At 72.2% G+C, this 54,958-nt stretch carries 50 protein-coding genes (1 of these 50 only partly in view); 15 read left to right on the top strand and 35 right to left on the bottom strand.

Features of this window, described 5'->3' with window-relative positions; all coding sequences use genetic code 11:
* Positions 1 to 408 precede the first annotated feature (408 nt).
* The 11 genes from ABZ434_RS06085 to ABZ434_RS06035 all read right to left on the bottom strand — a co-directional run bounded on the left by ABZ434_RS06085 (position 409) and on the right by ABZ434_RS06035 (position 10,816).
* Complete coding sequence (locus ABZ434_RS06085; RefSeq protein ID WP_359132454.1) at positions 409 to 1,476, bottom strand: aromatic ring-hydroxylating dioxygenase subunit alpha; 1,068 nt, start codon at positions 1,474 to 1,476, stop codon at positions 409 to 411.
* 7 nt (positions 1,477 to 1,483) lie between these two features.
* A complete protein-coding gene (locus ABZ434_RS06080) occupies positions 1,484 to 1,714 on the bottom strand; it encodes a recombinase-like helix-turn-helix domain-containing protein (RefSeq protein WP_359132453.1) in 231 nt (76 codons plus the stop codon).
* A 26-nt stretch (positions 1,715 to 1,740) separates the two neighbouring features.
* On the bottom strand, positions 1,741 to 2,703 hold the full coding sequence (locus ABZ434_RS06075) for a PDR/VanB family oxidoreductase (RefSeq protein ID WP_359132451.1): 963 nt from the start codon (positions 2,701 to 2,703) through the stop codon (positions 1,741 to 1,743).
* Positions 2,700 to 4,370: a thiamine pyrophosphate-binding protein gene (locus tag ABZ434_RS06070; protein WP_359132449.1), complete on the bottom strand. Its 1,671-nt coding sequence runs from the start codon at positions 4,368 to 4,370 to the stop codon at positions 2,700 to 2,702. Before ABZ434_RS06070 ends, ABZ434_RS06075 begins: the two co-directional genes overlap by 4 nt.
* A 34-nt stretch (positions 4,371 to 4,404) precedes the next feature.
* On the bottom strand, positions 4,405 to 5,190 hold the full coding sequence (locus ABZ434_RS06065; RefSeq protein ID WP_359132448.1) for an SDR family oxidoreductase: 786 nt from the start codon (positions 5,188 to 5,190) through the stop codon (positions 4,405 to 4,407).
* Between the two features lie 190 nt (positions 5,191 to 5,380).
* Positions 5,381 to 6,139 carry an SDR family oxidoreductase gene (locus ABZ434_RS06060; protein WP_359132447.1) on the bottom strand — a complete coding sequence of 253 codons (759 nt, stop codon included), beginning with the start codon at positions 6,137 to 6,139 and terminating at the stop codon, positions 5,381 to 5,383.
* On the bottom strand, positions 6,139 to 6,654 hold the full coding sequence (locus ABZ434_RS06055; protein WP_359083452.1) for a cupin domain-containing protein: 516 nt from the start codon (positions 6,652 to 6,654) through the stop codon (positions 6,139 to 6,141). The genes ABZ434_RS06060 and ABZ434_RS06055 overlap by 1 nt, the downstream gene beginning before the upstream one ends.
* 46 nt (positions 6,655 to 6,700) lie before the next feature.
* On the bottom strand, positions 6,701 to 7,498 hold the full coding sequence (locus tag ABZ434_RS06050) for an alpha/beta hydrolase (protein ID WP_359132445.1): 798 nt from the start codon (positions 7,496 to 7,498) through the stop codon (positions 6,701 to 6,703).
* Complete coding sequence (locus ABZ434_RS06045; RefSeq protein WP_359132443.1) at positions 7,495 to 8,334, bottom strand: aspartate dehydrogenase domain-containing protein; 840 nt, start codon at positions 8,332 to 8,334, stop codon at positions 7,495 to 7,497. The genes ABZ434_RS06050 and ABZ434_RS06045 overlap by 4 nt, the downstream gene beginning before the upstream one ends.
* Entirely contained in the window at positions 8,331 to 9,305 is a 975-nt protein-coding gene (locus ABZ434_RS06040) for a VOC family protein (RefSeq protein WP_359132441.1), read from the bottom strand. The genes ABZ434_RS06045 and ABZ434_RS06040 overlap by 4 nt, the downstream gene beginning before the upstream one ends.
* A gap of 29 nt (positions 9,306 to 9,334) precedes the next feature.
* Positions 9,335 to 10,816 (bottom strand): aldehyde dehydrogenase, encoded by a 1,482-nt coding sequence (locus ABZ434_RS06035; protein WP_359132440.1) that lies wholly within the window; start codon positions 10,814 to 10,816, stop codon positions 9,335 to 9,337.
* 310 nt (positions 10,817 to 11,126) lie between these two features.
* Between ABZ434_RS06035 and ABZ434_RS06030 the strand changes: the two genes are divergently transcribed.
* On the top strand, positions 11,127 to 12,563 hold the full coding sequence (locus ABZ434_RS06030; RefSeq protein WP_359132439.1) for an MFS transporter: 1,437 nt from the start codon (positions 11,127 to 11,129) through the stop codon (positions 12,561 to 12,563).
* A gap of 7 nt (positions 12,564 to 12,570) precedes the next feature.
* On the opposite strand, the gene ABZ434_RS06025 is transcribed toward ABZ434_RS06030, so the two are convergent.
* The 3 genes from ABZ434_RS06025 to ABZ434_RS06015 all read right to left on the bottom strand — a co-directional run bounded on the left by ABZ434_RS06025 (position 12,571) and on the right by ABZ434_RS06015 (position 14,542).
* Complete coding sequence (locus ABZ434_RS06025; protein WP_359132438.1) at positions 12,571 to 13,215, bottom strand: SMI1/KNR4 family protein; 645 nt, start codon at positions 13,213 to 13,215, stop codon at positions 12,571 to 12,573.
* A gap of 90 nt (positions 13,216 to 13,305) precedes the next feature.
* Positions 13,306 to 13,638, bottom strand: coding sequence for a chorismate mutase (locus tag ABZ434_RS06020; protein WP_359132437.1), 333 nt, complete (start codon positions 13,636 to 13,638; stop codon positions 13,306 to 13,308).
* 25 nt (positions 13,639 to 13,663) lie between these two features.
* Complete coding sequence (locus ABZ434_RS06015; RefSeq protein WP_359132436.1) at positions 13,664 to 14,542, bottom strand: AraC family transcriptional regulator; 879 nt, start codon at positions 14,540 to 14,542, stop codon at positions 13,664 to 13,666.
* A gap of 216 nt (positions 14,543 to 14,758) precedes the next feature.
* Here ABZ434_RS06015 and ABZ434_RS06010 point away from each other — a divergent pair, with 216 nt between their 5' ends.
* The 3 genes from ABZ434_RS06010 (at position 14,759) to ABZ434_RS06000 (ending at position 18,803) form a co-directional block, all read left to right on the top strand.
* Positions 14,759 to 16,561, top strand: coding sequence for a beta-galactosidase family protein (locus ABZ434_RS06010; RefSeq protein WP_359132435.1), 1,803 nt, complete (start codon positions 14,759 to 14,761; stop codon positions 16,559 to 16,561).
* Between the two features lie 64 nt (positions 16,562 to 16,625).
* Positions 16,626 to 17,534 carry a hypothetical protein gene (locus ABZ434_RS06005; RefSeq protein WP_359132434.1) on the top strand — a complete coding sequence of 303 codons (909 nt, stop codon included), beginning with the start codon at positions 16,626 to 16,628 and terminating at the stop codon, positions 17,532 to 17,534.
* Between the two features lie 246 nt (positions 17,535 to 17,780).
* Positions 17,781 to 18,803: an ankyrin repeat domain-containing protein gene (locus ABZ434_RS06000; protein ID WP_359132433.1), complete on the top strand. Its 1,023-nt coding sequence runs from the start codon at positions 17,781 to 17,783 to the stop codon at positions 18,801 to 18,803.
* 249 nt (positions 18,804 to 19,052) lie between these two features.
* Here the strand turns inward: ABZ434_RS06000 and ABZ434_RS05995 are convergent, their stop codons facing one another.
* The 4 genes from ABZ434_RS05995 to ABZ434_RS05980 form a co-directional block, all read right to left on the bottom strand.
* Complete coding sequence (locus tag ABZ434_RS05995) at positions 19,053 to 20,735, bottom strand: DEAD/DEAH box helicase (RefSeq protein ID WP_359132432.1); 1,683 nt, start codon at positions 20,733 to 20,735, stop codon at positions 19,053 to 19,055.
* Between the two features lie 259 nt (positions 20,736 to 20,994).
* Positions 20,995 to 21,198, bottom strand: coding sequence for a cold-shock protein (locus ABZ434_RS05990; RefSeq protein WP_015607926.1), 204 nt, complete (start codon positions 21,196 to 21,198; stop codon positions 20,995 to 20,997).
* Between the two features lie 295 nt (positions 21,199 to 21,493).
* A complete protein-coding gene (locus ABZ434_RS05985; protein WP_359132431.1) occupies positions 21,494 to 22,105 on the bottom strand; it encodes a TetR/AcrR family transcriptional regulator in 612 nt (203 codons plus the stop codon).
* Positions 22,106 to 22,174: 69 nt separating this feature from the next.
* Positions 22,175 to 22,681, bottom strand: a complete 507-nt coding sequence (locus ABZ434_RS05980; protein WP_359132429.1) for a pyridoxamine 5'-phosphate oxidase family protein — start codon at positions 22,679 to 22,681, stop codon at positions 22,175 to 22,177.
* Positions 22,682 to 22,848: 167 nt separating this feature from the next.
* Here ABZ434_RS05980 and ABZ434_RS05975 point away from each other — a divergent pair, with 167 nt between their 5' ends.
* A complete protein-coding gene (locus ABZ434_RS05975) occupies positions 22,849 to 23,136 on the top strand; it encodes a hypothetical protein (protein ID WP_359132427.1) in 288 nt (95 codons plus the stop codon).
* Here ABZ434_RS05975 and ABZ434_RS05970 read toward each other — a convergent pair.
* Positions 23,115 to 23,699: a HutD family protein gene (locus tag ABZ434_RS05970; protein ID WP_359132426.1), complete on the bottom strand. Its 585-nt coding sequence runs from the start codon at positions 23,697 to 23,699 to the stop codon at positions 23,115 to 23,117. The two genes, ABZ434_RS05975 and ABZ434_RS05970, sit on opposite strands and share 22 nt — an antisense overlap.
* A gap of 121 nt (positions 23,700 to 23,820) precedes the next feature.
* On the opposite strand from ABZ434_RS05970, the gene ABZ434_RS05965 reads away from it, so the two are divergent.
* Both ABZ434_RS05965 and ABZ434_RS05960 read left to right on the top strand, forming a co-directional pair.
* The gene (locus tag ABZ434_RS05965) at positions 23,821 to 24,744 is read left to right on the top strand and encodes a rhomboid family intramembrane serine protease (protein ID WP_359132425.1); all 924 of its coding nucleotides are present in this window, start codon (positions 23,821 to 23,823) and stop codon (positions 24,742 to 24,744) included.
* A gap of 36 nt (positions 24,745 to 24,780) precedes the next feature.
* Positions 24,781 to 26,016 (top strand): SLC13 family permease, encoded by a 1,236-nt coding sequence (locus tag ABZ434_RS05960; protein WP_359132424.1) that lies wholly within the window; start codon positions 24,781 to 24,783, stop codon positions 26,014 to 26,016.
* Positions 26,017 to 26,135: 119 nt separating this feature from the next.
* On the opposite strand, the gene ABZ434_RS05955 is transcribed toward ABZ434_RS05960, so the two are convergent.
* The 3 genes from ABZ434_RS05955 to ABZ434_RS05945 all read right to left on the bottom strand — a co-directional run bounded on the left by ABZ434_RS05955 (position 26,136) and on the right by ABZ434_RS05945 (position 33,302).
* The gene (locus ABZ434_RS05955) at positions 26,136 to 27,596 is read right to left on the bottom strand and encodes a glutamate synthase subunit beta (RefSeq protein WP_359132423.1); all 1,461 of its coding nucleotides are present in this window, start codon (positions 27,594 to 27,596) and stop codon (positions 26,136 to 26,138) included.
* Positions 27,589 to 32,148, bottom strand: a complete 4,560-nt coding sequence (gene gltB, locus ABZ434_RS05950; RefSeq protein ID WP_359132422.1) for a glutamate synthase large subunit — start codon at positions 32,146 to 32,148, stop codon at positions 27,589 to 27,591. Before gltB ends, ABZ434_RS05955 begins: the two co-directional genes overlap by 8 nt.
* 419 nt (positions 32,149 to 32,567) lie before the next feature.
* Entirely contained in the window at positions 32,568 to 33,302 is a 735-nt protein-coding gene (locus tag ABZ434_RS05945; RefSeq protein ID WP_359132421.1) for a VIT1/CCC1 transporter family protein, read from the bottom strand.
* Between the two features lie 390 nt (positions 33,303 to 33,692).
* On the opposite strand from ABZ434_RS05945, the gene ABZ434_RS05940 reads away from it, so the two are divergent.
* From ABZ434_RS05940 to ABZ434_RS05910, 7 genes are read left to right on the top strand one after another with little or no spacing between them, the layout of a single operon-like run.
* Complete coding sequence (locus ABZ434_RS05940; RefSeq protein ID WP_359132582.1) at positions 33,693 to 34,721, top strand: ADP-ribosylglycohydrolase family protein; 1,029 nt, start codon at positions 33,693 to 33,695, stop codon at positions 34,719 to 34,721.
* Positions 34,718 to 36,118, top strand: coding sequence for an ADP-ribosylglycohydrolase family protein (locus ABZ434_RS05935; protein ID WP_359132420.1), 1,401 nt, complete (start codon positions 34,718 to 34,720; stop codon positions 36,116 to 36,118). The genes ABZ434_RS05940 and ABZ434_RS05935 overlap by 4 nt, the downstream gene beginning before the upstream one ends.
* Positions 36,045 to 37,247, top strand: coding sequence for an ADP-ribosylglycohydrolase family protein (locus tag ABZ434_RS05930; protein ID WP_359132419.1), 1,203 nt, complete (start codon positions 36,045 to 36,047; stop codon positions 37,245 to 37,247). The genes ABZ434_RS05935 and ABZ434_RS05930 overlap by 74 nt, the downstream gene beginning before the upstream one ends.
* Positions 37,244 to 38,626, top strand: a complete 1,383-nt coding sequence (locus tag ABZ434_RS05925) for an ADP-ribosylglycohydrolase family protein (protein WP_359132418.1) — start codon at positions 37,244 to 37,246, stop codon at positions 38,624 to 38,626. The genes ABZ434_RS05930 and ABZ434_RS05925 overlap by 4 nt, the downstream gene beginning before the upstream one ends.
* Positions 38,623 to 39,507 (top strand): ribokinase, encoded by an 885-nt coding sequence (rbsK, locus tag ABZ434_RS05920; RefSeq protein WP_359132417.1) that lies wholly within the window; start codon positions 38,623 to 38,625, stop codon positions 39,505 to 39,507. Before ABZ434_RS05925 ends, rbsK begins: the two co-directional genes overlap by 4 nt.
* Positions 39,504 to 40,703 carry a CoA transferase gene (locus tag ABZ434_RS05915; protein ID WP_359132416.1) on the top strand — a complete coding sequence of 400 codons (1,200 nt, stop codon included), beginning with the start codon at positions 39,504 to 39,506 and terminating at the stop codon, positions 40,701 to 40,703. Before rbsK ends, ABZ434_RS05915 begins: the two co-directional genes overlap by 4 nt.
* Complete coding sequence (locus tag ABZ434_RS05910; RefSeq protein ID WP_359132414.1) at positions 40,700 to 41,521, top strand: CoA ester lyase; 822 nt, start codon at positions 40,700 to 40,702, stop codon at positions 41,519 to 41,521. Before ABZ434_RS05915 ends, ABZ434_RS05910 begins: the two co-directional genes overlap by 4 nt.
* An 89-nt stretch (positions 41,522 to 41,610) precedes the next feature.
* Here the strand turns inward: ABZ434_RS05910 and lgt are convergent, their stop codons facing one another.
* The 11 genes from lgt to hisI all read right to left on the bottom strand — a co-directional run bounded on the left by lgt (position 41,611) and on the right by hisI (position 50,538).
* Entirely contained in the window at positions 41,611 to 42,573 is a 963-nt protein-coding gene (gene lgt / locus ABZ434_RS05905) for a prolipoprotein diacylglyceryl transferase (RefSeq protein ID WP_359132412.1), read from the bottom strand.
* Positions 42,574 to 42,672: 99 nt separating this feature from the next.
* Complete coding sequence (locus ABZ434_RS05900) at positions 42,673 to 43,500, bottom strand: thioredoxin domain-containing protein (protein ID WP_359132411.1); 828 nt, start codon at positions 43,498 to 43,500, stop codon at positions 42,673 to 42,675.
* A gap of 76 nt (positions 43,501 to 43,576) precedes the next feature.
* A complete protein-coding gene (gene trpA / locus ABZ434_RS05895) occupies positions 43,577 to 44,389 on the bottom strand; it encodes a tryptophan synthase subunit alpha (RefSeq protein ID WP_359132410.1) in 813 nt (270 codons plus the stop codon).
* On the bottom strand, positions 44,386 to 45,672 hold the full coding sequence (gene trpB, locus ABZ434_RS05890; RefSeq protein ID WP_359132409.1) for a tryptophan synthase subunit beta: 1,287 nt from the start codon (positions 45,670 to 45,672) through the stop codon (positions 44,386 to 44,388). Before trpB ends, trpA begins: the two co-directional genes overlap by 4 nt.
* Before the next feature lie 136 nt (positions 45,673 to 45,808).
* Positions 45,809 to 45,997, bottom strand: coding sequence for a tryptophan synthase subunit(beta) (locus tag ABZ434_RS05885; protein WP_359132580.1), 189 nt, complete (start codon positions 45,995 to 45,997; stop codon positions 45,809 to 45,811).
* 35 nt (positions 45,998 to 46,032) lie between these two features.
* Positions 46,033 to 46,842, bottom strand: a complete 810-nt coding sequence (gene trpC, locus ABZ434_RS05880; RefSeq protein WP_359132407.1) for an indole-3-glycerol phosphate synthase TrpC — start codon at positions 46,840 to 46,842, stop codon at positions 46,033 to 46,035.
* A 115-nt stretch (positions 46,843 to 46,957) separates the two neighbouring features.
* Positions 46,958 to 47,407, bottom strand: coding sequence for a DUF2752 domain-containing protein (locus tag ABZ434_RS05875; protein WP_359132578.1), 450 nt, complete (start codon positions 47,405 to 47,407; stop codon positions 46,958 to 46,960).
* A gap of 158 nt (positions 47,408 to 47,565) precedes the next feature.
* A complete protein-coding gene (locus ABZ434_RS05870; protein WP_148022565.1) occupies positions 47,566 to 47,814 on the bottom strand; it encodes an HGxxPAAW family protein in 249 nt (82 codons plus the stop codon).
* Between the two features lie 131 nt (positions 47,815 to 47,945).
* A complete protein-coding gene (locus tag ABZ434_RS05865; RefSeq protein WP_359132406.1) occupies positions 47,946 to 48,605 on the bottom strand; it encodes a TIGR02234 family membrane protein in 660 nt (219 codons plus the stop codon).
* A 50-nt stretch (positions 48,606 to 48,655) separates the two neighbouring features.
* Positions 48,656 to 50,143, bottom strand: coding sequence for an anthranilate synthase component I (locus tag ABZ434_RS05860; RefSeq protein WP_359132405.1), 1,488 nt, complete (start codon positions 50,141 to 50,143; stop codon positions 48,656 to 48,658).
* An 11-nt stretch (positions 50,144 to 50,154) separates the two neighbouring features.
* A complete protein-coding gene (hisI, locus tag ABZ434_RS05855) occupies positions 50,155 to 50,538 on the bottom strand; it encodes a phosphoribosyl-AMP cyclohydrolase (RefSeq protein WP_359132403.1) in 384 nt (127 codons plus the stop codon).
* 84 nt (positions 50,539 to 50,622) lie between these two features.
* On the opposite strand from hisI, the gene ABZ434_RS05850 reads away from it, so the two are divergent.
* Positions 50,623 to 51,255 (top strand): TIGR03085 family metal-binding protein, encoded by a 633-nt coding sequence (locus tag ABZ434_RS05850; RefSeq protein WP_359132402.1) that lies wholly within the window; start codon positions 50,623 to 50,625, stop codon positions 51,253 to 51,255.
* 27 nt (positions 51,256 to 51,282) lie between these two features.
* Here ABZ434_RS05850 and ABZ434_RS05845 read toward each other — a convergent pair whose 3' ends face one another.
* Positions 51,283 to 52,884, bottom strand: a complete 1,602-nt coding sequence (locus ABZ434_RS05845; RefSeq protein WP_359132401.1) for a cation acetate symporter — start codon at positions 52,882 to 52,884, stop codon at positions 51,283 to 51,285.
* A 713-nt stretch (positions 52,885 to 53,597) separates the two neighbouring features.
* Positions 53,598 to 54,958, bottom strand: the 3' portion of a protein-coding gene (locus tag ABZ434_RS05840) for a helix-turn-helix domain-containing protein (RefSeq protein WP_359132400.1). 10 nt of this gene lie beyond the right edge of the window; the window shows 1,361 of its 1,371 coding nt (coding positions 11–1,371); the start codon falls outside the window, past its right edge — the gene reads right to left on this strand; the stop codon is at positions 53,598 to 53,600.

Genomic DNA, 54,958 nt, shown 5'->3' with positions numbered 1-54,958 from the left:
CCGCCCCGGCGTGAAGGTGTCCTCAATCGCCGGACCGGCTTGATATGGGCCGCCGCCGCCCCGGCGTGAAGGTGTCCTCAATCGCCGGACCGGCTTGATATGGGCCGCCGCCGCCCCGGCGTGAAGGTGTCCTCAATCGCCGGACCGGCTAGTTATTCGGCGCCACCACCTCAGCGCTTGGGTGTCCGCGATCGGCGGACCGGCTTGATATGGGGCGCCACCACCTCCGGCGCGGAGGTGTCCTCAATCGCGGGACCGGCTTGATATGGGCCGCCGCCACCCCCGGCGCGGAGGTGTCCTCAATCGCCGGACCGGGTTGATATTCGGCGCCACCGCCTCAGCGCTTGGGGCTGGGATGTGGTGGTGGGGTGGTGTCCGGCGATTGGGGACTTCTTCGGAGGGGGGTGGTCAGTTCGCTGTTGCCTGAGCTTCCGCTTCTGTGCGGTACATGCGGCGGACGCGGACCACTCCGAGGTCGTGCTGGTAGAGGTTCTCCGCCTGGTCGGCGTCGGTGCGCAGGTCCTCCAGCATGATGCGGTCCTGTTCGAGGACGTCCCAGTGGCGGTCCTCCAGGAGCGTCTTGTAGAGGAAGCGCCACGTGTCGCGCTGCCAGTCCGTCACCTTGCGGTAGCGCCAGAAGAAGACGGCGCAGCGGCTCTCGTCGATGGGGGTGGCCATGCCGACGATGCCGAAGGGTCCGCCGGGGCCGGCGGTCGGCGGGTAGGGAATGGTGAGGTCGACCCAGTCGACGCCGGTGCGGCAGAGTTCGACCCAGTCGAAGTTGACGCCGCTCTGGTCGGTCTTCTCGAAGAAGAAGCCGCGTTCGGTCTCGCGGATGCGGAAGCGGGCGGTGGTCTGGCCTTCGGCCATGCTGTGCGAGTCGCGGTGGAGGAACGAGCCGTGCATGGGGTCGAGCAGGTTCTCGACGGCGTAGCGCCAGTTGACGTTCCACTCGGCGTAGCAGAGGAACGCGGACGTGCCGGGGTCGGTGAGGTGTTCGGGGAGTACGAGCGGGGTGGGTTCGGGGTGCTCGTTGTCGCCGAAGTAGGCGAGGATGCCGCCGCCGGTCTCGATGACGTGGGGGGCGGCGACGAGTTGTTTGCCTTCGAGGTTGCAGCCGGGGAGGCCGGGTACGGCGGCGACGGTGCCGGTGCCGTCGACCTGGACGCCGTGGTACCAGCAGGCGATGCGGTCGCCGAGGTGTTTGCCGAGGGAGAGGCGGGCGCCGCGGTGGGGGCAGCGGTCCTCCAGCATGTGGAGGGTGCCGTCGGCGCGGCGGAAGAGGAGCCATTCCTCGCCGAGGAGGGTGAGGCGCTTCATGCCTCCGGCGGGGACGAAGTCGGAGGGGCAGACGGCGTACCACTGGTTGCGGATGCCGGTGGCGAAGAGCCGGTCGGCGGTGCGGTGGCCGGGGCGGGCGACTTCGGAGGGGCGGGTGGGGGTGCCGGGGGGCACGGGGGTGGTGTCGGTGGTCATGGTTGTCTCACGCTCCCAGGCGTCGCATCTCGTTGCGGAAGGTGTCCTCGGTCCACGGGCTGCCGTCGGGGGCGGGCAGGTCGCGGGCGTTGAGTCCGGCGACGAGGCCGGGCAGGTCGTGGGCTCCGCTGCCGAAGACCTCTTCGATCACTGCTGCGAGCTTCTTCTCGTAGGGGGTGGGCTCGGTGGTGCGTGCCTGGTGGGGTTCGAGGTACTGCGGGGTGGTCGGGCTGGTCATGGCGGCCGGCTCCCTTCGGGGGCGTGTCAGAGGTCGAGTACGAGGCGGGGGGTGCGGGCGCGGGAGACGCAGAGCATCATCGAGGCGCCGGCTTCGCGTTCGGTTTCGGTGAGGAGGAAGTCGCGGTGGTCGGGGGTGCCTTCGAGGACCTTGGTCTCGCAGGTGCCGCAGATGCCGTCGCGGCAGGAGGAGGCGATGGAGATGCCGGCGTTCTCCAGTGCGTCGAGTGCGGAGGTGGTGGGGCCGACCTCGACGGTGCGTCCGGTGCGGGAGCAGACGATGTCGAATGTGCTGTCCTCGCCGTCTCGGGGTGCGGCGGTGGGGGCGGCGAAGCGTTCCGTGCGGGCGTCGGGGCAGCGTTCCTCGACGGCGGCGAGGAGGGGTTCGGGGCCGCAGCAGTAGACCTGGGTGCCGGGGGTGAGGTCGCCGAGGAGGGCGTCGAGGCCGATGTGGCCCTGTTCGTCCTGGGGGACGAATTCGACGGTTCCGCCGGGGAGTTGGGCGAGTGCGGTGAGTTCGGCGCCGAAGGCCATGGAGGTGCGGGTGCGGCCGCCGTGGACGAGCCGCCACGGGGTGCCGGTGCGGGCTGCTTCGCGGGCCATGGCGAGGATCGGGGTGATGCCGATGCCGCCTGCGATGAAGAGGTAGTCGGTGGCGTCGCCCGTGGTGTCGAGCTCGAAGTGGTTGCGGGGGCCCTGGACGTGGAGGGTCTGGCCGGGGCGGAGCTGGGTGTGGATGTGGGCGGAGCCGCCGCGGGAGGCGGGTTCGCGGAGGATGCCGATGCGCCAGTGGGTGGTGTCGGCGGGGTCGGAGCACAGGGAGTACTGGCGGATCTGTCCGCCGGTGTGTACGTCGATGTGGGCGCCGGGCCGCCAGGTGGGGAGGGGGCTTCGGTCGGGGCGGGTGAGTTCGATGCTCAGGACGCCGTCGGCCTCCCAGGTCATGCGGTGGACGAGCAGGTCGAGCCGGGGTTCCTCGGCGGTTGTCATGACGGGTTGCCTCCTTCTCCAGGGGTATCGGTGGCGGTGGCGGGGAGCTTGACCGGCGGGGTGAACGGGGTGTTCATCGGGCCGAGTGCGGTGAGGTCGATCTCGACGAGGGTGGGGCCCGGGGAGGTGATGGCCTCCTTGATGACGGGTCCGGCGTCGGCTTCGGCGGCGATGCGTGCGTAGGGGAGGCCTACGGCGGCGGCGAGGAGGGCGAAGTCGGGGGTGGTGAGGTCGACTCCGGAGCGGCGGGGGAAGTGGTTGTCCTGCATGTTGCGCAGGACGCCGTAGCCGCCGTCGTTGAAGACGAGGAGGGTGAGGTCGGGCTTCTCCTGGGCGAGGGTGAGGAGTTCGCCGAGGTGGACGGCGAGTCCCCCGTCGCCGGCGATGACGACGGTGGGGGTGTCGGGGCGGCCTAGTGCGGCGCCGATGCCCATGGCGAGGCCCTGTCCGATTCCGCCGCCGCGGGGGAAGACGTTGGTGGCCGGGTCGGTGATCTCCAGGAGCCGGTTTCCCCAGGTGGATGAGGGGATGGTGACGTCGCGGGCGATGACGGATCCGGGCGGGCAGGCGTCGCGGATGGCGTCGTTGATCGCGGCCTGGGGGCCGATGGCGTACCGCTGGGCGCTGCGGGCGTCGGTGCGGGCCTTGCGTACGCGGTCCGGCCAGTTCGTTTCCGTTGCTCCGCTGGTGACGCGTCCGAGGAGGGCGGCGAGGACGGCGGTGGCGTCGCCGTGCAGGGCGACGGTGGCCGGGTACACGCGGCCGGGTGCGGCGGGGTCCAGGTCCAGCTGGATGTGGGTGGGCGGGAGTTGGAGGCTGTAGTCGGCGGTTTCGTTGGAGCGGAAGTGGGTGCCGATGGAGAGCAGGACGTCGGCTTCGGCGAGCAGTGCGCGGCCCGCGGGTGCGGTGGCGTAGTTGCCGAGGACGCGGTCGTCGGACTCGGGGACGCTGCCGCGGCCGGAGTTGGAGGTGACGAGTCCGGCGTTCAGCGCGTCGAGGAGTGCGGCGAGTTCGGGGCGGGCGCTGTTCGCTCCGCCGCCGGCCCAGACGAGGGGGCGGCGGGCGGCGGAGAGCAGGGCGGCCGCTTCGTCGAGGAGTTCCGGGGCGGGCAGGGCGGGGGTGGGGGCGGCCGGGATGGGGGTGCCGGTGAGCCGTTGGGGGGAGAATTGCAGGTCGATGGGCCATTCGACGCTGACGGGGCCGTGGGGCGCGGTGAGTGCGCGGGCTGCGGCGTGGCGGAGGATGTCGCCGGCGCTTTCGGCGTCGGTGATGGTCACGGCGTGGGTGGAGACCGCGCGGAGCATGCCGAGCTGGTCCTTGGTCTCGTGGATGAAGCCGCGTCCGGAGCCGAGGTACTCGCTGTCGATCTGTCCGGTGATGTGGAGGACGGGGGTGCCGGAGCTGAGGGACTCGATGAGCGAGCCTGCCGCGTTGCCCGCTCCCGTACCGGTGCTGGTGAGGGCGCAGCCGAGGTTGCCGGTGGCGCGGGCGTAGCCGTCGGCGGCGTTGACGGCGGCGGCTTCGTGGCGGACGGGGACGAAGCGGAGGTCGCGGTCGACGGCTTCGACGAGCGGCAGGTTGTGCACGCTGACGATGCCGAACACCGTGTCGACGCCGAGTTCGCGCAGCGTCTCGACGAGCAGGTCGCCGCCATTGGGTCGGGTCATGTCGGGTGCTCCTGGGATGGGTTGGGTGTGGGGGTTATGCGACGGCGCGGTTGACGCCGCCGCAGACGTCGACGGTGGTGCCGGTGATGTACGAGGCTCTGGGTGACAGGAGTGCGGTGACGGCGTACGCGACTTCGTCGGCGTTGCCGAGGCGGCCGAGCGCGATGCCGCGGTCGGCGGCGAGTTCTGCCTGCCAGGCGGTGTAGTCGAGGGGGCTGCCGGAGGCGGCGTAGCGGCGTTCCCACTGTCCGGTGTCGACGAGGCCGAGGCAGACGGAGTTGACGCGGATGCCGTCGGGGGCGAGTTCCTTGGAGAGGGAGGTGGAGAGGTTGAGGATGCCTGCGCGGGCGGCGCTGGTGGTCATCAGTTTGGTCTCGGGCTGTTTGGCGAGGACGGCGTTGATGTTGACGACGGAGGCGTTGCCGCAGGCGCGCAGGTGGGGCAGGGCGGCGTTCAGGGGGTTGAGGACGCCGAAGAATTTGAGTTCGAGTTCGTCGCGCCAGTCGTCGGCGGTGGTCTCGGCGAAGGGTTTCATCCGGGAGGCGCCGGCGTTGTTGACGAGTCCGTCGATGCCGCCGAGGTGGGTGGCCGCGTTCTCGGTGAAGGCCTGCACGGCGGATTCGTCGGTCACGTCGCAGGGGGCGTGGTAGAGCGTGTCCGGGCCGGCGAGGCCGTCCAGTGCGGCGGTGAGGGTGTCGGCGCGGCGGCCGCAGGTGGCGACGTGGGCGCCTTCGGCGAGCAGCATGCGGACCGTGGCGAGGCCGACGCCGGAGCTGCCGCCGGTGACGAGGATGCGGCGGCCTTTCAGGCGGAGGTCCATGGGGTTCCTTGGGGTTGGGGGCGAGGCGCGGGGCACTCCGCGGGGGCACCGGGACCCCGGTGCGGGTGGTGTCCTCGATCGCCGGACGGGTTTGATGCGACCGGCCGGGCTTGATGTGCCCGGGCGGGCTTGATGCGCCCGGACCGGCTCTGATGTCCCCGGGCGGGCTTGCAGGGCAGGCCCGGGTGGCTCAGTGCATCGTGAAGCCGCCGTTGACGGCGAAGGTCTGGCCGGTGATGTAGCCGGATTCGTCGCCGATGAGGAAGGCGATCAGTCCGACGAGGTCGGCGGGTTGCTGGGGCCGGGAGATGGCCCGGTTGAGGCGGTACAGCTCGTGGCGCTCGGCGGGGATGTCGAGGGCGGACTCCCCTTCGGTGAGGCCGGGGGCGACGGCGTTGACGGTGATGCCGAAGTCGCCGGTCTCGCGTGCCATGGCCCGGGTCAGGGAGATGACGGCGCCCTTGGACGCGATGTAGTGGGCGAGGCGGGGCGAGCCGTACAGGGCGGCGTCCGAGGCGAGGTTGACGATGCGTCCGCTGCCGTTCTCCCGCATGAGCGGGAGGAGGGCGCGGGCGACGAGCCAGGGGCCTCGGGCGTTGACCGTCATGATGCGGTCCCATGTCTCGACGTCGATCTCGTGGAACGGTTTGCCGCCCACCGCGTTGGCGAGTCCGGCGTTGTTGACCAGTCCGTGGAGCCGGCTGCCGTCGTCGGCGAGGGTGGTGGCCAGGGCGGCGACGGAGTCGGGGTCGGCGACGTCGAGCGGGTGGTAGTCGGCGGTGATGCCCTCGGCGCGCAGTTCTTCGGCGGCCTGCTGTCCGGTGGTCCCGTCGAGTTCGGCGATGACGACGCGGTGGCCGTCGTTGCCGATCCGGCGGGCCGCGGCCAGTCCGAGGCCGCGGCCGGCGCCGGTGACGACGACCGTACGGGGGGTGTCGTCGGTGGCCATCAGTCGCGGGTGATTCCGTGCATCGGGGAGTGCTCGGGGTAGGTGGGGACCTGCGGCTTCTGTGTGCCGATGATGACGCAGAACAGGGCGTCGGTGTCGCCCTCGTTCTTCAGGGAGCGGGCGACTCCGGCGGGGACGACGATCATGTCGCGGTAGCCGAGGGTGCGGTATTCGGCCTCGTCGGCGCCGCGGTGGATGCCGACCTTGACCTGGCCCTCCAGGACGAAGAAGGCCTCCTCGACGTCGTGGTGGGTGTGCTCGGGGCCTTCGGCGCCCGGCGGGAGCAGCATGTTGGAGAGGGTGAAACCGCCGGAGGGCAGGATGCGGTTGTCGTTCTCGTGGTTGCCGGTGGCGCCGGAGCCGACGTAGCGGATCTGGGCGCGGCGGTACTGGGCGCCGGCCTTCTCCTGGAAGGAGAGGGTGTTCCAGTCGGGTTCGCGGGAGTCCTTGGTGGCGATGAGTGAGTCGGTGAACTTCGCGAGGTCGCCGTCGGTCTCGTACGGGGTGTTGTCGATGGGCACGGGATGCTCCTGGGTTCGGTGGTGGGGGTGGGATGCGTCGTTACGCGGGTACGCGGGCGACGACGTGGAGGTGGGCGCGGACCCAGGCGTTGAAGGCCTCGGGGCGTTCCTGGTTGGAGAGGTGTCCGGCGCCGGAGAGGGTGACGTAGACGGACTTGGCGAGTCCGCCGGCGATGGCCTGCGACTCGTCGGTTCCGGTGACGGTGTCCTGTTCGCCGCACAGGACGAGGGCCGGTGCGGTGATGGCTGCGAGGTCGTCGGTGAGGTCGGCCTCCGCCATGGACGCGGCGGCGTATCCGTAGCCGGGGTTGCGGATGGAGGCGGCCATGGTGGCGACGACGCGTTCGACGAGGGCGGGGGGTGCGGCGTCGGAGACGAGGCGCGGTCCGCGGGTGGCGGCGAAGGCGTCGGGCCCCTGGTCGGCGAGTTGTCCGGCGCGTTCGCGCATGGCGCGGGCCCTGTCCGGGTGGGTGCCGGAGCCGCGGCTGGAGTCGGCGACGATCAGGGAGGCGACGAGGTCGGGGTGGCGGGTGGCGAGCCGGAGTGCGATGACGCCGCCCCAGGAGACGCCGAGGACGTGGGCGGGGCCGCCGTGTTCGCGGATGAGGGCGGCGGCGGTGTCCGCGTAGCCGTCGAGGCCGGGGGCGTGGCCGGGATCGGCGGAGTCCGCGTAGCCGGGCGCGTCCCACGCCACCACGTGCACCTGGCCGGCGAGCCCGTCGAGTTGCGGGGTGAAGGCGGCGGAGGAGGAGCCGATGCCGTGGAGGCAGAGGAGCAGGGGGGCGTCCGGGTCACCGGCCTCCCGGGTATGGACCCTGGCGGTGGCGGGGGCGGTCACAGGATCTGTCCTGCCCGGCCGACGACGGCGCCGAGGCTGCGGAGAACCGCGTGCGGGACGACCTGGCTGGTGGCGGGGTTGGCTTCGTCGGGGCGGTGGGCGACCTCGAAGCGGTAGCTGCCGTGCGGGCCGGCCGCTTCGATGACGTGTCGCGTGAGGGTGGCGGCGGGGTCGGCGACGACGACGACCCGGACGAGGGCGGGGTCGCCGGTGGCGAGGGCGACGGATGCGGCGACGTTGGTCGACTTGGGGAACTTCACCGGGACGTCGATCGCGGTGCCGCGCATGACCTCGACGGGTTCGGTGGTGGTCCGCAGCCGTTCGGTCAGTTCCGCGTCCATCCAGGGCTGGTGGAGGGTGGCGGGGAGTTTGGTGGTGGTGAGGGTGACGGAGGTGAGGGGGCCGAGTCCACGGACGGCCTGGAGGAGGTCGAGTCCGCCGACGGCTCCGCCGGTGAAGTAGACGCGTCCGGGGCCCGCGGCGCGCAGCCGGTCGGTGAGGTCGGGGTCGACGAGGGCGCCGGTGGAGGCGATCAGCAGGTCGGCGCCGCTGTCGAGGACACGCTCGGCCCATTCCCGTACGACTGCCTGGCCTGCTGCTTCGACGATGAGGTCGCAGACGGCGAGGGCGTCCTCGAAGGAGAGCTGGGGTGCGGGGGCGTCGACGAGGGGGCGGTTGTCGATGATGCAGGTGAGTTCGGCGCCGGGGATGTGGCCTTCGGCCAGTGCGGTGCCGACGACGCGTCCGATGGCTCCCCAGCCGACGAGGCCGATGCGGCGCACGGGGCGGGCGGGGCGGGCGGCGGTGTCCGGGCGGGGGGTGAGGGTGGCGGTCATGCGGTCACCTCTTCGGTGATGTCGGAGGGGGTGGCGGCGAGGGGCCCGGGGTCGGGGGTGCCTGCCATGTGGCTGCGGATGCCGGGTGAGGGCGGGCCCGCGGTCCCCCACAGGTCGGAGAGGTCGGGGGTGCGGCGCCAGACCTTGGCGATCCAGGCGTCCTCGACGATCTGGGCGACTTCGGAGGTGTATTCGCAGACGAGTCCGGCGGGGTCGGTGAAGTAGGAGAAGGTGTTGTTGCCGGGGCCGTGCCGGCCGGGCCCCCACTGGGGGTTGATGCCGTGGTGGCGCAGGCGGCCGAGGCCGCGCATGAAGTGGTCGATGGACGTCATCTCGTAGGCGACGTGGTTGAGGGAGGTCCATGCCGCCTGGTTGAACGCGATGCAGTGGTGGTCGGCGTTGCAGCGCAGGAACGCCATCTGGTGCTCGGACCAGTCGGAGACGCGCAGGCCGAGGACCGAGGTGTAGAAGGCGACGGCGGCGTCGATGTCCGTGGTGTTGAGGACGGTGTGGGTGACGCCGACGGGGACGGCGGCGTCCCGGCCGCGGGGGGTGACGGCGTGGGTCTGGGCGCTGAGTTCGATCAGCCGGCCCTCGGGGTCGGTGAAGCGGAGTCCGTAGCCGCCGCCGACCTGGTCGAGGGGGCCGGGGCCGGCGACGGGGACGATGCCCCGGGCGAGGAGCCGGCGGGCGGCCTCGTCGATCTCGGCGGGGGTGGCGACGGCGAAGGTGATGCGGCCGAGGCCGTTCTGCTCGCCGCGGGCGAGGTGGAGGACGTGGTGTTCCTCGCCGGTGCCCCGCAGCCAGGTGGCGTCGGCTTCCCGTTCGACGGGTTCCAGGCCCCAGACCTCGCGGTAGAAGTCGGCGGACTCGGTGAAGGCGGGGGTGCGGAGCTCGACGGAGCGCAGGGCGCGGAGCCGTGCGACGGGTTCGGGGGCCGGGCGGCGGGTGTGGGGGTTCTCGTACGGCATGGGGGGCTCCGGGTTCGTTTCGCTCGGCTTCACTGGGCGGCCCAGGGCAGCGGGGTGGTGTCGGTGGCCCAGTAGAGGGATTTCTGCCGCTGGTAGCCGCGGATGAGGTCGCGGCCCTTCTCGGTGCCGATGCCGCTGTCCTTCAGCCCGCCGAACGGGGTGGAGATGCTGAACTGCTTGTACGTGTTGATCCAGACGGTGCCCGCGTCGATGCGGCGGGCGAGGCGCCATGCTCTGGCGTGGTCGCGGGTCCAGATGCCGCATGCCAGTCCGTACACGCTGTCGTTGGCCTGGTCGACGAGGTCGTCCTCGTCGTCGAAGGGCAGGGCGACGACGACCGGGCCGAAGATCTCCTCCTGGCAGACGCGGGCGGTGTTGGGCAGGCCGTCCAGGACGGTGGGGAGGTAGTAGGCGCCGTCGCGGTAGCGCTCGCCGTCGGGTGCCGCTCCCCCGCACCGGACGGTGGCGCCTTCCTGTCGGGCCAGGTCGACGTAGGCGGCGACGCTGTCGCGGTGGCGGTGGTGGACGAGCGGGGCGACCTGGGTGTCGGGGTCGGTGCCGGGTCCGACGCGGAGCTTCTCGGTACGGGAGACGAGTTCGCCGAGGAACTCCTCGTAGCGGGATCGGGCGACGAAGAGGCGGGAGCCGGCGATGCAGCTCTGTCCGCTGGAGGAGAAGACGCCGTACATGACGCCGGCGAGGGCCTGCTCCAGGTCGGCGTCCTCCAGCACGATCGTGGGGGACTTGCCGCCGAGTTCGAGGGAGACCGGGATGAGCTTGTCGGCGGCGGCGTGGGCGAGGGTGCGGCCGGTGGACGTGCCGCCGGTGAAGGTGATCTTCTCCACGACCGGGTGCCGCACGATGGCGTCGCCGATGACGCTGCCGCGGCCGGGCAGGACGGACAGCAGGGCGGTCGGCAGCCCGGCTTCGGTGAGTGCCTGGTGGACGAGGCGGCCGAGCGCGAGGGCGACGAGGGGGGTCCACTCGGCCGGCTTGAGGAGGACCGCGTTGCCCGCGGCGAGGGCGGGGGCGAGCTTCTGGGCGTCGCTGGCGATCGGCGAGTTCCACGGGGTGATCGCGCCGACGACGCCGATCGGTTCGTGGACGCTCATCGTGATGTACGGGCCACGGGAGGGGGTGAGGGCGTCCTCGGCGGTCTCCAGTGCGGCGGCGGTGTAGCGGAAGGTGCCGGCGGCGCTGTGGACGAGGGCGCGGGTCTCGGTGCGGCATTTGCCGGTGTCGGCGGTCTGCAGGGCGGAGAGCCGGTCGGCGCTCTGCTCGACGAGGTCGGCGATGCGGTGGAGCAGCCGGGCGCGGAGGTGCGCGGGGAGCTCGCGCCAGGCGGGGTCGTGGGCGGCGTGGGCGGCCGCGGTGGCTGCCTCCTCGACGTCGTCGAGGGAGGCGGCGTGCACGGTGGCGATGACCTGGCCGGTGGCCGGGTCGACCGTCTCGATGAGGGCGCCACGGCCCTGCCGCCACTGCCCCGCGACCAACACCTCGTCGGCAAGCATCAGTTGGCCTCCTGCAGTCGAATCGGTTACCTCAGAGCTAAAAATCTAAGGGCTTAAGTAATTACCCGCAAGCCCCCCTCGGCAAAATCTCCTTTGCTTCCGAAGGTCTTGACGGGCGCCACCCCCGGGGCGGTAAAACTTAAGCACTTAAAAGCTAGGCACTTACAGAGGCGCGTGAGTGACTTCACCCGCTCACGAGCGCCGTGCGGCCGTCGTCGGCCGTACGCTCAGCTCACTCCCTCTCCTCTGTGACCCCGTACACCTGGCTCCCCAACCGCTCCGTCCCCACGCGGAGCAGGAGGAACCCTGGATGAGCACCGACACCTCGAAGGACGCCGCCCCCGAGGCCTCGCCTGCCCGCACCACCCGCGCCACCATCGCCGCCCGCTTCGAGCGCCTGCCGCTCTCCCGCTGGCACGTGACCGTCCGCCTGATCGTGGGTGTCGTCACCTTCTTCGAGGCCTTCGACCAGCTGCTGATCGCCTACGCGCTGCCGGAGCTCCGCGACGAGTGGCAGCTGTCCACCGGCGACGCCACGGCGGTCCTGACGGTCGGCTCGGCCGGCATGCTCGTCGGCGCGCTGCTGTCGGGACGGCTGGCCGACCGATACGGCCGGGTGAAGGTGATCGCGTACTGCGTGGCCGCGTCCGGCATCGCCGGCCTGGCGCTGGCCGCGTGCACCTCACTCACCCCGTTCCTGGCCCTGCGCTTCGTCCAGGGCCTCGCGATCGGGGGCGAGGTGCCGGTGGCGGCGGCCTTCATCAGCGAGATCACCCGGAGCTTCAAACGGGGCCGCTTCGTCCTGCTGTACGAGCTCGTCTTCCCGGCCGGCCTCACCGTCGGTGCCCTGGTCGCGGCCTGGGTGGTCCCGGCGGCGGGCTGGCGCGTGATGTTCGCGGTCGCCGCCGTGCCCGGCCTGCTCGCCTTCCTCGTCCAGCGCAAGGTCCCCGAGTCGCCCCGCTGGCTCGCGGAGCGGGGGCGGCTGGAGGAGGCCGAGGCCGTCATGACCGGGATCGAGGCCAAGGTGTCGGCGGCGACGGGCGAACCCCTCCCCCGGCCGGCCGTCACCGCCCCCGCCGCCGCCCCCGCGCCCACGGCCGTCGCCGCCACCCCGGCGGAACGCGCCGCGACCGGCCTGCGCGGCCTTTTCACCGGCCGCTACCGGCGCCGCACGCTGGTGGTCGGCGCGCTCTGGTTCACCGGCTACTTCGTCAACTACGGCGTGACGTCCTGGCTCCCCAGCATCTACAAGGACGAGTACGGCCTCACCCTCTCCGACGCCCTGCTCTACTCCACCGTGACCTCGGTCGCCGGCCTGCTCGGCTGCCTGATCGTCGCCCTCACGGTGGACGTCCTCGGCCGCCGCCGCATCTTCGCGATCTGCCTCGGCGCCTCGGCCGCGCTCCTGCTCACCCTGGCCACGCTCGGCGCCGGTACCCCTGCGGAGGTCCTGATCTGGACCTCCCTCTCGGCGGTCGGCTTCTTCGGCTCCAACATCTGCCTGTACCTGTACACCCCCGAGCTCTACCCGACCCGGATGCGCGCCCTGGGCTGCAGCGTCGGCGGCGCGGTCAACCGCCTGGGCGTGATCCTCGGCCCGATCCTGGTGGGCGTGGTCTACGCGGCCGGCGACAGCGTCACCGCGGTGTTCGTGATGCTGGGAGCGGTGGCCCTGGTGGGCGCGGTGGTGGCCGGAACCCTGGCGGAGGAGACCGCGAACCGGCCGCTGGAGGAGATCTCGCCCTGAGGGGCGTTCACACGCGGTCGCCGCGGAAGGACCGGTACTCGTCGTTCATGAGATCCCAGAAGGACCGGTAGCGGACGGCGCCGGGCAGCCAGTGCGCGAGGTACCAGGCCTCCCACTCCCCTTCGGGCGTGACCACACGAGGATTGAGCAGGTAGACGTCACCCGCATCGGGCGTGCGGCTGACCTTGAGCATGTCGCTCAGGTACACGGTCCGAAGGGCGCAGCAGTCCTGCTCCTCCCCGTAGACGAAGTACTCCTCGTCGGGCACCCCGTCCCGGCCCCGGTCATCGCCCCAGCCCTCGATCAGCTCCGGATCGACATCCCCGACCCGGCCGACCTCCCCGGCGGGCAGAAGCCCGGCGATCTCGGATGTCGTATCGAGCCACCCGTCGCTCGTCAGCAGGAACTCCCGGTAGCTCGGCGGCAGCACGCACCCCAGGCGCTGCTCGAGTCCGGTCAGCTCGTCCGGGGTCGCCCCCGGACCTCCCAGCCAGCGCGCCGCGCGCACCTCCGCCGGAAAGGGCTCGGACCGCTCCTGCTCGTGCAGGACCGGATCCGGCCACTCGTCGCTCCACCGCTGGAGCAGGTCGCGCCAGGGGTGGCCGGGAGCGGCCGGCCCGGGTCCGGGTTCCTGTGCGTCAGTGGTGGTCACGGGCCCAGAGTAGGAGGAGCCGCTGACAACGGCCGGTACCCCGACCGCGGGAGGCAGACCGCGGACAGGGCCGCCCCGGGCCCTGTCCGCTCACTCCCCCGCGGCCGCCCCGTTCGCCGACTCGTCAGCGATCCGCTCATGGTGGCGGATGACCTCGGCCACGATGAAGTTCAGCAGCTTCTCGGCGAACGCCGGGTCCAGGTGGGCGCTCTCCGCCAGTTGACGCAGCCGGGCGATCTGACGGGACTCGCGGGCCGGATCGGCAGGGGGGAGCTGGTGGGCGGCCTTGAGGTGGCCGACCTGCTGGGTGCACTTGAAGCGCTCGGCCAGCATGTGGACAACAGCCGCGTCGATGTTGTCGATGCTCTCGCGCAGCCGGTTGAGTTCGGCGCCTACGGAATCGTCGATGTCGCTCGTGGTCATGGTCAATGAGCTTAGAGGGGCCCGGCTACGGGATGATCGTCGGAGGGTGTTCCGAGTCAGGAACACGGTCGCTCCAGCCGCCCGGGACGCTGCGGCCCTGCTGCTCGCGGAAGCGGACCGGGGCGATGCCGACGCGGCGGGCGAACAGGCGGGAGAAGTACGCCGGGTCGTCGTACCCCACGCGCCGGGCGACGGCGGCGACGGGCAGGTCGCCGGTGGCCAGGAGCTCCTTGGCACGGCCGAGCCGGATGCCGAGGAGGTAGTCCTTGGGACTGCACCCGGCCCCCCGCCGCACCGCCGTACGCAGTTCGGCGGGCGTCATGCCGTGCCGGGCGGCATGCTCGGCGACGGACAGCGGCTGGAAGGCGTCGCGGGCCAGCGCCTGCAGCACCGGATCGCCGTCGGGGCTGACGTCGGCGCGCGCCCGGCGAAGCGCCACGAGCAGTTCGTGGACGGCTGCCCCCGTCTCCACCTCCAGGAGCGGATTGCCGCGTCGGGCCGCCCGGACCATCCGGCCCACGGCGGCACGCGGGGCCGCGGTGTCGGCGAGCGGGACCAGGGGGCGTTCGGGTTCGATGTAGCCGAGCTCGGTGTAAGTGCTGGTGGCGGGCCCGGTGAAGTCGACGAAGCTCTCGTCCCAGCCGGTGACCGGATCGGCGCCGTAGTGGTGCGGCGTGCCGGGAGTCAGCCAGATCAGGCTGGGCGCGGTGACGGGCACCCTGCGCCCGTCCGGTCCGGCGAACCAGCCGGTGCCCGCGTTGATGACGACCGCCACGTGGTGGTCCAGGGTGCGGGGGCCGACGGTCGGCAGCGTGCCGTGCTGCAGGCCCACCCCCAGACAGACCAGACCGAGACGGTGGTGGAGCGGGCTCGGGGTGAAGAAGCGCATCCAGGTGTGGTACATCGGCCTTCGCTCCTCCGTCCGCGGCATCTGACGTGCAGCGTCGTCCACTGCGTCCAAACAGCAGTGATCTTTGTCCATGGACCGGCCGCACGCCAGGGGGCGACGCTGGGCCGTGACATTACTCCCGGGTTCGCCCGCTCCGTCACACGTACCGCTCGTACCGGGCCGGGCAGCGCGGCGTTCACGGGACCGCGCGCACAGGAGAGAACGAGCACGATGGCTGACTTCACCGTGGGGGACGACCACTTCCGGATCGACGGAAAGCCCGTACGGCTGCTGTCGGGGGCCCTGCACTACTTCAGGGTGCACGAGGCGCAGTGGGACCACCGGCTGTCGATGCTGCGGGCGATGGGCCTGAACTGCGTCGAGACGTATGTGCCGTGGAACCTCCACGAGCCGCGGCCGGGCGAGTTCCGTGATGTCGGGGCGCTCGGCCGATTCCTGGACGCGGCCCGGCGGGCCGGCCTGTGGGCGATCGTGCGCCCGGGGCCGTACATCTGCGCGGAGTGGGAGAACGGCGGGCTGCCGGCATGGGTGACCGGCCGGTTCGGCCGGCGGGTGCGGACCCGGGACGCGGGCTATCTGGGCGCGGTGGAGCGGTGGTTCGCCGAGCTGCTGCCGCAGGTGGCGGAGCGGCAGGCCGACCGGGGCGGACCGGTGGTCATGGTGCAGGCGGAGAACGAGTACGGCAGTTACGGCACCGACGAGGTGTATCTGCGCCGGGTGAGCGAGATGCTCGTCGCCCTCGGCGTGAGCGTTCCGCTGTTCACCTCCGACGGGCCCGAGGACCACATGCTGACCGGTGGTTCCGTGCCCGGTCTGCTCGCCACGGCGAACTTCGGTTCGGGTGCGCGGGAGGCGTTCCGGGTGCTGCGCCGTCACCAGCCCGGCGGGCCACTGATGTGCATGGAGTTCTGGTGCGGCTGGTTCGAGCACTGGGGCGCGCCGCCTGTTCTGCGGGATCCGGCGCAGGCCGCCGACGCGTTGCGGGAGATCCTGGAGTGCGGGGCGTCGGTGAACATCTACATGGCGCACGGGGGGACGAACTTCGCCGGCTGGGCGGGCGCCAACCGCTCCGGTCCGCTCCAGGACCAGGCCCTGCTGCCGACGGTGACGTCGTACGACTACGACGCTCCGGTCGACGAGTACGGGCGGGCCACGGAGAAGTTCCGTCTGTTCCGGGAGGTCCTCGCCCCGTACGCGGACGGGCCGCTGCCCCCGCTCCCGCCCGAGCCCGCCGGCCTGGCTCCGGTGCGGGCCGCACTGACGCAGTGGGCGCCGCTGTCCGACGTCATGGAGGCGCTGGGCGACGAGGAGACGGCGGAGTCCGGTGTGCCGCCCACCTTCGAGGAGCTGGGGGTGGACCGCGGCCTGGTCCGCTACCGGGTCGCGGTGCCGGGCCCGCGTGGCCCGTACGCCCTGGGGGTTTCCGGCTTGCGGGACCGGGCGGTGGTGTACGTGGACGGGGCCCGCAGGGGCGTCCTGAGCGAGGAGGACTGCACTCTGGCGGAGCCGGTGGGCGGGCCCGCCGAGGTGGAGCTGTGGGTGGAGTCGCTGGGCCGGGTCAACTACGGGCCTCGGCTGGGCGAGCCGAAGGGGATCACCGGGGGTGTGCTGCACGAGCGCCAGTTCCTGCACGGCGTACGGGCGCGGGCGCTGCGGCTCGACGCGTTCGACGGGCCGGCCGCGTTGGAGGGTGTCTCCTTCCTGCCGGTGGACGGGTCCGGGGGCGCCGGACTGTACCGGGGTACGTTCGAGGCCGCGGACGTGTCCGGAACCGGGCATGCCGGGCTCGAACTTCCGGGCTGGACCCGTGGATTCGTCTGGGTGAACGGGTTCTGCCTCGGGCGCTACTGGTCGGCGGGCCCGCAGCGGACGCTGTACGTGCCGGGTCCGGTACTGCGGGACGGCCGGAACGAGGTGTGGGTGCTGGAGGTGGAGGGAGCGGGGGCGCCGTATGCGGAGCTGGGGCCGGGGGTTCCGGTGCGGGTGGGCGGTCCGGCGGCGGCCGACGTCTGACGGGCCCCGCCCGCCGCGGTCTACAGTGGTGAGGAGTTGAGCGCCGCGGAGCGGGGGTACGGACGTGACGGACCGCCCTCACAGCAGCCCTGTGGTGCACGGTTTCCCGCATCTGGCCACCGTCCGCTCGGCGATCACCGCGCTGTACCGGCGACTGTCGTACGACGGCATCCAGCGCTTCGCTCCCAGTCTCGCCCCCGGTGATGCGGCGTTCGCCGACGCGGACGACCTGCATCTCGGTACGCAGCGGGTGGCCCGTGCGATGGTGCAGCATCTGCGGCTGCCGGATGCACGGATGATCGTGGCGTTCCGCTCGATGGAGCATGCGGGGAGTGTCGAACTCGCTGCGGGGCCGGAGTACTTCATCGAGCTGAACGACCGCTTCCGTACCCATCGCAGGGACATCGGCGCCGCGTTGTCGCACGAGGTGATGCATGTGCTCCTGCACCGGCTCGGCCTCGAGTTCCCGGGGACGCGTGACAACGAGATCCTCACCGACACCGCGGCGGCTTATCTGGGAGCGGGCTGGCTGTTGCTGGACGCGTTCCGGGAGGATGCCACGTCCAGCCAGAAGCTCGGCTACCTCACCCCGGAGGAGTTCGGGTACGTGCTGGCCAAGCGGGCACTCGCCTTCGACGAGGATCCCTCGCCGTGGTTCACCAGCCCTCAGGCGTACACCGCATACACCAAGGGGCGGGCGCAGGCCCTGCGCGAGAGCGTGCAGCCGCCCCTGACTGCCGCGGGCTGGGCGGGCCGGCGCCGGTACGCCAAGGACCGGCGCTACGCCCAGGATCATCCCGGTGCCGTTCCCGTTCCGGATCCCGGCGTTCCGTACGCCTTCGAGGCCGGAGGGGACGGGCTGCGGGTCGCCTTCGCCTGCCCGACCTGCCATCAGCGCAACAGGGTCCCGGTCCGCGGCCGCGTGCGGGCGCGGTGCGCGCTGTGCCGGTCGGTGCTGGACTGCACCACCTGAAGGCCGTCCCGCACTTCCTGGTGGATCAGCGCGCGGCGTCGGATGCGGTGCATCGCAAGGCGGAGAGGTGCCCACATACGGGACGTGTTCGGGCGTTTCGACAACGGAGGGGTCCCCCCGTGCCGTTCAGGCTACGTGGAGAGGTGCCGTAGCAGTCGTCGTGCGCCCGCCAGGAATCGCTGGACAGCCCTCAGGTGGGACGCTTGGGGCAAGTGGCCCCGGCGCACGGCGTATTACAGTCGAAATGTGACAGAAGATCCGAGGGCGGCGGCAGGGAGCGGGCCGAGCCTGTTCGATGCGCTGTACGAGGGTGAGAACGCCGTCGTACGGCTGCTCCGCGCCGGTGTGTCCGCGGAGTCGGTGGACGAGGACGGTGCGAGCGCGCTCTATCTCGCGGCAGTGTCGGACCGTCCGGGGGTGGTGCGGCTGCTCCTCGCGGCGGGCGCCGACCCCGACCGGGCCTGCGGTCCGGAGTCGGGCGATCTCCCGTTGTGCGGAGCGGCGTGCGGCGGGCACACGGAGGTGGTCGAGGCGCTGCTGGCGGCCGGGGCGCGGCCGGATCTGCGCGAGCAGTTCGGGTTCACGGCGCTGCGGTGGGCGGTGGGGCTGGGGCACGCCCGGACGGCCGAGGTGTTGCTGATGTATGGTGCCGACCCCTGTCTGCCGGGTCCGGAGGGCGAGTCGCCGCTGCTGCTCGCGGCCCGCAGGGGCTCAACGGCGACGGTCCGCGCGCTGCTGCGGCACGGAGCGGGGGCGGTGGAGGGCGCGGTCGAGGAGGCGCTCGGCGAGGCGCGGCGCATGCTGGACACCGACCTGGAGCAGGAGATGCGGGCGGGCTTGCGGGAGTTGTACGGGGAGGAAGACGCGTACGAGGTGGTGGTGCGCCGGTCCGTCGTCGACGGCGGGGAGACGCTGACCGTCGAACTCGTCCGTGACGGCCGGCCGGCCGCGGGCCGGGATCAGCAGACGGGGCACGGTGCGATCGCCACGGTCCTGGAGCGGGAGCTGGGTCACCTCGCCCCCTACGAGGAACTGGCCAGGCGGGCCGTGCGGTCCGGGGGGCCGGGGCTGGACAACTGGCGGGCATCCGCCGAGGCCCTGTGCGAGCGCGGCGGCGAGGAGACCCGTCAGGCGGCGCTCGCGTGGTGTGCGGCGGACGATCCGCTGCGGAGGGCGTTCGGCGCGGAGGTGCTTGCGCGGTTGGGAGCGGACGGCACAGGCCCGCCCCGGGCCGAGGAAGGGAGCGCGGCTCCGGGCGGACCCGGTTGACGCCCCGTCCTCGGCGCGGAAGTGCTTGCACGGTCGGGGCGGACGAAACAGGCCCGTCCGGGGCCGAGAAAGGGAGCGCGGCTCCGGGCGGACCCGGTTGACGCTCCGTCCTCGACGCGGAAGTGCTTGCACGGTCGGGGCGGACGAAAACAGGCCCGCCCGGGACAGAGGAAGGGAGCGCGGCTCCGGGCGGACCCGGTTGACGCCCCGTCCTCGGCCGCCGGACGGTGGGGAGTGAGGGTTCGGCCGTCAGGCCGCTCGGCGGCCACGTGCCGGGGCGCCGCCCCGGCCGGAACCGCCGGAGGGGCCGGCGCCACCGGCACCGGAAGCGCGAGAAGCGCCACCCGTACCGGAACCGCGCGAGGCGCCCCCGGTGCCCGAGCCCCGGGACGCGCCGCCGGTGCCCTGTCCACCACTGCCACCGGCTCCACCGGCGCCGCCGGTGCCACCGCGGCGGCCGCGGCCGCGGCTGCCCGAGCGGAAGCCGCTGCCGGTACCGGCGCCCGTACCCGTGCCCGCGCCGGACCGCGTGCGCGGCTTCGGCGGGGTCGGCTGCGGGACCTCGATCACGATCGCGACACCCGACGGTTCGCGCGCCCCGGTGATCCGGGTGAGCTCCTCGTCGCTGGACCTGATCCGGGTGGTGCGGGGGGCGATGCCCGCGTCCTGCATCAGCCGGGTCATCTCCCGCTTCTCCTCGGGCAGCACCAGCGTCACGACGCTGCCGGACTCGCCGGCGCGTGCGGTGCGCCCACCGCGGTGCAGGTAGTCCTTGTGGTCGGTGGGCGGGTCCACGTTGACGACCAGGTCGAGGTCGTCGACATGGATGCCACGGGCCGCCACGTTCGTCGCGACGAGCGCGGTGACCTCGCCGTTCTTGAACTGGTCCAGGGTCCGGTTGCGCTGCGGCTGGGAACGCCCGCCGTGCAGCGCGGCAGCCCGTACACCGCTGGCGAGCAGCCGCTTGGCGAAGCGGTCGGCGGCGCGCTTGGTGTCGACGAACATGATCACGCGGCCGTCGCGGGCGGCGATCTTCGTGGCGACGGCCTTCTTGTCGGTCTCGTCGAGCACGTGGAGCACGTGGTGCTCCATGGTGGTGACGGCACCGGCGGACGGGTCGACCGAGTGGACGACGGGGTCGGTCAGGAACATCTTGACCAGCCGGTCGATGTTCTTGTCCAGGGTCGCGGAGAACAGCATCCGCTGTCCGCCTTCCTCGACCTGCTTGAGCAGGGCGACGACCTGCGGCATGAAGCCCATGTCGGCCATCTGGTCGGCCTCGTCGAGGACCGTGATGGAGACCTGGTCCAGGCGGCAGTCGCCGCGCTCGATGAGGTCCTTGAGCCGGCCCGGAGTGGCGACGAGCACTTCGGCGCCCCGGCGCAGCGTGCCGGACTGCTTGCTGATCGACATGCCGCCGACGACGGTGGCCATCCGCAGGTTGACGGCGGTGGCGTACGGGGTCAGCGCGTCGGAGACCTGCTGGGCGAGCTCGCGGGTCGGGACGAGGACGAGCGCCAGCGGCGCCTTCGGCTCGGAGCGGCGCCCGGCGGTACGGGCCAGCAGCGCGAGGCCGAAGGCGAGGGTCTTGCCGGAGCCGGTGCGGCCGCGGCCGAGGATGTCCCGGCCGGCGAGCGAGTTCGGCAGGGTGGCGCCCTGGATCGGGAACGGGTCGGTGACGCCCTGCGCGGCAAGGGTTTTCAGCAGGGCGGCGGGCATGTCCAGCTCGGCGAACGCCTCGACGGCGGGCAGTGCGGGGGTCATGGTTTCGGGCAGGGCGAACTCGCCCTGCGGCGGCGTGGCCCTGCGACGGGGCGACGCCTTGCCGGATCCCTTGCCGGAACCCTGTGCGGTTGCCTTTGCCTGGGCCGTGCCACGCCCCCTCGACGGGCGATTGCGGGCGGGACGGTCCTGACGTTCGGAGCGGGTCATACGGAATTGCCCTCCTGGGGGATTCCTGGGAACTACGTGGGACTGCTGGGGACCGCGGGAGAGTTCCGGGGCTGCGTGGACGTGCGGGCATACCGCTGTACGCGGCGCGCGGAACACTCGGGACTCCCGGGGTGCTTCGTCGCACCCGGTGCGGGGCGCCGGTCGGCGCCCGGTCTTTGCGCTACTTCCCAGGGACAGCACAAGCCGGGACCCGCACCGTCACGGTGCGGGCCCCGGCTGCGAGGTACGCGTCCGGCAATTAGGCCGGGACGATGTTCTCCGCCTGCGGGCCCTTCTGGCCCTGCGTGACGTCGAAGGAGACCTTCTGGCCCTCCTGGAGCTCACGGAAGCCCTGGGTGGCGATGTTGGAGTAGTGGGCGAAGACGTCGGCGCCGCCGCCGTCCTGCTCGATGAAGCCGAAGCCCTTTTCCGAGTTGAACCACTTCACGGTTCCAGTAGCCATGTCATTCTCCTAAAACAGGTGCAGTGCCGGAAATCCGCACTTTACGAATTCCAAGTCGCCGCATTGAGCCCCACCCGGAGAAAGCCGGAAAACAATAAAGCGCCTGAGGAAGCATTCCCGTCAGGCGCACATAAAGTTCATGGGTACCAAAACTGCAACCGGACCACCGTAGCACGATCTGCCGACCAGCGGTGGGACACGCCGCGCCGTCGACCGGCGGATATCCGGGCGACCCCTTGGGGCGTCCGGCCCGGAGCCGATTCGAAGCCGTGCGAAACACCGTTCACCGGCGGGCTCAGCGACGCAGGGCGATGCCGTCCAGGACCATCGAGAGGTACTGGCGGGCGATCTCCTCCGGGCTGTGCTGTCCGCCCGGCCGGTACCAGGAAGCGGCGACCCAGACGGTGTCGCGGACGAACCGGTAGGTGAGGCGGATGTCGAGATCGTCCCGGAAGGTGCGGTCGGCGACGCCGCGCTGCAAGGTTCCGAGCCATGCCTTCTCGAACTTCTCCTGCGAGTCGGCGAGGTAGTGGAACCGGGGCTGGTCCGCCAGATGCCGGGCCTCCTTCTGGTAGATGGCGACGGCGGCTCGGTGCCGGTCGATCTCGCGGAAGGATTCGGTGACGAGTGCCTCGATGGTCTGCCTCGGGCCGAGTCCGGCCTCGAGAACCGCGTCGTACCCCTCCCAGAGCTCGTTCAGGAAGCTGGAGAGGATCTCGTCGAGCATCGATTCCTTGGAATCGAAGTGGTAGTAGAGGCTGCCCGCGAGCATGCCGGCCGCGTCCGCGATCCTGCGGACGGTCGTGGCGTTGTATCCCTGGGCGGCGAACACCTCGGCGGCCGTGGCGAGCAGTTCGCCGCGGCGCTCGGGCGCGGGGGTCACCTGGGGCTTCTTCTTGTTAGGCACCCGCCCATTCTCCGCCCGGCGGGAGCGGCCGCGGACGCCCCGGTCGTCCGCGGCCCCGCACCGGGGCCGTCAGGGCGCTGCGGCCGTCGGGCCGTCGTCGTTGCCCCGGCGGATCGTGCGCAGCGGCCGGCCGGGGCGCCAGGACCGGATGACCAGGGTGTCGCCTCCCTCGAGGCCGATGCGTACCACCTCGGTGAGCTCCACCCGGAAGAGGTGGAAGGGCTCGGGCGGCTTCACCTCGGCGATGAAGCGGGCCAGCAGGTCGGGGTCCGTCACCTCCACCGCGCGTCCCGAGATCCGTACGTCCCCGTCGGCCATCTCGGCGTCGGGGCCCGGGTTGGCGTGCACCGCGAAACGGGGATCGCGGAACAGGTCCAGTGCCTTGCGCGAGTTCGGCATCATGCCGAGGAGCGGCTCGCCGAGCCGGAATTCCACTTCGAGGCCGGTCACCCGCGGGGAGCCGTCCTTGCGGAGGGTCGCCAGGACGTGGTGTTTGTACTGCTCGAAGCGCCGGCGCACGGTGTCGGCGAAGTCCGGTTCGGCGGAACGGAAGTCGGTCCAGGTGGCTGAGGTCATGACTCCATCGAACCCGGGAATCCCGACATCCTCTGTCCGGATTCTCCAAGCGCGGTCGCGGACCACCCGGACGGATGCCGCAGGGACCCCGGCGTGATGTGCTGGAGGGGCAGAGGCCGCCGTCCGGGCGGCGGGGAGGGCCCGCTCCCGCTCCGAGGTGAGTTCAGATGGCGATCTTCATGAAGGCGTCGCTGCCGGGCATGACGACGGACCAGTACGAGAAGCTCAACGGGGAACTCCAGTCCATGCCCGGGGACACGTTCGCTGGGTGCCTCGCGCACGTCTGCGTCAGCACCGACGGGGGCATCGAGGTGTACGACCTCTGGGAGTCCGAGGAGGCCATGGACAAGTTCGGCGCGGTGATGATGCCCGTGGCCGAGAAGCAGGGGCTGCCCGCCGCGGGTGAGCGCCCGAAGGTCTCACAGGTACACCGCTACTGGATACCCGGCTCGTAGCCCGACAGGGTGATCAGTGCCGCGTACCCCTGCGTCCGCAGCACGCACGAAGCCCTGCTCCGCAGCAACACCGCGTCGTAGCAGCCGAGTCCGGTGTCCGTGCCGTCGATGACGGCACCGTCCTCCAGCGCCACGGCGAGCACCGCCCCGCCCTCCGGAGCCATCAGCCGGAGGGTGCCGCGCACCACCGCTGTCTCCGCCCGGGTCCGGCCCCTTCGGTACATCACGTTGAGGTTGACGACCGGGCCCCCCAGGAGCCGGCCGTCGGTGACCGCGTCGCCCGGGAAGTCGTGCGGCCAGTACGGCTCGTCGACGATGTGGTGCTCGCCGCCCACCATCAGGTCCATCCCGGCCCCCTCCACCACCGTCAGGGTCCGGTCGACGCCCGGGAACACGGAGAACGGCCCGTCCGCGGTCACGTCCGCCAGGCTGACCCTCCAGTCGAAGGCATCGGTCGTGGTACCGGGGGACGCGGCGATCTCCCGGGTGGTGCCCCCGCCGTTCTTCCAGCTCACCGGCGTGCGGCCGGCCGCGCGCAGGATCCGGAACGCCTCGGCGGTCATCAGGGGGCTCCGATCGTCGGTGATGTGGAACCCCGAGCCTAGACCGGTCCCCCGGGTTCGCTATCTTGATCGCCGCCGCCCCCACCGGCCTCGTGTCCGCAGACCGACGAAGGAGCCGGCCATGGAGGCCGCCGTCACCACGTGCTATCGCCACCCCTCGTACGAGACGTACGTGAGCTGCACCCGCTGCGAGCGCTTCATCTGCCCCGACTGCATGCGCGAGGCAGCCGTCGGCCACCACTGCGTGGAGTGCGTGAAGGAGGGGCAGCGCTCGGTACGGCAGGCGCGGACGGTCTTCGGCGGTGCGGTGCCCCGCGGTGCGGTGCCGCTCGTCACCTGTGTGCTGATGGGCCTCAACATCCTGGTGTACCTGGGTGAGCTGGTCCGGCCCGGGATCGTCGACCGGTTCGCGATGACGGGTGCCGGTCTGACCGGCCCGGACGGCAGCCAGTACGTCTACGTGGACGGGGGCTTCCCCGGCCTCGACGTGATCGGGGTGGTGGACGGTGAGTGGTACCGGCTGCTGACCGGGGCCTTCCTGCACTTGCCGCCGGCCGAGTCCTCCTTCGGCTCGCTGCCGTTCGGCGTGCTGCACATCGTCTTCAACATGTACGCGCTGTGGAACCTCGGCCGGATCGTCGAGGAGCAGCTGGGGCGGGCCCGGTATCTCGCGCTGTATCTGCTGTCCGCGCTGGGTGGTTCGGTGCTGGTCTACCTGGTCGCGCCGCTCGACTCCGCGGTGGGCGCCTCCGGAGCGGTCTTCGGTCTCGCCGCGTCGTTCTACGTCATCAACCGGCGGCTGGGCCGGGACATGCAGGCGGTGAACCGGTTCCTCGCCGGATTCCTGATCTGGATGGTGATCTCGGCGGCCTTCACCTCGTGGGAGGGGCATCTGGGCGGCCTGCTGACCGGCGCGGTCGTCACGGTCGTCTACGCGTACGCCCCGGCGCAGCGGCGTACGGCGGTCCAGGCGGCCGGGTGTGTGGTGCTGCTCGCCGTACTGGTGCTGCTGGTGGTCCTCAAGACCTCGGCGCTGACGGGCTGAGCGGCTGGGGGCGCACGGTCTGACACGATGACCCGCATGCGGAATGATCACTCCGGGCCGGGGGCCGTGCGTTCCGGTGCGGTCTCCTTGGTGCGGCGGCTCCATCCCCTGGACCGTCTGGCGGGCGCGCTGCTCCTGCTGGGGGTGGTGGCGGTGGCAACCGGGCTGCTGCCCGCTGATCCCGCGGCTGAGCAGATGCGGCGCGTCGGGCCGCTGCTGGTGTTCCTGGCCACGGTGATCGTGCTGGCGGAGCTGGCGGGCCGGGCTCAGGTCTTCGATGTGGTGGCGGCCTGGGTGGCGCGGGCGGGCCGGGGCCGCTATCCCCTGCTCTTCGGGCTCTGCGTGGCGTTCGCCTCGCTGACGACGATCACTCTGAATCTGGACACCACCGCGGTCCTGCTGACACCGGTGATGCTGGCACTCGGTACCCGGGTGGGCATCGCGGCGCTGCCGTTGGCGATGACGACGGTGTGGCTGGCCAACACGGCGAGCCTGCTGCTGCCGGTGTCGAACCTGACCAATCTGCTGGCGGCGGACCGGGTGGCGCTGTCCCCGGCCGGTCTGGCCGCCGTGATGTGGCTGCCCCAGCTGGCGGCGATCGGGGTGACGGCCCTGTGCCTGTGGGTGTTCTACTGGCGCCGCGGCCGGCGCGGTGCCGACCGTTACACCCCGCCGGCCGTGCCGGTGCCGGGGGATCCGGTGCTGCTGCGGATCTGTTCGGTGGCCTGCGGCGGTTTCCTGCTGGCGATCCTGCTCCTGGACGTGCCGCTGTGGTCGGCGTCGCTGGTCGCGATGGTGATCGTGGTGGCGGCCTACGCGGTGCGGCGCCGGGAGGAGCTGCGGGTGTCGCTGGTTCCGTGGCGGCTGCTGGTACTTGTCCCCGGGATGTTCCTGGTCGTGGAGACGGTCAACGCGCACGGGCTGCATGAGCTGCTGGTGCGGGCACTCGGCTCGGACGACGGTTTCCTGGGGATGCTGCGGTCGGCCGGGGTGGGCGCGGGGCTGTCGAACGTGCTCAACAACCTGCCGGCGTACGTGGCGGGCGAGGCGGTGATCCCGGTGGACAACCACCATCAGCTGCTCGCCCTGCTGATCGGGGTCAACGCGGGATCCGTCGTCACGCCGTGGGGTTCGCTGGCGACGCTGCTGTGGTTCGAGCGGTGCCGGTGGCAGGGGACACGGATCGGCGTCGGGCGTTTCGTCCTGACCGGGCTGGTGCTGTCGGTGACGGCGGTGTCCGCCGCCACCTGCGCCTTGGCCCTGGTCACCTGAGAGGGAGCGCGGGCCTGGCCCGGGATGCGCCACGGCGCCTGCCGAATCGTCCGGTCGGGGACGGGCAGGCGCCGCGTTCAGTTCCGTACGCCGTTGTACGGGACGTCTGGTGTGCCGTATCAGACCATCAGGGAACGGTCCGTCGGGCGGATCGGGGCCGGCAGTGCGCTGGCTCCGGTCAGGAAGCGGTCCACGCCGCGTGCCGCGGAGCGGCCCTCGGCGATGGCCCACACGATGAGGGACTGGCCTCGGCCGGCGTCTCCGGCGACGAACACGCCGTCGACGTTGGTGGCGTAGTCGTCGTCACGGGCGACGTTGCCCCGCGCGTCGAGCTCCAGACCGAACTGCTGGACCAGCCCGTTGGCCTGGTCCGTGCCGGTGAAGCCCATCGCGAGGGTGACCAGCTGTGCGGGGATCTGCCGCTCGGTGCCGGGCTTCTGCTCCAGCTTACCGTCCTTGAACTCCACCTCGACCAAGTGGAGCGCCTGGACGCTGCCGTCCTCGTCGCCCTCGAAGTGGGTGGTCGAGACGGAGTAGACCCGCTCGCCGCCCTCCTCGTGCGCGGAGGTGACCTTGTAGAGCATGGGGAAGGTCGGCCAGGGCTGGTTGGCGTTCCGGTCCTCGCCCGGGCGGGGCATGATCTCCAGCTGGGTGACGGAGGCCGCGCCCTGGCGGTGGGCGGTGCCGACGCAGTCGGCGCCGGTGTCGCCGCCGCCGATGACGACGACGTGCTTGCCCTCGGCGGTGATCGGGGAGACCGTCAGGTCGCCCTCCTGCACCTTGTTGGCGAGCGGCAGGTACTCCATCGCGAAGTGCACGCCGTTCAGCTCACGGCCCGGGACGGGCAGGTCGCGGGAGACGGTGGCGCCGGCGGCGATGACGACGGCGTCGTAGCGGCGCCGCAGCTTCGCGGCGTCGATGTCCTTGCCGATCTCGACCTCGGTGCGGAACTTGGTGCCCTCGGCGCGCATCTGCTCGATGCGGCGGTTGATGTGCGCCTTCTCCATCTTGAACTCGGGGATGCCGTACCGGAGGAGTCCTCCGATGCGGTCCGCGCGCTCGTAGACGGCGACGGTGTGGCCGGCCCGGGTCAGCTGCTGGGCGGCGGCGAGTCCGGCCGGCCCGGAGCCGATGACGGCCACGGTCTTGCCGGAGAGGCGCTCGGGCGGCTGCGGGGTGACGTCGCCGCGGTCCCACGCCTGGTCGATGATGGAGACTTCGACGTTCTTGATGGTGACGGCCGGCTGGTTGATGCCGAGCACACACGCCGACTCGCACGGGGCCGGGCAGAGCCGCCCGGTGAACTCCGGGAAGTTGTTCGTGGCGTGCAGGCGCTCGGACGCGGCGGTCCAGTCCTCGCGGTAGGCGTAGTCGTTCCACTCGGGGATGAGGTTTCCGAGCGGACAGCCGTTGTGGCAGAACGGGATGCCGCAGTCCATGCAGCGGCCGGCCTGCTTGCTGATGATCGGGAGCAGCGAGCCCGGAACGTAGACCTCGTTCCAGTCCTTGACGCGCTCGCCGGCGGGGCGGGTCTTGGCGACCTCGCGGCCGGTGGTCAGGAAGCCCTTGGGGTCAGCCATTGGTCGCCGCCTCCATCATCTTCTCGGTGGTCTCCTGCTCGGAGAGACCGGCGAGCTCAGCGGCGTCCTTGGCGGCGAGCACTGCCTTGTAGGTGGACGGGATGATCTTGCTGAAGCGAGCCACCGCGGTGGCCCACTCGCCGAGAAGCTTCTCGGCGACCGTGGATCCGGTCTCCTCCTGGTGGCGGCGCACCACGTCGTGCAGCCACTGCTTGTCGGTGTCGGAGAGTTCCTCGACCGCGCCGAGGTTCCCGACGTTGACGTTGTCGCGGTTCAGGTCGATGACGTACGCGACTCCGCCGGACATGCCGGCGGCGAAGTTGCGTCCGGTCTCGCCGAGGACGACGGCGTGTCCGCCGGTCATGTACTCGCAGCCGTGGTCGCCCACGCCTTCCGAGACGACCGTGGCGCCGGAGTTGCGGACGCAGAACCGTTCACCGGTGCGGCCGCGCAGGAACAGTTCGCCGCCGGTGGCGCCGTAGGCGATGGTGTTGCCCGCGATGGTGGAGTACTCGGCGAGGTGGTCGGCGCCGCGGTCCGGGCGGACGACGACGCGGCCGCCGGAGAGGCCCTTGCCGACGTAGTCGTTGGCGTCGCCCTCCAGTCGCAGCGTCACACCGTTGGGGAGGAAGGCGCCGAAGGACTGGCCCGCGGAGCCCGTGAAGGTGATGTCGATGGTGTCCTGGGGCAGGCCCGCACCGCCGAACTTCTTCGTGACCTCGTGGCCGAGCATCGTGCCGACGGTGCGGTTGATGTTACGGATCGCGATCTGCGCGCGGACCGGCTGGGCGGCTTCGGCGCTGTCGGCGTTCAGGGCGTCGGCGGCGAGCTTGATGAGCTCGTTGTCGAGGGCCTTGGACAGACCGTGGTCCTGCTCGGCGATCTGGTGACGGACGGCGCCGTCGGGCAGCTCGGGGACGTAGAACAGCGGAGCGAGGTCGAGGCCCTGGGCCTTCCAGTGCGTGATCGCACGGTCGGTGTCCAGGAGCTCGGCGTGGCCGACGGCCTCTTCGATCGTACGGAAGCCGAGCTCGGCGAGGATCTCGCGGACTTCCTGGGCGATGAACTCGAAGAAGTTGACGATGTACTCGGCCTTGCCGGAGAAGCGGTCACGCAGGACCGGGTTCTGGGTGGCGATGCCGACCGGGCAGGTGTCGAGGTGGCAGACGCGCATCATGACGCAGCCGGAGACGACGAGCGGCGCGGTCGCGAAACCGAACTCCTCGGCGCCCAGCAGTGCGGCGATGACGACGTCGCGGCCGGTCTTGAGCTGGCCGTCGGTCTGCACGACGATGCGGTCGCGCAGGCCGTTGAGCAGCAGGGTCTGCTGGGTCTCGGCGAGGCCGAGCTCCCAGGGGCCGCCCGCGTGCTTGAGGGAGGTGAGCGGGGAGGCGCCCGTTCCGCCGTCGTGGCCGGAGATGAGGACGACGTCCGCGTGCGCCTTGGAGACACCGGCGGCGACCGTGCCCACGCCGACCTCGGAGACCAGCTTCACGTGGATGCGGGCCGCCGGGTTGGCGTTCTTGAGGTCGTGGATCAGCTGAGCCAGGTCCTCGATGGAGTAGATGTCGTGGTGCGGCGGCGGGGAGATGAGACCGACACCCGGGGTGGAGTGCCGGGTCTTGGCGACCCACGGGTAGACCTTGTGGCCGGGCAGCTGGCCGCCCTCGCCGGGCTTGGCACCCTGCGCCATCTTGATCTGGATGTCGTCCGCGTTGACCAGGTACTCGCTGGTGACACCGAAGCGGCCGGAGGCGACCTGCTTGATGGACGAGCGGCGTGCCGGGTCGTAGAGCCGGTCGGCGTCCTCGCCGCCCTCACCGGTGTTGGACTTGCCGCCCAGCTGGTTCATGGCGATGGCGAGGGTCTCGTGCGCCTCGCGGGAGATGGAGCCGTAGGACATGGCGCCGGTGGAGAAGCGCTTGACGATGTCGGCCACGGACTCGACCTCGTCGATGTCGATGGCCTCACGGTCCGAGGCGAAGCCGAAGAGCCCGCGGAGCGTCATCAGGCGCTCGGACTGCTCGTTCACCCGGTCCGTGTACTTCTTGAAGATGTCGTACCGGCGGTTGCGCGTGGCGTGCTGGAGGCGGAAGACCGTCTCCGGGTCGAACAGGTGCGGCTCGCCCTCGCGGCGCCACTGGTACTCGCCGCCGATCTCCAGCGCGCGGTGCGAGGCGGAGATGCCGGTGGCGGGGTAGCCCTTGGCGTGCCGGGCGGCGACCTCCTTGGCGACGACGTCGAGTCCGGCGCCGCCGATCTTGGTGGCGGTGCCGTTGAAGTACTGCTCGACGAAGGCCTCGTCGAGGCCGACGGCCTCGAAGACCTGGGCGCCGCGGTAGGAGGCGACGGTGGAGATGCCCATCTTGGACATGACCTTCAGGACGCCCTTGCCCAGCGCGTAGATGAGGTTGCGGATGGCCTGTTCGGCGTCGATGCCCTCGATGAACGTGCCGGCCCGGACGAGGTCCTCGACGGACTCCATGGCCAGGTACGGGTTGACCGCGGCGGCGCCGTAGCCGATCAGCAGGGCGACGTGGTGGACCTCGCGGACGTCACCGGCCTCGACCAGCAGGCCCACCTGGGTGCGCTGCTTGGTGCGGATGAGGTGGTGGTGGACGGCCGAGGTGAGCAGCAGCGACGGGATCGGCGCGTGCTCGGCGTCGGAGTGCCGGTCGGACAGGACGATCAGGCGGGCGCCGTCCTCGATGGCGGCGTCGACCTCGGTGGTGATCTGCTCGATCCGGGCGGCGAGGGCCTCGCCGCCGCCGCCGACCCGGTAGAGGCCGGAGAGCGTGGCGGCCTTCATGCCCGGCATGTCGCCGTCGGCGTTGATGTGTATGAGCTTGGCCAGCTCGTCGTTGTCGATCACCGGGAAGGGCAGGGTGACCGCGCGGCACGCGGCGGCGGTCGGCTCCAGGATGTTCCCCTGGGGGCCCAGCGTGGAGCGCAGCGAGGTGACGAGCTCCTCGCGGATGGCGTCCAGCGGCGGGTTGGTGACCTGGGCGAACAGCTGGGTGAAGTAGTCGAACAGCAGCCGGGGGCGCTCGGAGAGCGCGGCGATCGGCGAGTCCGTGCCCATGGAGCCCAGCGGTTCGCCGGCGGTGCGGGCCATCGGGGCGAGGAGGACGCGGAGCTCTTCCTCGGTGTAGCCGAAGGTCTGCTGGCGGCGGGTGACCGAGGCGTGGGTGTGGACGATGTGCTCGCGCTCGGGGAGGTCCTCGAGCTCGATCTCGCCGGTCTCCAGCCACTCCTGGTAGGGCTGCTCGGCGGCGAGGGACGCCTTGATCTCGTCGTCCTCGATGATGCGGTGCTCGGCGGTGTCGACGAGGAACATCTTGCCGGGCTGGAGGCGGCCCTTGCGGACGACCTTGGCGGGGTCGATGTCCAGGACGCCGACCTCGGAGGAGAGGACGACGAGGCCGTCGTCGGTGACCCAGTAGCGGCCGGGGCGCAGACCGTTGCGGTCGAGGACCGCGCCGACCTGGGTGCCGTCGGTGAAGGTGACGCAGGCCGGGCCGTCCCAGGGCTCCATCATCGTGGAGTGGTACTGGTAGAAGGCGCGCCGGGCCGGGTCCATGGAGTCGTGGTTCTCCCACGCCTCGGGGACCATCATCAGGACCGAGTGCGGCAGCGAGCGGCCGCCGAGGTGGAGCAGCTCCAGGACCTCGTCGAAGGAGGCCGAGTCGGAGGCGTCCGGGGTGCAGACGGGGAAGATCCGGTCGAGCTGCGCTTCACCGAAGAGGCTGGAGGCGAGCTGGGACTCGCGGGCCTTCATCCAGTTGCGGTTGCCCTTGACCGTGTTGATCTCGCCGTTGTGCGCGACGAAGCGGTACGGGTGTGCGAGCGGCCAGCTCGGGAAGGTGTTGGTGGAGAAGCGGGAGTGGACCAGCGCGACCGTGGTGGCGAAACGGCGGTCGGAGAGGTCCGGGAAGAACGGCTCCAGCTGTCCGGTGGTGAGCATCCCCTTGTAGACGATCGTGCGGGCGGAGAGCGACGGGAAGTAGACCCCGGTCTCACGCTCGGCGCGCTTGCGCAGGACGAAGGCCTTGCGGTCCAGCGCGATGCCGGTGCTCTCGCCGTCCGCGACGAAGAGCTGGCGGAACTCGGGCATGGTGGCGCGTGCGCCGTTGCCGAGGATGTCGGGGGTGACCGGGACCTCGCGCCAGCCGAGGACCTTGAGGCCTTCTTCGGCGGCGATCTTCTCGAGGTTGCGGACGGCCTCGGTGGAGTCGTCCGCGGGCAGGAACGCGATGCCGACGGCGTAGGCGCCGGCCTCGGGGAGCTCGAAGGTGACCTCTTCGCGCAGGAAGGCGTCCGGGACCTGGAGCAGGATTCCGGCTCCGTCACCGGAGTCGGGCTCGGATCCGGTGGCTCCGCGGTGTTCGAGGTTGCGCAGTACGGTCAGCGCCTGCTCGACCAGCTCGTGGCCGGCCACACCGGTCAGAGTGGCTACGAACCCGACACCGCAGGCGTCGTGCTCGTTGCGGGGGTCGTACATCCCCTGCTGGGCGGGGCGACCGTCCATGGGCGACCAGGCGTCGGTGCGCATCGGCTCTCCCGTCGTCGTCGTGGCATGTGCAGTGCCGAGGGACGACGTTGGCCCTCTGCGAAATTTCGTGCAGATTACATGATGGGACGCTTCTCAAAAAGCGGATAGCTCGTTCCAACATACGGACACCGCCGTGGGCGGTGGAGGGGGTCGCAGTCGGAGGATCGGCGCCCGGGAGACCGCAGAGAGCAGGCGTCGTTGCCTGCGGTGTCTACGGCTCATGCCCGGCGGCAAAGGAAACGAAACCGCCGGGTAACGACTACTTATGTGTAGCCCTGCATAGAGTCTCATTTTACGTCGCGTACAGCCGATCCGCCCAGTGGCGGCGATCAGGACGTACGTCACACAGATGGCGCATACGTTACGGCCACGCACACCGGAGGGTGTGCGTGGCCGTGGACCGTACCGGATCCGAGGGCTCAGCCCCCGACGGCGACACCGAACAGGGCGCCCAGGCCGTAGGTGATCGCGGCCGCCGCACCGCCGAGCACCAGCTGGCGCAGCCCGCTGAACCACCAGCTGCGGGCCGTGACCCGGGCCACCACCGCGCCGCAGCCGAAGAGCCCGGCCAGGGCGAGCAGCACGGCGGGCCACATCGCGTCCGCGCCGAGCAGGTACGGCAGTACGGGCAGCAGCGCGCCCAGCGCGAAGGCGCCGAACGAGGACACGGCGGCGACGAGGGGGGACGGCAGGTCGCCCGGGTCGATCCCCAGCTCCTCGCGGGCGTGGATCTCCAGGGCCTGCTCGGGGTCGCGCGACAGCTGGCGGGCGACCTCGCGGGCCAGCCCCGCCTCGACGCCGCGCGATTCGTAGAGCTCGGCGAGCTCCCGCTCCTCGTCCTTGGGGTGCTTGCGCAGCTCCCGCCGCTCGACGTCGAGCTCGGCCTCGACGAGTTCGCGCTGCGAGGCGACGGAGGTGTATTCGCCGGCCGCCATCGAGAAGGCGCCCGCGGCCAGACCGGCCAGGCCGGTGATCACGATCGTGCGGTGCGAGACCGCACCGCCCGCGACGCCGGTCATCAGGGCGAGGTTCGAGACGAGCCCGTCCATCGCGCCGAACACCGCCGGACGCAGCCAGCCGCCGTTGACGTCACGGTGGGTGTGGTTGTCCCGGTGCGCCTCGTGCAGTACGGCGTCGGTCTCGATGATGGACACAGCTCTCCCCTTCTCCGGCAGCGGATTCCGATCGCTCCGCCCCCGCTTGTCATCATCGAAAATACGCACGAAAAATGGCCCCCGCCAGCAAGGCAGGCCGTACTTACCACCCTCCGTAATCACGTAGGTACGCCTTCCCTTGCTGTCCGAAGGGCGTCATCCGAGTGGCCCTTTTGTGGTGATAATCGGCCTCTGTCGTGGCTCCGCGTGGCACAGATCCCACAGGGACGAGAACTGGCTCGGTACGAGCGAAGGGTCGACGCGATGGAGCTGACCGCAGAAAATCCGGCAGGGCCGCCGGCGAACGGCGCGCGGGCGGCGGTCCGCGACGCTCCGGACCCGGCCGCCGGTACGGCCCCGGGCACCCTCGGCGACCGGGCCAGGGGCGCCATGCTGGGCCTCGCGGTGGGCGATGCGCTGGGCGCCCCCGCGGAGAACATGCGGCCCTCCGAGATCCGCCGCCGCTGGGGCCGCATCGAGGGCTTCGTGAGCGACGACCCGGCGGGCACGGACGACACGGAGTACGCGATCTTCTCCGGGCTGTTGCTGGCCCGGCACGGTTCGGCGCTGACCGTCACCCATGTCGAGCGGGCCTGGCACCTGTGGATCGCCGATCTGGACGAGGGCCCGTTCCGCGGTGCCGGTTTCAGCGAGCGGGGCACGCTGGAGAACCTGCGCCGGGGTCTGGCCGCCCCGATCTCCGCCCAGCACCGGCACGCCTGGAGCGACGGTCTGGCGATGCGGGCGGCACCCTTCGGCGTCTTCGCCGCGGGCCGGCCCGCGGAGGCTGCGCGGCTGGTCGCGGTGGACGGCCGGGTCAGCCATGACGGCGAGGGCATCTACGGCGGCCAGGCGGTGGCGGCCGGAGTGGCGGCTGCGATGACGGGGGCCGGGGTGACCTCCGTGATCGCCGCCGCGCTCTCCGTCGTACCGATGGACTCGTGGACGGCGCGCTCGTTGCGCCGGGCGGTGACGGCCGCCCGGCGTCCGTATCCCGACCGCCTCACGAGGGAGCGGGCGGTGCGCTCGGCCGTCGTCGTCGGCGGCTACCCGTGGACGGACCTGGCCCCGGAGGCGGTCGGCCTGGCCTTCGGCGCGTTCGCGGCGGCGCGGGGCGACTTCCGTACGGCCGTACTGACCGCAGTCAACATGGGCCGCGACGCCGACACGACGGCCGCGGTGGCCGGAGCCCTGGCCGGAGCGCTGCACGGCGCGTCCGCCATCCCGCCCCTCTGGGCGGACGCGATCGGCCCGGTCCGCGGCAGCTGCCTGCCGTCGATGCGCGGCCACCACGTCCTCGACATCGCGGAGCTGCTCACCCCGGACGAGGCGGAGGACCGGGACGGGCCGCCCGGACCGCAGGCACCGGTGGACGTCACACCCACTGCCACCGGCCCCGGAACGGCGGTGGGGCGATGACCACGGCCCGGGGCACCTCCCGAACCACGGCCCGGGGCACCTCCCGAACCACGGCCCGGGACGCCTCCCGAACCACGGCCGGGGACATCCCCGCGCGTCCCGGCGACGCGCTCGAACCTCCCGGCGACGAGCGGCCGGGTGAGACCGCGCGGGCCGAGGCCGGTCCAGCAGCCGCCCGGCCGCGCACACCGCGCCGGGCCCGCATCGAGGGGCTGCTGCTCGGACTCGCGTCCGGGGACGCCGCCGGATGGCCGGCCGCGCGGCACCGGGCGGCCCGGATGCCGGAGTGGACCCGTCGGCTGACCCGTGAGCTCGACACGTTCGCCGAGCAGAACGCGACCACCACGCTGCCGGTGCCCATCGCGCTCAACCAGCCTCCCGAACCCCTGCGGCTCGGCCCGTCCGACGACGCCGAATGGGCGGCGTTCGCCGCCGGGACGGTACTCACCTCCGCGGCGGGCGCTCTGCAGGGCCTGCCCCCGGGGCGGCGGATGCGGGCCGCCGTGGACGCCGCCTGGAACGCGCTGGCCGCCGAGGTCGCCGCCGCGGCCGCGCGTGCGCCCGAGGTCGAGTCGGCCGTGCTGCCGCTGCGGGCCCGGATCTCGGTCCGGGCCGGGCTGGGCAATCTCGCCGCCGGGCTGCGCCCGCCCGCCACCGGCCATGACAACCCGCACTACTTCGACGACGCGGCTTGCGTGCGGGCCGCAGTGCTGGCCGTGGTGCACCCCGGCGATCCCGAGGCGGCGGCCGACCTCGCGGAGTTCGACGCGCGCTACACGCAGGACGGCGACGGAGTGCACGGGGCACGGGCGATGGCCGCCGCGATCGCCGAGGCGCTCGGCGGGGCGGACGTGGACACCGCGGTGAACGCCGCGCTCGCCCAGCTCCCCGAGGGCACCGAGATCGCCCGCAACGCCGCCCACGCGGTCCGGATCGCCCGCGACTTCGCCGGTGAGCGGGCCGGGGCGTTCGCCCTCGTGCCGGTGCTGGAGCATCAGATCGTCGACCACGTCTACAGCTACGGGATCGCCGCGGCCGAGACGGTCCCCGTCGCCCTCGCCCTGGCCACCGCCGCCCGTGGCGACATCGCGCAGGCAGTGCCGTCGGCGGCCTGCCTCTCCCGGGTCGCCGACTCGGCCCCCGCCCTGGCCGGCGCGCTCACCGGGGCGCTGGGCTCGATCACGACCGTGCCGGACGGCTGGCGCGAGGCGTGCCGCACCCTGGCGGGGTGTGCGCTGCCCCGGTTCGCGGGCACGGATCTGATCGAACTCGCCGGGCTGCTGGCAGACACGGAACCGGTGCCCCCGGGTGGACAATTCGGACATGACATCCACAGCGCCCACGGCGCCCACGAGGTCCGCACCCCCCACGACGCCCGCGGCGCCGACCCTCGATGAACGGATCGCGGGAGCGCTCGTCGGCGCGGCCGTCGGCGACGCGCTCGGCGGCCCGGTCGAGGGCCGCCCCCCGGAGCAGATCGTGGCCCGCCACGGCGGGCGGATCACCGGCGTCGTCGGCCCGTGGGACGGCGACGACTGGCGTACCGCCCGCCCCATCGCGCCGTACCACAAGGGCGACGGGCACGTCACCGACGACACGTTGATGACCCATGCGCTGGTGCGCGTGTACGGCAGGGTCCGCGGCCATCTCGACGCGTACTCCGTCGCCGACCACCTCGTACCGGAGCTGATCTCGAACCCCCGCTGGATTCCGGAGCTGGAGGCGGAGGCGCTGCCGCTGCAGCGGATCTTCCTCGCCGAGAAGTGGATCGTGGCCCGGCTGCACTACGGACATGTCGACCCCCGCGAGGCGGGCGCCGGGAACATCGTCAACTGCGGGGCGGCGATGTACATGGCGCCGGTCGGCCTGGTGAACGCGGCCCACCCGCAGGCCGCGTACGCCGAGGCGCTGGACGTCGCGGGCGCCCATCAGTCGTCGTACGGAAGGGAGGCGGCCGGCGTCTTCGCGGCCGCCGTCGCCGCGGCCTGCGTGCCGGGGGCGACGCCCGCGAGTGTCGTGGAGACCTGTCTGTCGCTCGCCAAGGACGGCACCCGGGCCGCGATCGAGGCGGTCTGCGAGAAGGCCGCCGGACACCGGGACTTCGAGTCGGCCCTCGTCCCGCTCCGGGAGGCCGTCGCCCCCTTCGACACGGTCGGCCCCGACTACCGCGCCCCCTCCCTGGGCGCCCGCCGCCCGTCCCGGCTGCATTCCATCGAGGAGCTCCCCGTCGCGCTCGGGATGCTGCTGGTCGGGGACGGCGACTTCCGGCAGACGGTCCTCGGTTCGGTCAACTACGGGCGGGACTGCGATTCGATCGCCACGATGAGCGGCGCCGTCGCGGGCGCGCTCCACGGCGAGCGGGCGATCCCCGCCGACTGGGTGCGGACGGTCGGCGAGGCCAGCCGGCTCGATCTGCACGCCCCGGCCCGCACCCTGAGCGAGGTCGCCCGCGAGGTGTTCGCGCGCGACACGGCCCGCCGCCGCGCCCACGAGTCGGCCTTCTCCACGCTGGCGGGCCGGCCGTGACCACGACGGTGCGGGTCACCTGGGTCCAGCCCGAGGACCTGGTCGGGCACGAGTTGCGGCAGGCGGCCGAGGACGGCCGGGATGCCCGGGACATCGCCCGCCGGTGGTACGAGGCCGGCGGCTCGCCCGCCCCGGACCGCGCGGGCGCCTCGGCGCTCCCCGCCCCTCCCGGGCTGCGCGCGGTCGCCGGGCATCTGCTGGACGAACTCGCCCTGCTGGAGTCGCCGCTGGCCGACGACGAACCGACCGCACTCGACGCGGTCCGGGACGCGTGCCCGCACTGGCCCCACCCCCGTTCGGAGCCGTTCGCGGTGGACCGCGAGCGGCTGCACGCGGCGTGGCTGGGCCGCGCGGCCGGCTGCCTGCTCGGCAAACCGGTCGAGAAGCTGCCGCTGGAGGGCATCCGCGCCCTGGCCCATGCCACCGGCAACTGGCCGTTGGACACCTGGTTCACCGCACGCGGCCTGCCTCCGGCACTGGCCGCCACCTATCCCTGGAACCGCCGGTCCGAACCCACCTCGCTGGCCGAGAACATCGACGGGATGCCCGAGGACGACGATCTCAACTACCCGCTCCTCACCGTGCTGTTGCTCCAGCGGTACGGCAGCTCCTTCACCACCGCCGACCTGGCCCGGCTCTGGCTGGAGGAGCTTCCCGCGGGCCGGACGTTCACCGCCGAGCGGATCGCGTACCGCAATCTGCTCGACGGCCTGGAACCACCGGACACCGCCCGCCACCGCAATCCCTTCCGGGAGTGGATCGGGGCGCAGATCCGTGCCGACGTCCACGGCTGGACCCATCCCGGCGACCCCGCCACGGCGGCCGGACAGGCCCACCGCGACGCGGTCCTCACCCACACGGGAAACGGGGTGTACGGCGCGATGTTCACCGCGGCGGCGCTCGCCGAGGCGGCCGGCGGCGAGGCCGATGTGCACGGGTGTCTGGCCGCCGGCCTGCGCGTGGTGCCCCCGGGCTCGCGGTTCGCACAGGCCGTGCGGGAGGGCATCGCGACGGCCCGGGAGGAGGACTGTTTCGATACGGTCGTCGACCGGCTGCACACGGCGTACGGCAGGTATCACTGGGTACATGTGCTGCCCAACGCGGCTCTGCTCGCCGCCGCCCTCACCCATGCCGACGGTGACTTCACCGGCTCGATCTGCCGTGCGGTGTCCGGCGGCTGGGACACCGACTCCAACGGGGCGACCGCCGGTTCGCTCGCCGGTCTGCTGGCCGGGCGGCCGGACGCGCTGCCCGACCGGTGGACCACCCCGCTGAAGAACCGGCTCGCCACGTCCGTCCCCGGTTTCGACTCGGTCGGCTTCGACACCCTCGCCGGCCTGACCCATCGGCTCACCCACGAGGAGGAACTCCGCCCATGACCAAAGTCGCGGTGCTCGGCAGCACCAATATGGATCTCGTGGCCTATGTCGACCGGGCTCCGGAGCGCGGGGAGACCGTCACCGGACGGGAGTTCCTCACCGTCCCCGGCGGCAAGGGCGCCAACCAGGCCGTCGCCGCCGCCCGTGCGGGCGGTGACGTGATGATGATCGGCGCGGTGGGCGACGACGGGTACGGCCTCCGGATCCGGGAGAACCTGGAGCACTCGGGTGTCGACACCGATCTCCTGCACACCGCGGAAGGGCCCAGCGGCACCGCGCACATCGTGGTCGACGGCAAGGGCTCCAACGCGATCGTCGTCATCCCCGGCGCCAACGGCACCGTCACCGCGCTCGGCCCGGGCGAGATCGCCGCGATCGCCGAGGCCGATCTGCTGCTGCTCCAGCTGGAGCTGCCCCTGTCCGCCGTGATCGAGGGGGCCCGGGCCGGTCATGCCCAGGGAGTGCGGACCGTCCTCACCCCCTCCCCTGTACAGGAACTGCCCGCCGAACTCCTCGACTGTGTCGATCTGCTGATCGCCAACGAGTACGAGGCGGCCGAACTGTCGGGGCAGGCCGAACCGCACGCGGCGTCCGAGATCCTCCTCGCTCAGGTGCCGGCCGTCGTCATCACGCTCGGCTCGAAGGGCTGCCTGTACGCGGCACGGGGCAGCCAGACCGTCCACTTCCCCGCCCCCGAGGTGACCGCCGTCGACACCACGGGCGCCGGGGACACCTTCGTCGGCACGCTCGCCGTGGCGCTCGGCGAGGGGCAGCCGGTGCCGAAGGCCATCGCCTGGGCCGCTTCCGCCGCCGCGCTCTGCGTGCAGAAGCCCGGCGCCTCGATCTCCATGCCGTACCGCAGCGAAATCGACGCCGCATGAGCGCGCCGGGAGCGGCGCCCCTGACCGGGCTGCGCGTCGTCGATCTCGCCACCCTCTTCGCGGGACCGCTCTGCGCCACCGTGCTGGGCGACTTCGGCGCCGATGTGATCAAGGTCGAGCACCCGGACAAGCCCGATCCGTCCCGGGGGCACGGTCCGACGAAGGACGGGGTCGGGCTGTGGTGGAAGCTGCTCGGCCGCAACAAGCGCAACCTCACGCTGGATCTCTCCTGCCCGGCCGGACGGGATGTGTTGCTGCGCATGGCCGCCGGCACCGATGTGATCATCGAGAACTTCCGGCCCGGCACGCTGGAGCGGTGGGGGCTCGGCCCCGCGGAGCTGCACGCCGTCAATCCGCGGCTGGTGCTGGTCCGGGTGACGGGCTTCGGCCAGTTCGGTCCGTACGCGCACCGGCCCGGCTTCGGCACGCTCGCGGAGGCGATGAGCGGGTTCGCCGCGATCACCGGGGAGCCGGACGGGCCTCCGACGCTGCCGCCGTTCGGTCTCGCCGACTCGATCGCGGCGCTCGCCACGTCGTTCGCCGTGATGGCGGCGCTGGCCGGCCGGGACCGCACGGGCTTGGGCCAGGTCGTGGACATGGCCATCATCGAGCCGATCCTGACGGTGCTCGGCCCGCAGCCGCTCTGGTACGACCAGCTGGGGTACGTCCAGCCGCGCACCGGCAACCGTTCGCGCAACAACGCCCCGCGCAACACCTACCGCACCTCGGACGGGCAGTGGGTGGCCGTCTCCACCTCCGCGCAGTCCGTCGCGGAGCGCGTGATGCGCCTGGTGGGGAGGGCGGAACTGATCGACGAGCCCTGGTTCGCCGCCGGCACCACGCGGGCCGAGCACAGTGACGAACTCGACGAGGCGGTCGGCAACTGGATCGCGCGGCACACCCGGGACGACGCCCTCTCGGCCTTCGAGAAGGCGGAGGCCGCCATCGCGCCCGTCCACGACATCCGTGACGTGATGGAGGACCCGCAGTACCGGGCCCTGGACTCCATCACGGAGGTCGACGACCCGGAGCTGGGCCCGCTGCGGATGCAGAACGTCCTCTTCCGGCTGTCCGCGACCCCGGGGTCGATCCGCTGGGCGGGGCGGCCGCACGGCGCCGACACCGAGGACATCCTCACCGGCCTCGGTCTGAGCGGCGCGGAGATCGAGGCCCTGCGGGCGGAGCGTGTCCTGTGACCGCCGAGACCCCACTGACCTGGCTGTACGTCCCTGGTGACCGGCCCGACGTGGTGCGCAAGGCGCGTATCGCGGGGGCGGACGTGGTGATCGTCGACCTGGAGGACGCGGTCGCCCCCGACCGTAAGGAGTACGCGCGGTCGGCAGCCGTCGAGCTTCTCTCCGATCCGGCTTCCCCCACGGCGACTCCGGTCCACGTCCGGGTCAACGACGAGGCGGACGTCCTGGCCCTGGCCGGGCTGCCGGGCCTCGCGGGGCTGCGGCTGCCGAAGATCACCCATGCCGCGTCCGTGCACCACATCGCGGCACTGGCCCCGGGGGTCGCGCTCTGTCCCCTGCTGGAGTCGGCGCTCGGCATCGAGCACGCGTACTCGGTGGCCGCCGCCCATCCGCAGGTGCGCTCCATCGCGCTCGGGGAGGCGGACCTGCGGGCGGATCTGGGCGTACGGGACGACGCGGGGCTCGACTGGTCGCGCAGCCGCGTGGTGGTCGCGGCCCGGGCGGCCGGGCTGGCCCCGCCCACCCAGTCGGTCTTCCCGGACGTCCGGGACCTGGACGGGCTGTGGGCGTCCTGTGCCCATGGGCGGGCGCTGGGCTTCCTCGGCCGGGCGGCGATCCATCCCCGGCAGCTCCCGGTGATCGAGCGGGCCTTCCGGCCGACGCCGCAGGAGGTCGAGGCGGCGCAGGAGATCATCGAGGCATCCCGGATCGAGGCGGGCGCCCTGGCGCTGCCGGACGGCCGCTTCGTCGACGCGGCGGTGGTGGCCCAGGCCCACCGCACGCTTGCCCTGGCGGAATCGAGCCCGTCCGGCGATTGAGGACACCTGGCGTCGGCGGGTGTGCGCACCACGTGGCGAGGGGCCGCCGAATGGTTCGGCGGCCCCTCGTCGTCGGATGTGCGTCGGCGTCAGCCCTTGGCCGTCTCCGCCTCGCCGTTCGTCTTCGGCGCGTCCACGTCGGGCTCTGCCTCGGCCTCGACCGGCTTCGTGTCAGTGGACTCCGAGTCGCCGCTCTCGGCCTCGCCGGACTCCGTGTCCGGGGTCTCGGGCGTCTCCGACGCCTGCGGCTCGACGATCTCCTCGCGCCCCGGCCGCACCTTCGCCGAGATCACGATGTACGTCACCGCCAGCACGAACACGATCAGCGCGGTCCACACGTTCAGGCGCAGTCCGAGGATGTGGTGGGCCTCGTCGACCCGCATGTACTCGATCCAGGCGCGGCCCGCACAGTACGCGGCGACGTACAGCGCGAACGCCCGTCCGTGTCCGAGCTTGAAGCGGCGGTCCGCCCAGATCACCAGGAGGGCCACGCCGACGCACCACAGCGACTCGTACAGGAACGTCGGGTGGTAGGTGCCGGCGACCCGGTTGGGGCCCTCGCTGATCTTCAGCGCCCACGGCACGTCGGTCGCCCTGCCGTACAGCTCCTGGTTGAACCAGTTGCCCCAGCGGCCGCAGGCCTGGGCCAGGGCGATGCCGGGGGCGAGCGCGTCGGCCCAGGCGGGCAGCGGGATCCCGCGACGGCGGCAGCCGATCCAGGCACCGACCGCGCCGAGCGCGATCGCACCCCAGATGCCGAGGCCGCCCTGCCAGATCTTGAAGGCGTCGACCCAGTCCTCACCGTCGCTGAAGTACAGCTGGTAGTCGGTGATGACGTGGTAGAGCCTGCCGCCGACGAGGCCGAAGGGCACGGCCCAGACGGCGATGTCGGCAACAGTGCCGGCTCTGCCGCCTCGGGCGACCCAGCGCTTGTTGCCGAACCAGACGGCGACGAAGACACCGATGATGATGCAGAACGCGTAGCCGCGGAGCGGGATCGGTCCGAGATCGATCACGCCGGTCGACGGGCTGGGAATGTAGGCAAGATTCATGGCACGGTCGACGCTACCCTGCCGGGCGGGACGTACGGCAACCCGCCCGGCAACGTCTGGGTAACGAGCGGACCGTCGATCCGCCCGGCTGCCCGCCTCTCAGGAGGCGGATGGGGTGGGCGTGACCGTGCCCGGCTTCTTGCCCTTGTTGGCCTCGGCGACCCACTTCTTCAGGTTGGCCACGGTGATCGGCTCGTCCCCCTTCTTCGGGAAGATCGACTCGCCGTTGAGGAGGGCCGTCGGGGTGCCCTGGAAGCCGCCGTTCTCGAACGCGGTGTTGGACTTCTCCACCCAGGTGTCGTGCGCACCGTCCTCCACACAGCCGCGGAACGCGGGCGTGTCGAGCCCTTCGACCTTCTTGGACAGGTCGATCAGCTTGCTGTTGTCACCGAAGGCGTCGTCGGACTCCGGCGGCTGGTTGCTGTACAGGACGTCGTGGTACGCGGGGAACTTGCCGGCGTCCTGGGCGCAGGCCGCCGCATTGGCCGCCTTGAGGGAGCCGCTGCCGCCCATGTTGCCGTCGATCAGCGTGGCGAAGTGGTACTCCACCTTGAGCTGCCCGCTCTGCTCCATCTGGTGGATCGTGTCGCGGAACGCGTTCTCGAACTGGGCGCAGACCGGGCAGCGGAAGTCCTCCCAGACCGTGAGCGTGGACGGGGCGTCGTCCGCTCCCACGGGAATGGCGAGGCTGTCCTTCCCGGTGGCGCCGGACGGCGCGACGGCGGGCCCCGACGCCTTGTCCTTGTCGCCCTTGCCGCCGGTGTTCGCCGCGATCAGGCCGACGACGGCAGCCAGTCCCAGGATTCCCACCACGGCCGCGGAGACGATCAGCGTGCGGCGGCGGCGCTCGCGCGCCCGTGCCAGCTCGCGCTGCTGGTTCAGCCGGTCTCGCGCGGCCCTTTTTCCCTCTTGGTTCTTCTCGCTCACACCCGCAGCAACGAACCGGGGAGGCACTCGCGTGCCTCCCCGGTCCCATGTCCACCCATTCGGGTTACGAAGGGTGTCAGCGCTTTCGAACACCTTCCGCAAGATCGGCCGCCAGCGAGCGGACGGCCGCGAGGCCTGCCGCCTCGTCCGGCGCGTCCAGCATCCGCTTGACGAACGCCGAGCCGACGATGACGCCGTCGGCGAAGCCCGCGACCTCGGCGGCCTGATCGGCGTTGGAGACGCCGAGGCCGACGCAGACCGGGATGCCGGTGGTGGCGCGGGTGCGCCGCACCAGGTCCTGGGCCTGTTCGCCGACCGAGACACGGGTGCCGGTGACCCCCATCAGGGAGGCGGCGTACACGAAGCCGGAGCCGGCCGCCGTGATGGTGGCGAGCCGCTCGTCCTTGCTGCTGGGCGCGACGACGAAGACGGTCGCCAGTCCGTGCTTGTCGGCGTGCTCCCGCCACAGCGCGGACTCCTGGACCGGCAGGTCGGGCAGGATGCACCCGGCGCCGCCCGCCTCGGCGAGTTCCGCGGTGAAACGCTCGACGCCGTACCGGTCGATCGGGTTCCAGTACGTCATGACGAGGATCGGGATGCCGGTCGCCTCGTGCGCCTCGCGGACCGTGCGCATCACGTCGGCGATGCGGACACCGCCGCGCAGCGCGATGTCGTCGGCCGTCTGGATGACGGGGCCGTCCAGCACGGGGTCGCTGTGGGGCAGCCCCACCTCGACGACGTCGGCGCCGCCTGCGGCGACGGCCTTGACGGCCTCGATCGCGCCGTCCACGGTCGGGAAGCCGGCGGGCAGGTACGCGATCAGCGCGGCCCTGTTCTCGGCCCGCGCGGCGGCGAGAGTGGTGTTCAGCAGCTCGATGTTGCCGCTCACTTGACGTCCCCCTCGATCTCGGCGCCTTCGCTGTCCGCGTCGGCCTCGACGGCCGCGTCGGTCTCGTACAGCCCGAAGTAGCGCGCCGCCGTGTCCATGTCCTTGTCGCCGCGGCCGGACAGGTTGACCAGGATCAGACCGTCCTTGCCGAGCTCCTTGCCGACCTCCAGGGCGCCGGCCAGTGCGTGCGCGCTCTCGATGGCCGGGATGATCCCCTCGGTGCGGGAGAGCAGGCGCAGTGCCTGCATGGCCGCGTCGTCGGTGACCGCGCGGTACTCGCCCCGGCCGACGTCCTTCAGGTACGCGTGCTCCGGGCCGATGCCCGGGTAGTCCAGACCGGCCGAGATGGAGTACGGCTCGGTGATCTGGCCCTCGTCGTCCTGGAGGACGTAACTGCGCGAGCCGTGCAGGATGCCGGGCTCGCCCTCGGTCAGGGTCGCCGCGTGCTCGCCGGTCTCCACGCCGTGCCCGGCGGGCTCGCAGCCGATGAGGCGGACTCCGGCGTCCGGGATGAGGGCGTGGAAGAGCCCGATGGCGTTGGAGCCGCCGCCGACGCAGGCGACCGCGGCGTCCGGCAGCCGGCCGGCCCGCTCCAGGATCTGCCGCCTGGCCTCGACACCGATCACCCGGTGGAAGTCACGGACCATCGCGGGGAACGGGTGCGGGCCCGCGACCGTACCGAAGAGGTAGTGGGTGCGGTCCACGTTGGCGACCCAGTCGCGGAACGCCTCGTTGATGGCGTCCTTGAGGGTGCGGGAGCCGGACTTCACGGCGATGACCTCGGCGCCGAGCATGCGCATGCGCGCCACGTTCAGCGCCTGCCGCTCGGTGTCGATCTCGCCCATGTAGATGGTGCATTCGAGGCCGAAGAGCGCGCAGGCGGTCGCGGTGGCGACGCCGTGCTGGCCGGCTCCGGTCTCCGCGATCACGCGGGTCTTGCCCATGCGCCTGGTGAGCAGCGCCTGGCCCAGCACGTTGTTGATCTTGTGTGAACCGGTGTGGTTGAGGTCCTCGCGCTTGAGGAAGATCCGCGCGCCGCCGGCGTGCTCGGCGAAGCGCGGGACCTCGGTCAGGGCGCTGGGCCGGCCGGTGTAGTTCACCATCAGCTCGTTGAGCTCGGCGGCGAAGGCCGGGTCGGCCTTGGCCTTGTCGTACTCGACGGCGACCTCGTCCACGGCGGCGACGAGCGCCTCCGGGATGAACTTTCCGCCGTACGCACCGAAGTACCCCTCGGCGCTGGGGATCAGACCCTCCGGGTCCGGAATGAAGAAGTCGGACGACATCTCGACGTGCTCCTCGGCATGGCAGTGGGTGGGTTCACCGTATTGCGCCGTGAGCGGAGCGCCGCCGCGGCCGTGGCCGGGCGGTGCGGTCGTGCGGATCCGCCGGGTGGGGCGGGGTGCGACGGCCGGGGCTCGCTTACTGCGCGGACCCCGTGCGCCATCGCATGCCGTTGACCTGTCCGGGCTCGTCGCCGATCACGTACCGCACGCGCCGGCCGTGCACACGCCGGGCGGGAGCGCGGCAGCCGCGGGGGCGGCAGCCGCGCGCCAGCGGCGCGTGCGGGTCCCGGGCGCTCGCCCCGGCGGGGCGCAGGCCCGGCCGGATGCGGGTGGCGGGACGGTCGGCGGCCACGGGTCGGTTCAGCCCCGTCCGTGCCGGAGAGCCGGGTGGGCGCCCGCGGCGACCAGGTCGGCGACGGCTCCCCGCGGGTCGCGGCCGGTGACCAGGGACTCGCCGACGAGCACGGCGTCCGCGCCGGCGTTGGCGTAGGCGATGAGGTCGTGCGGTCCTCGGACACCGGACTCGGCGACCTTGACGATGTGGGCCGGGATCTCGGGGGCGACGCGTTCGAAGACCGAACGGTCGACCTTGAGGTCCTTCAGGTTGCGTGCGTTGACACCGATGATCTTCGCTCCGGCGTCCACCGCGCGCTCGGCCTCCTCCTCGTCGTGCACCTCGACGAGCGGCGTCAGGCCGATCGACTCGGCGCGCTCGATCAGCGAGACCAGGGCCTTCTGCTCGAGGGCGGCGACGATCAGCAGGGCGAGGTCGGCGCCGTAGGCCCGTGCCTCCCACAGCTGGTACGAGGTGACGATGAAGTCCTTGCGCAGGACCGGGATGTCGACCTTGGCGCGGACGGCCTCCAGGTCGGCGAGCGAGCCGCCGAAGCGGCGCTCCTCGGTGAGCACCGAGATGACGGACGCCCCGCCGGCCTCGTAGTCCGCGGCGAGCGCGGCCGGGTCGGCGATGGCGGCAAGGGCCCCCTTGGAGGGGCTGGAGCGCTTGACCTCGCAGATGACGGTCACACCCTCGCCGCGCAGGGCGGCGACTCCGTCCTTGGCCTGGGGAGCGCGCGCGGCGCGCTCCTTGAGCTCGTCGAGGCTTACGCGCGCCTGCCGCTCCGCGAGGTCGGCGCGAACGCCGTCAATGATCTCGTCGAGCACACTCACGCGAGAGGCCCCCTTCCGGGACGTTGACAAGGGAACAGGACTGGCCATGTCGATGGTATCCGCAGGAGGCCCATGGGCCCGCATCCGCCTGGCGGGTGTCCCACTACCTGGGCATTCACGGCGCCAGCGCCGATCCGAACGGCAGGTTCCGGACCACCGAGAAGATCAGCAGTACGGATCCGATCGCCCACCAGTGGACCGCTTTCGGCTCGATCCGCAGCGGCCGCCCGGCGGCCGCGCGGACCATCCAGAGCACCCAGAGCACCGCGAAGACCGCGTAGCCGACGACGGCGACGGCGTTGGAGCCGAGCGCCGCCGCGATGTCACCGTGGGCGACGGCGTGGGCGCTGCGCAGTCCGCCACAGCCCGGGCAGTAGATGCCGGTGAGCCGGAGCAGCGGACAGACCGGGTAGTGGCCGGTCTCGTTGGGGTCCACGGTGCCGACGTACGCGAAGGCGGCGAGGACGCCCGCCAGGACGCCGGCGGGCTTGGCGACCCTGCGCAGCCGCGAGGCGGGAACGGGCGCACGTACGGGCGCCGGTCCGTGGCCGGGTGCCGGGGGCACGCCGGTCACCGGCTGCGGACCGGGGGGCGGCACGGCGGCGGCCTGCGAAGGAGGGGTGGGGGAAGGCGAGGCGTCCACCCGGTGATTGTCGCCGCTGATGCGGAAAGGCGCAGCCCGGGCCGGGCTGCGCCTTGCGTGGGTGCGTCCCCGGAAGGGATTCAGGACGTCTGCGCCTGTCCGGCGCGGGCCCTGGCCGCTGCCAGCTCCGCCGACTCCTTCGGCATGCCGAGGCCGGCGGCCTTCATCGCGAGGCCGACGATCCCGCCGACGAAGACGACGACGATTCCGGCCCAGAAGCCCAGCGGGTTGGCCGCGACCATGAAGACGCCCGCGATGCAGAAGCCGATGAAGGCGATGATGACACCGGTCCAGGCGGCCGGGGTGTGTCCGTGGCTGCTGCCCGCCATGAGTTGCTCCTCGTTGGTGTTGCGCTGTTGGTATCGCTCGGGGTCGCCGCAACCGTGCCGCTGTGGGTGCCGCTGTGCTGCGAGCTCACGGTCATTGTCCCGTACGCGCGGGTACGACGTGAGCTGGGGGGTCATGCCTCGCGCGTCGGGTCCTCGCCGCGGTCCAGCGCCTTCCACAGGTCCTCGGGCCGGTCGGGATCCGGGGCGGTGGGACGGGCCTTGCGGGGGCGCGGGGTGCCGTCGCGCTCGTACCGTCCGGACATCGTGGGCCAGCGGCTGCCGAAGCGCAGGGCGAGGAGCCCGGCGAAGAGGATCAGCAGTCCGCCTGCCGCGGTGACGTAGGGCCAGGCGGTGTGGCCGAGGGCCTCGATCGTGGCGGAGGTGTCGCCGGTGGACCGGGCGGCCTTCTCGTCGAGTGCGCCGCTGTCGGTGGCGCCGAGGTAGGCGCTCAGCGCGGCGCCGAGCCCGCTGAGGGCCAGCAGCCCCGCGACGGCGAGCCGGCCGGCGCCGCGGACGGCGAAGACGGCGACGAGGGCGGCCAGACCGACTATGGCGAGGGCAGCGGGGACGCCGGTGACGTCCTGCCCCTCGGCTTTCAGTGCCAGGGCGCCGCCGCCGACCACGGCCTTGCCGTCGGCCCAGGTCTGCCCGGAGGCGAGCAGGACGACGGTGGCTCCGGCTGCCCCGAGGAGCAGGCCGGCTGCCAGGCTTCGGCGGCTTCCCGCGCTGTCGGGCGCGGCGGCGGCTTCGGCACGGGGCTGGGGTACGGGGACAGCGCTCACGTACTCCACTATCCCTTACGCCCCCGGACCGGCCGACCGCCCCCCTGGGGGACGGCCCCTCAGCAGGCGCCGAGCCGGTTGGCGGTGTGCACGGCGCGCAGCACCGCCGCGGCCTTGTTGCGGCACTCGGTGTCCTCGGCGACCGGGTCGGAGTCGGCGACGACACCGGCGCCGGCCTGGACGTAGGCCGTGCCGTCCCGCAGCAGCGCGGTGCGGATCGCGATGGCGGTGTCGGAGTCCCCGGCGAAGTCGAGATAGCCGACGCAGCCGCCGTACAGTCCGCGGCGGGTGGGTTCGAGCTCCTCGATGATCTGCATGGCGCGTGGTTTGGGGGCGCCGGAGAGGGTGCCCGCCGGGAAGCACGCGGTGAGGACGTCGAAGGCGGTGCGGCCCTCGGCGACGCGGCCGGTGACGGTGGACACGATGTGCATCACGTGCGAGTAGCGCTCGATCGACATGAAGTCGACGACCTCGACGCTGCCGGGCTCGCAGACCCGTCCCAGGTCGTTGCGGCCGAGGTCGACGAGCATCAGGTGCTCGGCGCGTTCCTTCGGGTCCGCGAGGAGTTCGTCGGCGAGCGCCTGGTCCTCCTGGGGGGTGGCGCCGCGGTGCCGGGTGCCGGCGATCGGGTGGACCATCGCGCGGCCGTCCTCGACCTTGACGAGGGCCTCGGGGCTGGAGCCCGCGACATCGAAGCCCTCGAAGCGGAAGAGGTACATGTACGGCGAGGGGTTGGTGGCGCGCAGCACCCGGTAGACGTCCAACGCGCTTGCCGTGCACGGGGTTTCGAAGCGCTGGGAGGGCACGACCTGGAAGGCCTCGCCGGCCCGGATGCGCTCCTTCACGTCCTCGACGGCGTCCTGATAGGCGGGGCCGCCCCACAGCGCGGTGTACGGCGGGAGCTCGGAGGGCGGGAGGGCGGCGGGGGCGTTCTCGACGGGGCGGCTCAGGTCCCGCTCCATGGCGTCGAGCCGGGCGACGGCGTCCGTGTACGCCTCGTCGACGCCGGTGGCCAGGTCGTTGTGGTTGATCGCGTTGGCGATGAGCAGGACGCTGCCGTCCCAGTGGTCGAGGACCGCGAGGTCGGAGGTGAGCAGCATCGTCAGCTCGGGGAGCTTCAGATCGTCACCGCCGCTCTCGCCGATCTTCTCCAGCCGGCGCACGATGTCGTAGCCGAGGTAGCCGACCATCCCGCCGGTGAAGGGCGGCAGCCCGGATTCCTGGTCGTGCGGGGTGTGCAGGGTCTCGATGGTCGCGCGCAGGGCCTGGAGCGGGTCGCCGGCCACGGGGACGCCGACCGGCGGGGTACCGAGCCAGTGGGCCTCGCCGTCGCGGGCGGTGAGCGTGGCGGCGCTGCGTACGCCGATGAAGGAGTAGCGCGACCAGGTGCGGCCGTTCTCCGCGGATTCGAGGAGGAAGGTGCCGGTGCGCTCCCCTGCGAGCTTGCGGTAGAGACCGACCGGGGTGTCGCCGTCCGCGAGGAGCCTGCGGGTGACGGGGATGACGCGCCGGTCGACGGCCAGCTTGCGGAACGTGTCGAGGTCCATGGCGGCAGACCCTACTGTCCGAGCGGAAGGACGTCGGCGTCGAAACAGGTGCGGTCGCCCGTGTGGCAGGCGGCACCCGTCTGGTCGACCTTGACCAGGACCGTGTCGGCGTCGCAGTCGAGGGCTACGGACTTGACCAGCTGGATGTGGCCGGAGGTGTCGCCCTTGACCCAGTACTCCCGGCGGCTGCGCGACCAGTAGGTGCAGCGGCCGGTGGTGAGGGTGCGGTGCAGCGCCTCGTCGTCCATCCAGCCGAGCATCAGCACCTCGCCGGTGTCGTACTGCTGGGCGATGGCCGGGACCAGCCCGTCGGCGCCGCGCTTGAGGCGGGCGGCGATGGCGGGGTCGAGGTCGCTGGCGGGCCGGGGCGTGCCGGGCGTGGGCGTGCTGGTCATACGCCCATTGTGCCGTGGTCGGGGAGGCCGTCCGGGCGTGCGTCCACTGGGCGGACGGTGGACGGCGGTCGTACGCTGGCGGGCATGTCGACCCATGCGAAGCGCGAACGACTTCTGCTTGCCGACCTGTTGGAGGCCGTGGGCCCGGAGGCCCCGACGCTCTGCCACGGCTGGACGGCCCGCGATCTGGCGGCCCATGTGGTGGTGAGGGAGCGGCGGCCGGACGCGGCGGCCGGCACCTTGATCGGCCCGCTGAGGAACAGGCGTGACCGGGTCATGACCGAGTTCGCCGAGAAGCCGTACGAGGAACTGATCCAGCTCATCCGTACGGGTCCGCCGCGGATGTCCCCGTTCGGGCTGAAGCAGTTGGACGAGGCGGCGAACACCGTCGAGTTCTACGTGCACACGGAGGATGTCCGCCGCGCCCAGCCGGACTGGTCGGCGCGGGAGCCGGACCCGGTGTTCGCCGACGTCCTGTGGTCGCGTACGGAGAAGGCGGCCAGGGTCCTGGGGCGCAAGGCCCCGGTGGGGCTGGTGCTGCGCCGTCCGGACGGGCAGACGGCGGTCGCGCACAAGGGCACCCCGGTGGTGACGGTGACGGGCGAGCCGGGCGAGCTGCTGCTGTTCGCGTTCGGGCGGCAGGACGCGGCGCGGGTGGACATGGAGGGCGAGCCGGACGCGATCGGCCGGCTGACGACGGCGAAGCTCGGCATGTAGGCGGACCGCCCGGCGTGCCGCGGCCCGCTACCGCGTGAGAGGCGCGGCGCGGTGCGGCCGCGGCCCGGGCGGCACCGGCGGCTCCCGCCGTCCGGCACGGGAGCCGAGGTGGCCCAGCAGGAACCCGGCGGGGATGGTGACCAGGCCCGGCGTCTGGAGCGGGAACCAGTGGAAGTCGCGGGTCGGGAACAGTGCGATGTGGGTGCCGGAGAACGCGGGTGAGAACACCATCAGGGTCACGATCAGCGGCAGCGTGCCGTAGACGGTCCAGCGCACCCCGCGCGCGTTGAAACCCGGCCGGAACAGCGCGTACAGCAGGACCGGCGGCAGTACGGACGCGGCGGCGGCGAAGGAGAGCGAGAGCAGCACCTGCGGATTGCGGTCGTGCGTGTACATGGACACGTAGACGGCGAGCGCGCCGGTCAGGACGACGGCCAGGCGGGCGCGGAGGATCTCGCGCCCGGCGGACCGGTCGGAGCGGGCGGCCGTACGGGACCGGGCCTTCGCCGCGAAGTCGCGGGCGACGGAGGAGGCGGCGGCCAGGGTGATGCCGGCCACCGCGGCCAGCGTGGTGGCGAACACCGCGCAGGCCACGAACGCGAACAGCAGGCTCTCGCGCGGCCCGTCGGCGCCCGGGTCCAGCGCACCGGTCACCAGCAGCAGCGCGGTGCCGCCTGCCGGGTCCGCTGCCTGGATGACCTTGTGGCCGAGGAGTGCGGACGCACCGAGGCCGACCACGACGACCCCTGCGCACAGGTAGGCCACCGGGGCCGCTGCCCAGACGGTGGCCCGGCGCACGGTCCAGCTGTCGCGCATGGGGTGCAGCCGCATCATGATGTGCGGCATGCAGGCCGCTCCGAGGACCAGGGTCAGCTGGAAGCCGAGGAGATCCAGGGTGCCGGCGAAGGTGTGGCCGAACTGCAGTCCGGGGCGTGCGTAGGACCCGCCGGCACCGCTGCCCTGCTGTGCGGCGTCGAAGAGGGTGAAGGGGTTCCAGCCGTAGCGGGCGAGCACCAGCCCGGCGAGCAGGGTCACCGCGGCCAGCACCACAGCGACCTTGACGATCTGGATGTAGCCGGTGCCGCGCATGCCGCCGACGGCCGAGTAGCAGACCATCAGGGCGCCGCTGGCGACGGTGCAACTGGTGAGCGCGCCGTCGGGCAGCCCGAACACGGAGGCCATGACCCGTCCCGCGGTGGCGAGTTGCACCAGCAGCAGCGGGGCCAGCACGACCAGTGTGGTGATCCCCAGGGCGCGGCGTACGGTCGGATCGCCCAGCCGGTCCGCCAGGAAGTCGCCGAGGGTGAACACGCCCTTGCGGCGCATCGGTTCGGCCAGGATCCGCATCACCAGGACCAGGGAGGCGACCGTGGCGACGGCGAAGAGGATGCCGTCGAATCCGGCGAGGGCGACGGAACCGGTGGTGGAGAGCAGGGTGGCGGCCGAGATGTAGTCACCGGCGATGGCCAGCCCGCTCCCGGCCGGACCGAGGGCGGAGCCGCCGCCCGCGTAGAAGTGTTCCGGGTCGTCCTGGTCCGCCGCGGCCAGCCCGCACAGCAGCAGTGACACGGCGACGAATCCGAGGAAGACGACCACGGCCAGGGACCGCGCGTCGAAGCCGCCGCTCACCGGCGCGTTCCCGGAGCCGGGACACAGCTGGCGGCAGGTGCGCAGGCGCCCGCGGTGACGCGGGGCGCGCGAGGGATCGAGGGCACTGAAGGCATGCCGGCCACGGCATCAGGCGCCCGGGCCCGCGTACAGCGGGTGGGGCGGGTGCGCTGCGTGGGTACAGCCGGTACGGGCCGGATCTGTGCGCGAGCACATCGCGCAGGCCGCCGGACGGGGGCAGGCGGTGGACGAGGCCGCGCGGGAACACTTGGCTCGGGCCGCTCGCGGGACACAGACGGTGCGGACAAGGCGGTGCGCGAGCATACGGCTCGGGGCCGCTCGGTGGACGCCGACGGTACGGACGAGGCCACGCGCCAACACACGGCGCGGGGCCGCTCGGTGGACGCCGACGGCACGAACGAGGCCACGCGTCAGGACAACGCGCAGACCACTCACGTACGGTCGGCGCGGCCGTGCGTGAGCGCCTCGCGCACGCTGCCGTCGGGGCAGGCGCACGCCCGCCGGCGAGCAGCGTGGCGGGGGCGCTTCCCCGCTCTCAGCCCGTCGAGGAGCGCGCGGAGCGGGTGCCCGTCGGCGAGCGCGCCGAGCAGGTGCCCGTCGGCGAGCGCGCCGAGCAGGTGCCCGTCGGCGAGCGCGCCGAGCAGGTGCCCGTCGGGGAGCGCGCGGAGCAGGTGCCCGCCGGGGAGCGCGCGAGCGGGGGCACTCCCCCGCTCTCAGCCCGCCAGCAGGCGGCGGGCCGCCAGGGCGAGGGAGACCTCGACGGCGTCGGACGGGCGGGTCAGACAGCGGCCGGTCAGCTGCTCGAAGCGGCGCAACCGGTTCAGGACCGTGTTGCGGTGGCAGTACAGCCGGGCCCCCGCCCGCTGCGCGGAGCCGTCCGAGTCGAGCCACGCCGTGAGCGTCTCGATGATCACGTCCCGGTCGGCCGGGTCCAGCCGGTCCAGCGGCCCCAGCACCCGCGCCGCCAGGGCCGCACCGAGTCCCGGGGACGAGACGACCAGCGCGGCGGGCAGTTGCTCGTCGAGCAGGACGACCCCTCCCCCGGCCGGACAGGCCCGCAGGGCGGTCTCGGCGAGCCGCCGGGCGTCCCCGATGGCAGCCAGCCCGTCGACGACCGAGCTGATGCCGACCCGTGTGCCGGGCGGGGCGGACAACGAGGCTGCCAGCGCGGCGAGTCCGGTGTCGCCGTCGACCGCACCGGCGGGTGCTTCGTGGCCCTCGGCGGTCGCGGATCCGGTCGCCGTGTCGGTGAGCGGGCAGGCAGGGTCCGCCTCCCCCTCGTTCCAGGCCAGCGGAAGGATGGCGAACTCCGCGTCCGGGCCCGGGTGCCAGAGCGCGTCCGTCCCGGCGGGCAGCGTCATCGGCGGCTGCGCGGTGCCGTGCGGGGCGCGGCGGGCGGCGGAGACCGCGAGCACCGCGTACCTGCCGTGCTCCGGCAGCCCCAGCATCGCTGCGGCGTCCGGCAGTTCGGCGATCTGCGCGGTGCCGTCCAGCAGCGCCGCCGTCATCAGGCGCTGGCGGTTCTCCCGCCGCCAGGTCAGCCTGCGCTCGGTCTGGCGGTAGGCGTCCGCGACGACTCCGCAGTGCTCGTCCACGAAGTTCCAGACGTCCGCCGCGACATGCACCAGCAGCCGGATGTCCTCGGGGTGGCGGCGAGCGGTGTCGTCCACCAGGTCCTGCCAGACCATCGCACCGCCCATCCGGAAGGCGTGCAGGACCGCGTCGAGCGGCAGGCCCTGCTCGGCACGGACCTCGCCGATCCGCCGGGAGGTGCGGTGGGCGGCCTCCCGGAACTCCCGGGGCTGGATGAGCGATCCGACGTTGTGCCGCAGCGAGTGGTGAACCTCCTGCCAGATCTCCGACGCGTCGGCCTCGATGGCCGAACGATAGGCGGGCTCCTGTTCGCGCAGCGCCTCGACGAGCCGGTCCGTCAGCTCCGGCAGCCCCTCGATCAGCACCCGGGCAGCGCGGTGCAGTACGGCGACGGCCTCTCGATCGGCCAGCGAACGGAAGCGGCGTGGCATCGGAGCGACGGGGGGCGGCCCGTGCAGCACCCTGACCCGTGAACGTACGA

The organism is Streptomyces sp. NPDC005761 (assembly GCF_040630635.1).
GTDB lineage: Bacteria > Actinomycetota > Actinomycetes > Streptomycetales > Streptomycetaceae > Streptomyces.
This window is presented reverse-complemented; position numbering and strand designations above follow the sequence as displayed.

Coding starts and splice junctions, on each gene's coding strand:
- rbsK (WP_359132417.1), top strand. CDS start 38,623: ATGACCAAAGTCGCGGTGCTCGGCAGCACCAATATGGATCTCGTGGCC.
- ABZ434_RS06085 (WP_359132454.1), bottom strand. CDS start 1,476: ATGACCACCGACACCACCCCCGTGCCCCCCGGCACCCCCACCCGCCCC.
- ABZ434_RS06010 (WP_359132435.1), top strand. CDS start 14,759: ATGGCTGACTTCACCGTGGGGGACGACCACTTCCGGATCGACGGAAAG.
- ABZ434_RS05940 (WP_359132582.1), top strand. CDS start 33,693: ATGCTGGGCCTCGCGGTGGGCGATGCGCTGGGCGCCCCCGCGGAGAAC.
- gltB (WP_359132422.1), bottom strand. CDS start 32,148: ATGCGCACCGACGCCTGGTCGCCCATGGACGGTCGCCCCGCCCAGCAG.
- lgt (WP_359132412.1), bottom strand. CDS start 42,573: ATGAATCTTGCCTACATTCCCAGCCCGTCGACCGGCGTGATCGATCTC.
- ABZ434_RS06030 (WP_359132439.1), top strand. CDS start 11,127: ATGAGCACCGACACCTCGAAGGACGCCGCCCCCGAGGCCTCGCCTGCC.
- ABZ434_RS06035 (WP_359132440.1), bottom strand. CDS start 10,816: ATGCTTGCCGACGAGGTGTTGGTCGCGGGGCAGTGGCGGCAGGGCCGT.
- ABZ434_RS06080 (WP_359132453.1), bottom strand. CDS start 1,714: ATGACCAGCCCGACCACCCCGCAGTACCTCGAACCCCACCAGGCACGC.
- ABZ434_RS06045 (WP_359132443.1), bottom strand. CDS start 8,334: ATGACCGCCACCCTCACCCCCCGCCCGGACACCGCCGCCCGCCCCGCC.
- ABZ434_RS05870 (WP_148022565.1), bottom strand. CDS start 47,814: ATGGCGGGCAGCAGCCACGGACACACCCCGGCCGCCTGGACCGGTGTC.
- ABZ434_RS05965 (WP_359132425.1), top strand. CDS start 23,821: ATGGAGGCCGCCGTCACCACGTGCTATCGCCACCCCTCGTACGAGACG.
- hisI (WP_359132403.1), bottom strand. CDS start 50,538: ATGACCAGCACGCCCACGCCCGGCACGCCCCGGCCCGCCAGCGACCTC.
- ABZ434_RS05960 (WP_359132424.1), top strand. CDS start 24,781: ATGCGGAATGATCACTCCGGGCCGGGGGCCGTGCGTTCCGGTGCGGTC.
- ABZ434_RS06075 (WP_359132451.1), bottom strand. CDS start 2,703: ATGACAACCGCCGAGGAACCCCGGCTCGACCTGCTCGTCCACCGCATG.
- ABZ434_RS06020 (WP_359132437.1), bottom strand. CDS start 13,638: ATGACCACGAGCGACATCGACGATTCCGTAGGCGCCGAACTCAACCGG.
- ABZ434_RS05850 (WP_359132402.1), top strand. CDS start 50,623: ATGTCGACCCATGCGAAGCGCGAACGACTTCTGCTTGCCGACCTGTTG.
- ABZ434_RS05860 (WP_359132405.1), bottom strand. CDS start 50,143: ATGGACCTCGACACGTTCCGCAAGCTGGCCGTCGACCGGCGCGTCATC.
- ABZ434_RS05995 (WP_359132432.1), bottom strand. CDS start 20,735: ATGACCCGCTCCGAACGTCAGGACCGTCCCGCCCGCAATCGCCCGTCG.
- ABZ434_RS05930 (WP_359132419.1), top strand. CDS start 36,045: ATGACATCCACAGCGCCCACGGCGCCCACGAGGTCCGCACCCCCCACG.
- ABZ434_RS05955 (WP_359132423.1), bottom strand. CDS start 27,596: ATGGCTGACCCCAAGGGCTTCCTGACCACCGGCCGCGAGGTCGCCAAG.
- ABZ434_RS05915 (WP_359132416.1), top strand. CDS start 39,504: ATGAGCGCGCCGGGAGCGGCGCCCCTGACCGGGCTGCGCGTCGTCGAT.
- ABZ434_RS05970 (WP_359132426.1), bottom strand. CDS start 23,699: ATGACCGCCGAGGCGTTCCGGATCCTGCGCGCGGCCGGCCGCACGCCG.
- ABZ434_RS05975 (WP_359132427.1), top strand. CDS start 22,849: ATGGCGATCTTCATGAAGGCGTCGCTGCCGGGCATGACGACGGACCAG.
- ABZ434_RS06060 (WP_359132447.1), bottom strand. CDS start 6,139: ATGGCCACCGACGACACCCCCCGTACGGTCGTCGTCACCGGCGCCGGC.
- ABZ434_RS06065 (WP_359132448.1), bottom strand. CDS start 5,190: ATGGACCTCCGCCTGAAAGGCCGCCGCATCCTCGTCACCGGCGGCAGC.
- ABZ434_RS05980 (WP_359132429.1), bottom strand. CDS start 22,681: ATGACCTCAGCCACCTGGACCGACTTCCGTTCCGCCGAACCGGACTTC.
- ABZ434_RS06070 (WP_359132449.1), bottom strand. CDS start 4,370: ATGACCCGACCCAATGGCGGCGACCTGCTCGTCGAGACGCTGCGCGAA.
- ABZ434_RS06015 (WP_359132436.1), bottom strand. CDS start 14,542: ATGTACCACACCTGGATGCGCTTCTTCACCCCGAGCCCGCTCCACCAC.
- ABZ434_RS06040 (WP_359132441.1), bottom strand. CDS start 9,305: ATGCCGTACGAGAACCCCCACACCCGCCGCCCGGCCCCCGAACCCGTC.
- ABZ434_RS05935 (WP_359132420.1), top strand. CDS start 34,718: ATGACCACGGCCCGGGGCACCTCCCGAACCACGGCCCGGGGCACCTCC.
- ABZ434_RS05990 (WP_015607926.1), bottom strand. CDS start 21,198: ATGGCTACTGGAACCGTGAAGTGGTTCAACTCGGAAAAGGGCTTCGGC.
- trpB (WP_359132409.1), bottom strand. CDS start 45,672: ATGTCGTCCGACTTCTTCATTCCGGACCCGGAGGGTCTGATCCCCAGC.